The 43688-nt window shown below is 67.8% G+C and carries 53 protein-coding genes; 35 read left to right on the top strand and 18 right to left on the bottom strand.

The window, feature by feature from the left end; genetic code table 11:
• A partial coding sequence (locus ACI6PP_RS13265; protein ID WP_421112073.1) for a mechanosensitive ion channel family protein occupies positions 1 to 461 on the bottom strand: 461 nt, incomplete at its 3' end.
• Between the two features lie 83 nt (positions 462 to 544).
• On the bottom strand, positions 545 to 1054 hold the full coding sequence (locus tag ACI6PP_RS13260) for an Asp23/Gls24 family envelope stress response protein (RefSeq protein WP_421112072.1): 510 nt from the start codon (positions 1052 to 1054) through the stop codon (positions 545 to 547).
• Positions 1055 to 1405: 351 nt separating this feature from the next.
• Here ACI6PP_RS13260 and ACI6PP_RS13255 point away from each other — a divergent pair, with 351 nt between their 5' ends.
• From ACI6PP_RS13255 to ACI6PP_RS13235, 5 genes are all read left to right on the top strand, one after another.
• Positions 1406 to 1879 (top strand): Asp23/Gls24 family envelope stress response protein, encoded by a 474-nt coding sequence (locus ACI6PP_RS13255; protein ID WP_421112071.1) that lies wholly within the window; start codon positions 1406 to 1408, stop codon positions 1877 to 1879.
• Positions 1869 to 2165 carry a hypothetical protein gene (locus ACI6PP_RS13250; protein WP_421112070.1) on the top strand — a complete coding sequence of 99 codons (297 nt, stop codon included), beginning with the start codon at positions 1869 to 1871 and terminating at the stop codon, positions 2163 to 2165. The genes ACI6PP_RS13255 and ACI6PP_RS13250 overlap by 11 nt, the downstream gene beginning before the upstream one ends.
• A gap of 68 nt (positions 2166 to 2233) precedes the next feature.
• Complete coding sequence (locus tag ACI6PP_RS13245) at positions 2234 to 2410, top strand: DUF2273 domain-containing protein (RefSeq protein ID WP_421112069.1); 177 nt, start codon at positions 2234 to 2236, stop codon at positions 2408 to 2410.
• A gap of 1022 nt (positions 2411 to 3432) precedes the next feature.
• Complete coding sequence (locus ACI6PP_RS13240) at positions 3433 to 4002, top strand: RNA polymerase sigma factor (RefSeq protein WP_421112068.1); 570 nt, start codon at positions 3433 to 3435, stop codon at positions 4000 to 4002.
• Positions 3999 to 4469, top strand: coding sequence for a hypothetical protein (locus ACI6PP_RS13235; RefSeq protein ID WP_421112067.1), 471 nt, complete (start codon positions 3999 to 4001; stop codon positions 4467 to 4469). Before ACI6PP_RS13240 ends, ACI6PP_RS13235 begins: the two co-directional genes overlap by 4 nt.
• A 752-nt stretch (positions 4470 to 5221) precedes the next feature.
• On the opposite strand, the gene ACI6PP_RS13230 is transcribed toward ACI6PP_RS13235, so the two are convergent.
• Positions 5222 to 5437 carry a BldC family transcriptional regulator gene (locus tag ACI6PP_RS13230; protein ID WP_421112066.1) on the bottom strand — a complete coding sequence of 72 codons (216 nt, stop codon included), beginning with the start codon at positions 5435 to 5437 and terminating at the stop codon, positions 5222 to 5224.
• 255 nt (positions 5438 to 5692) lie between these two features.
• Positions 5693 to 6376 carry a LuxR C-terminal-related transcriptional regulator gene (locus ACI6PP_RS13225; RefSeq protein WP_421112065.1) on the bottom strand — a complete coding sequence of 228 codons (684 nt, stop codon included), beginning with the start codon at positions 6374 to 6376 and terminating at the stop codon, positions 5693 to 5695.
• A gap of 1037 nt (positions 6377 to 7413) precedes the next feature.
• Between ACI6PP_RS13225 and ACI6PP_RS13220 the strand changes: the two genes are divergently transcribed.
• The 3 genes from ACI6PP_RS13220 (at position 7414) to ACI6PP_RS13210 (ending at position 8765) form a co-directional block, all read left to right on the top strand.
• Positions 7414 to 8013 carry an ANTAR domain-containing protein gene (locus tag ACI6PP_RS13220; RefSeq protein ID WP_421112064.1) on the top strand — a complete coding sequence of 200 codons (600 nt, stop codon included), beginning with the start codon at positions 7414 to 7416 and terminating at the stop codon, positions 8011 to 8013.
• Positions 8014 to 8167: 154 nt separating this feature from the next.
• Positions 8168 to 8338: a hypothetical protein gene (locus ACI6PP_RS13215; RefSeq protein WP_421112063.1), complete on the top strand. Its 171-nt coding sequence runs from the start codon at positions 8168 to 8170 to the stop codon at positions 8336 to 8338.
• 106 nt (positions 8339 to 8444) lie between these two features.
• The gene (locus tag ACI6PP_RS13210) at positions 8445 to 8765 is read left to right on the top strand and encodes a hypothetical protein (protein ID WP_421112062.1); all 321 of its coding nucleotides are present in this window, start codon (positions 8445 to 8447) and stop codon (positions 8763 to 8765) included.
• 887 nt (positions 8766 to 9652) lie between these two features.
• Here ACI6PP_RS13210 and ACI6PP_RS13205 read toward each other — a convergent pair.
• Positions 9653 to 10060, bottom strand: coding sequence for a hypothetical protein (locus tag ACI6PP_RS13205; protein WP_421112061.1), 408 nt, complete (start codon positions 10058 to 10060; stop codon positions 9653 to 9655).
• A gap of 106 nt (positions 10061 to 10166) precedes the next feature.
• Positions 10167 to 10343, bottom strand: coding sequence for a helix-turn-helix domain-containing protein (locus ACI6PP_RS13200; RefSeq protein WP_421112060.1), 177 nt, complete (start codon positions 10341 to 10343; stop codon positions 10167 to 10169).
• 363 nt (positions 10344 to 10706) lie between these two features.
• Between ACI6PP_RS13200 and ACI6PP_RS13195 the strand changes: the two genes are divergently transcribed.
• The 5 genes from ACI6PP_RS13195 (at position 10707) to ACI6PP_RS13175 (ending at position 17346) form a co-directional block, all read left to right on the top strand.
• Positions 10707 to 10904, top strand: coding sequence for a hypothetical protein (locus tag ACI6PP_RS13195; RefSeq protein ID WP_421112059.1), 198 nt, complete (start codon positions 10707 to 10709; stop codon positions 10902 to 10904).
• A gap of 154 nt (positions 10905 to 11058) precedes the next feature.
• The gene (locus tag ACI6PP_RS13190) at positions 11059 to 11244 is read left to right on the top strand and encodes a hypothetical protein (RefSeq protein WP_421112058.1); all 186 of its coding nucleotides are present in this window, start codon (positions 11059 to 11061) and stop codon (positions 11242 to 11244) included.
• 1682 nt (positions 11245 to 12926) lie between these two features.
• Entirely contained in the window at positions 12927 to 15197 is a 2271-nt protein-coding gene (locus ACI6PP_RS13185; protein WP_421112057.1) for a fibronectin type III domain-containing protein, read from the top strand.
• 891 nt (positions 15198 to 16088) lie between these two features.
• Positions 16089 to 16661, top strand: a complete 573-nt coding sequence (locus ACI6PP_RS13180; RefSeq protein WP_421112056.1) for a hypothetical protein — start codon at positions 16089 to 16091, stop codon at positions 16659 to 16661.
• A gap of 142 nt (positions 16662 to 16803) precedes the next feature.
• Positions 16804 to 17346, top strand: a complete 543-nt coding sequence (locus ACI6PP_RS13175; RefSeq protein WP_421112055.1) for a GrpB family protein — start codon at positions 16804 to 16806, stop codon at positions 17344 to 17346.
• A 29-nt stretch (positions 17347 to 17375) separates the two neighbouring features.
• Here ACI6PP_RS13175 and ACI6PP_RS13170 read toward each other — a convergent pair whose 3' ends face one another.
• The 8 genes from ACI6PP_RS13170 to ACI6PP_RS13135 form a co-directional block, all read right to left on the bottom strand.
• Positions 17376 to 17915 (bottom strand): NUDIX hydrolase, encoded by a 540-nt coding sequence (locus tag ACI6PP_RS13170; protein ID WP_421112054.1) that lies wholly within the window; start codon positions 17913 to 17915, stop codon positions 17376 to 17378.
• Positions 17916 to 18004: 89 nt separating this feature from the next.
• Complete coding sequence (locus tag ACI6PP_RS13165) at positions 18005 to 18466, bottom strand: ATP-binding protein (RefSeq protein WP_421112053.1); 462 nt, start codon at positions 18464 to 18466, stop codon at positions 18005 to 18007.
• A 146-nt stretch (positions 18467 to 18612) separates the two neighbouring features.
• Positions 18613 to 20025: a MinD/ParA family ATP-binding protein gene (locus ACI6PP_RS13160; RefSeq protein WP_421112052.1), complete on the bottom strand. Its 1413-nt coding sequence runs from the start codon at positions 20023 to 20025 to the stop codon at positions 18613 to 18615.
• Positions 20026 to 20044: 19 nt separating this feature from the next.
• Entirely contained in the window at positions 20045 to 20701 is a 657-nt protein-coding gene (locus tag ACI6PP_RS13155) for a hypothetical protein (RefSeq protein WP_421112051.1), read from the bottom strand.
• Positions 20698 to 21768 carry a peptidoglycan DD-metalloendopeptidase family protein gene (locus ACI6PP_RS13150; protein WP_421112050.1) on the bottom strand — a complete coding sequence of 357 codons (1071 nt, stop codon included), beginning with the start codon at positions 21766 to 21768 and terminating at the stop codon, positions 20698 to 20700. The genes ACI6PP_RS13155 and ACI6PP_RS13150 overlap by 4 nt, the downstream gene beginning before the upstream one ends.
• A gap of 3 nt (positions 21769 to 21771) precedes the next feature.
• Positions 21772 to 21984: a hypothetical protein gene (locus ACI6PP_RS13145; RefSeq protein ID WP_421112049.1), complete on the bottom strand. Its 213-nt coding sequence runs from the start codon at positions 21982 to 21984 to the stop codon at positions 21772 to 21774.
• A gap of 13 nt (positions 21985 to 21997) precedes the next feature.
• Complete coding sequence (locus tag ACI6PP_RS13140) at positions 21998 to 22258, bottom strand: helix-turn-helix domain-containing protein (protein ID WP_421112048.1); 261 nt, start codon at positions 22256 to 22258, stop codon at positions 21998 to 22000.
• 22 nt (positions 22259 to 22280) lie between these two features.
• Positions 22281 to 22547: a helix-turn-helix domain-containing protein gene (locus ACI6PP_RS13135; RefSeq protein WP_421112047.1), complete on the bottom strand. Its 267-nt coding sequence runs from the start codon at positions 22545 to 22547 to the stop codon at positions 22281 to 22283.
• Positions 22548 to 22827: 280 nt separating this feature from the next.
• Between ACI6PP_RS13135 and ACI6PP_RS13130 the strand changes: the two genes are divergently transcribed.
• The 15 genes from ACI6PP_RS13130 to ACI6PP_RS13060 all read left to right on the top strand — a co-directional run bounded on the left by ACI6PP_RS13130 (position 22828) and on the right by ACI6PP_RS13060 (position 36092).
• The gene (locus ACI6PP_RS13130) at positions 22828 to 23466 is read left to right on the top strand and encodes a DUF6668 family protein (RefSeq protein WP_421112046.1); all 639 of its coding nucleotides are present in this window, start codon (positions 22828 to 22830) and stop codon (positions 23464 to 23466) included.
• Positions 23466 to 23657: a hypothetical protein gene (locus tag ACI6PP_RS13125; RefSeq protein WP_421112045.1), complete on the top strand. Its 192-nt coding sequence runs from the start codon at positions 23466 to 23468 to the stop codon at positions 23655 to 23657. Before ACI6PP_RS13130 ends, ACI6PP_RS13125 begins: the two co-directional genes overlap by 1 nt.
• Positions 23658 to 23659: 2 nt before the next feature.
• Positions 23660 to 23935 (top strand): hypothetical protein, encoded by a 276-nt coding sequence (locus ACI6PP_RS13120; RefSeq protein WP_421112044.1) that lies wholly within the window; start codon positions 23660 to 23662, stop codon positions 23933 to 23935.
• Positions 23936 to 23981: 46 nt separating this feature from the next.
• Entirely contained in the window at positions 23982 to 24728 is a 747-nt protein-coding gene (locus ACI6PP_RS13115) for a DUF8175 domain-containg protein (protein WP_421112043.1), read from the top strand.
• Positions 24729 to 26099 (top strand): TrbL/VirB6 family protein, encoded by a 1371-nt coding sequence (locus tag ACI6PP_RS13110; RefSeq protein ID WP_421112042.1) that lies wholly within the window; start codon positions 24729 to 24731, stop codon positions 26097 to 26099. It begins immediately after the preceding gene.
• Complete coding sequence (locus ACI6PP_RS13105) at positions 26096 to 27598, top strand: SCO6880 family protein (RefSeq protein ID WP_421112041.1); 1503 nt, start codon at positions 26096 to 26098, stop codon at positions 27596 to 27598. Before ACI6PP_RS13110 ends, ACI6PP_RS13105 begins: the two co-directional genes overlap by 4 nt.
• Before the next feature lie 11 nt (positions 27599 to 27609).
• Positions 27610 to 29247, top strand: a complete 1638-nt coding sequence (locus ACI6PP_RS13100; protein WP_421112040.1) for an ATP/GTP-binding protein — start codon at positions 27610 to 27612, stop codon at positions 29245 to 29247.
• Positions 29244 to 29537 carry a hypothetical protein gene (locus tag ACI6PP_RS13095; RefSeq protein WP_421112039.1) on the top strand — a complete coding sequence of 98 codons (294 nt, stop codon included), beginning with the start codon at positions 29244 to 29246 and terminating at the stop codon, positions 29535 to 29537. The genes ACI6PP_RS13100 and ACI6PP_RS13095 overlap by 4 nt, the downstream gene beginning before the upstream one ends.
• A 20-nt stretch (positions 29538 to 29557) precedes the next feature.
• Positions 29558 to 31351, top strand: coding sequence for a type IV secretory system conjugative DNA transfer family protein (locus ACI6PP_RS13090; RefSeq protein ID WP_421112038.1), 1794 nt, complete (start codon positions 29558 to 29560; stop codon positions 31349 to 31351).
• The gene (locus ACI6PP_RS13085) at positions 31348 to 31779 is read left to right on the top strand and encodes a DUF4913 domain-containing protein (protein WP_421112037.1); all 432 of its coding nucleotides are present in this window, start codon (positions 31348 to 31350) and stop codon (positions 31777 to 31779) included. Before ACI6PP_RS13090 ends, ACI6PP_RS13085 begins: the two co-directional genes overlap by 4 nt.
• 625 nt (positions 31780 to 32404) lie before the next feature.
• Complete coding sequence (locus ACI6PP_RS13080) at positions 32405 to 33298, top strand: AAA family ATPase (protein ID WP_421112036.1); 894 nt, start codon at positions 32405 to 32407, stop codon at positions 33296 to 33298.
• Position 33299: 1 nt separating this feature from the next.
• The gene (locus ACI6PP_RS13075) at positions 33300 to 33779 is read left to right on the top strand and encodes a hypothetical protein (protein ID WP_421112035.1); all 480 of its coding nucleotides are present in this window, start codon (positions 33300 to 33302) and stop codon (positions 33777 to 33779) included.
• A gap of 28 nt (positions 33780 to 33807) precedes the next feature.
• Complete coding sequence (locus ACI6PP_RS13070; RefSeq protein ID WP_421112034.1) at positions 33808 to 34296, top strand: hypothetical protein; 489 nt, start codon at positions 33808 to 33810, stop codon at positions 34294 to 34296.
• Between the two features lie 12 nt (positions 34297 to 34308).
• Positions 34309 to 35160, top strand: a complete 852-nt coding sequence (locus ACI6PP_RS13065; protein WP_421112033.1) for a CBASS oligonucleotide cyclase — start codon at positions 34309 to 34311, stop codon at positions 35158 to 35160.
• Positions 35160 to 36092, top strand: a complete 933-nt coding sequence (locus tag ACI6PP_RS13060) for an S-4TM family putative pore-forming effector (RefSeq protein WP_421112032.1) — start codon at positions 35160 to 35162, stop codon at positions 36090 to 36092. The genes ACI6PP_RS13065 and ACI6PP_RS13060 overlap by 1 nt, the downstream gene beginning before the upstream one ends.
• A gap of 156 nt (positions 36093 to 36248) precedes the next feature.
• Here ACI6PP_RS13060 and ACI6PP_RS13055 read toward each other — a convergent pair whose 3' ends face one another.
• The 3 genes from ACI6PP_RS13055 to ACI6PP_RS13045 are packed head-to-tail and all read right to left on the bottom strand — an operon-like array spanning position 36249 to position 39169.
• Positions 36249 to 36974, bottom strand: a complete 726-nt coding sequence (locus ACI6PP_RS13055; RefSeq protein ID WP_421112031.1) for a hypothetical protein — start codon at positions 36972 to 36974, stop codon at positions 36249 to 36251.
• A 12-nt stretch (positions 36975 to 36986) separates the two neighbouring features.
• Complete coding sequence (locus ACI6PP_RS13050; RefSeq protein ID WP_421112030.1) at positions 36987 to 38648, bottom strand: relaxase/mobilization nuclease domain-containing protein; 1662 nt, start codon at positions 38646 to 38648, stop codon at positions 36987 to 36989.
• Positions 38649 to 38674: 26 nt separating this feature from the next.
• On the bottom strand, positions 38675 to 39169 hold the full coding sequence (locus ACI6PP_RS13045) for a MobC family plasmid mobilization relaxosome protein (RefSeq protein ID WP_421112029.1): 495 nt from the start codon (positions 39167 to 39169) through the stop codon (positions 38675 to 38677).
• Positions 39170 to 39467: 298 nt separating this feature from the next.
• Here ACI6PP_RS13045 and ACI6PP_RS13040 point away from each other — a divergent pair, with 298 nt between their 5' ends.
• The 7 genes from ACI6PP_RS13040 to ACI6PP_RS13010 all read left to right on the top strand — a co-directional run bounded on the left by ACI6PP_RS13040 (position 39468) and on the right by ACI6PP_RS13010 (position 42971).
• Entirely contained in the window at positions 39468 to 40064 is a 597-nt protein-coding gene (locus ACI6PP_RS13040; RefSeq protein ID WP_421112028.1) for a single-stranded DNA-binding protein, read from the top strand.
• Positions 40061 to 40267 carry a hypothetical protein gene (locus ACI6PP_RS13035; RefSeq protein WP_421112027.1) on the top strand — a complete coding sequence of 69 codons (207 nt, stop codon included), beginning with the start codon at positions 40061 to 40063 and terminating at the stop codon, positions 40265 to 40267. The genes ACI6PP_RS13040 and ACI6PP_RS13035 overlap by 4 nt, the downstream gene beginning before the upstream one ends.
• A 51-nt stretch (positions 40268 to 40318) precedes the next feature.
• Positions 40319 to 40645: a hypothetical protein gene (locus ACI6PP_RS13030; protein WP_421112026.1), complete on the top strand. Its 327-nt coding sequence runs from the start codon at positions 40319 to 40321 to the stop codon at positions 40643 to 40645.
• Positions 40646 to 40707: 62 nt separating this feature from the next.
• Positions 40708 to 41136: a helix-turn-helix domain-containing protein gene (locus tag ACI6PP_RS13025; protein ID WP_421112025.1), complete on the top strand. Its 429-nt coding sequence runs from the start codon at positions 40708 to 40710 to the stop codon at positions 41134 to 41136.
• A 10-nt stretch (positions 41137 to 41146) separates the two neighbouring features.
• Complete coding sequence (locus tag ACI6PP_RS13020) at positions 41147 to 41476, top strand: histone-like nucleoid-structuring protein Lsr2 (RefSeq protein WP_421112024.1); 330 nt, start codon at positions 41147 to 41149, stop codon at positions 41474 to 41476.
• 183 nt (positions 41477 to 41659) lie between these two features.
• Positions 41660 to 42280 carry a histidine phosphatase family protein gene (locus tag ACI6PP_RS13015; RefSeq protein ID WP_421112023.1) on the top strand — a complete coding sequence of 207 codons (621 nt, stop codon included), beginning with the start codon at positions 41660 to 41662 and terminating at the stop codon, positions 42278 to 42280.
• 181 nt (positions 42281 to 42461) lie between these two features.
• Complete coding sequence (locus tag ACI6PP_RS13010) at positions 42462 to 42971, top strand: GNAT family N-acetyltransferase (protein ID WP_421112022.1); 510 nt, start codon at positions 42462 to 42464, stop codon at positions 42969 to 42971.
• A gap of 189 nt (positions 42972 to 43160) precedes the next feature.
• Here ACI6PP_RS13010 and ACI6PP_RS13005 read toward each other — a convergent pair.
• The coding region (locus ACI6PP_RS13005) for a hypothetical protein (protein ID WP_421112021.1) at positions 43161 to 43688 on the bottom strand (528 nt) is incomplete at its 5' end.

Here is a 43688-nt window from a genome sequence, read left to right as displayed (position 1 = left end):
ATGAAGGCGCTGGCGATGGTGCCCAGCGTGCTGCCGTACGAGAGCCCGCCGAGGGTGCCGTCGATCAGCGTCTTCACGGCCGCGGCGATCGCCGAGGCGATGACGACGATGATGATCGCGACGACCAGCGAGGGCAGGAAGGTGATGACCTGGGTGAGCAGGTCGCTGATCGGGTTGGGCCCGAAGACGCCGAACGCCATCTGGAGCACGAACAGCATCAGGGCGTAGTAGACGACCTTGCCGACGATGTCCGAGGCGTCGAGCTCGGACTGCTCGAGGGCCTTCTTGATGCCGCCCTTCTCGACGGCCCTGTCGAAGCCGACCTTCTCGAGCAGTGCCCCGATGGCCTTGGCGATCGCCTTGGCCACGAGGAAGCCGATGACCAGGATCACGAGGAACGCGAGGAGCTTGGGCAGGAACTGGGCGATCGACGTCAGACCGCTGGTGAGTGCTGATTTCATGGGTTGCCTTCGATGGGGTGGAGAACCCGGGGCCAGATGACCCCGGGGCGATGCGACGCGGTGCCGGTCACTCGAGCAAGGTCCTAACCCGATGTGACCTGCGACCCGGGGGTGGGGCCGGTGCCGTCGTGGGCCTCGGCACCATGTCGGGCTGCTGCGAGCAGCACGTCGGCGGCGTCGTCAACCAGACCGGCCAGGGCCGCGGTGACCTCGTCGAGGACCACCCAGCAGGGCTCGGCCACGGGGCTGAGCTCGACGTCGTCGACATCGATGACATGGATGTCGACGATGACGTCACCAGCGAGCCCGGCCATGTGCGACAGGGCGGCCCGGATGTTGTCACGCACTCCGGTCGCCGTCTGGAGCAGGCCGGCAGCGGTGCGGACCACGATCTGGACACTGACCGTGGTGGCGCCACCCGCGATCAAATCGACCCGGGTCTCGGAGTCGTTCGGCAAGCGCGGTGCGACCAGGTGGTCCACACCAGGTACCTCCCGGGCCGCGTGCGACGCGATTTGGGCCAGCACTGACTTGGACACCAACGCCTGGCTGTCACCGTCGTGGAGGCAGGGGCCGGGCAAGAGCATGCTCATGGGCACCGCCTCTCAGTTCGGGTTGGGCGTGATGCGGGGGTTGGACGCAGCAGCCGTAGCGAACGTCACGCAAAGCGGACGTAATCTTTTTTTGCACCCCGAACTGAGTAGATCGAGTGACCACAGACAGGTGCGCGGCGTGCGCCAGACCAACACGCGCACGACGGTCGGTCGACCGCGCGAAGCAGTGCGATGTGTCCGCGTTGTCTCGCGTGGCTCGCGGGTCCGAGTCCCCCCGAGACCACGGGAAGTGAGAACCGCCGTTTTGTGATGTACCTCACGTTCGGCAACCGTGAGGGTTTGAACCGTTCGTACGACTAACTGATGTCAACGTTCGATGAGAGGGATGCCATGAGCAGCACCACTGACAAGACCGCCGCTACGCCCCCGGGGTCACAGGTCGCCAAGCCCGACGATGCTCTGGTGACACCCCAGGGTCGAACCAGCATCGCCGATACGGTCGTGTCGAAGATCGCTGGTATCGCCGCCCGAGAGATCAGTGGCGTCCACGCCCTCGGGGGTGGTGGTTCACTCGCGGTTGGTGCGTTGCGTGAGCGCATCCCCGGGTCGTCGACCAACTACTCCCAGGGTGTGTCGGTCGAGGTTGGCGAACGTGAGGCCGCCGTGGACATCGAACTGATCGCGCAGTACGGCGTGGCGATCGCCGACTTGTCCGCCGGGATTCGTCGCAACGTGATCGCCGCGGTAGAGCGAATGACCGGCCTGCAGGTCACCGAGGTCAACATCTCCGTCAATGACGTGAACGTCGATGACGGGCCCGAAGACGACGACGAGGACGAGGAGCTCGCGGGCCGTGTCCGCTGAGCCCATCTGCTTGGCAGAGGCCGGCGTCGCGGACGCAATCGTCGAGTCGGTCCGCTCGGTGCCCGGGGTGGCCGGCCTCCATGGCGGCGCGTTCGGCGAGGTCGCCACCTACCTTCCCGGCCGTCGTGTGACCGGCGTCAGGCTCACCCCAGCCGGCGTCGAGGTCCACATCCTCGTGTTTTCCTCGAGCGCGGTCGTACCTACCGCTGAGGCCGTACGGCGCACCGTCCGGGCACTGGTACCCGGTCAGGTCGACGTCACGGTGCAAGATCTCGTCGGCCTTTGACACGCGATGCACGGCCCTTCGTGCCAACCCCTCACTGAACTTCAGCCCCGCTCACGTAGGAGAACGCCTTGCCCACCTCTACCGTCGGCCTCGTGGCCGGTCTACTTCTGGCTCTTCTCGTCGCTATCGGCGGCTTCAGCGGCCTATTGCTCGGCGTCGTGCTCGGTGCGGCCGGCTACCTCGTCGGTGCTCAGATCACCGGGCGAATCGACTTGTCCGAGCTCGTGCGGGGGCGCCGCGACTGACGCCAGCATCGCGACTGTGAGGCCCTCCGCGTCGCACGACACCATTGGCGGCGCCGGTTGCGATCTGTGCGAGGCAGCATGAGTGTGAAGGAGGCCGAGGGAACCGACCAGGTCGCCGAGCAATCGATCGCTGACCCGGGCAACACACCACCACGATGCGAAGAGACAGTTGACCGCACCAAGTAGGCACCCCGTCGCGACGGTCAGGGCCAGCCTGGTCCACTTAACGCTGCTTGCTTCGCGGCGAAAGCGGTGATCTCACAATCGCGCCTGGTCGATTGACCGGGCCGTGACGACAACTGCGGCGACCGCACCCAACGGACTCACCCCCACCGCTCTGGTGGGCCCCAGCACGATTGCCGCACCGTCGTCGGGGCGCGGCTAATCCGATTGGCCCTTCGTCCTGCGGCCAAACCACGGACGGGCAAGTGCCGACGTCTGCAACACGACCGACGCAGTCTCGGCCGTCACCCCAGAGGCGGCTGACCGCGACGTGGGTGCGTGAGCCGGACCGTCCGCGCACGCCTGCAACTCGCCACCCGCTTCGAGACGACGGCTTGACACAGTCGGTCTCAGGCCGAACTCGCACCTATGCACCAGCCAGGTCACCAGATCATTGACCGCCGCGACCTCAGAGCCAATGGCGGCGGCGGCGTCGCCTCAGCCAGAGCTTGCGCTCCGCATGTGCAGACTGCGCTGCTTGGCGAACGCGGCTCCCTGAAGCATTCTTGGCCCGCCGGCCCGCTTGAGCGATGATGGACTGCCCACCTACTTCCGCAGCGTGCATGCCCTGAGGGGCAAACCACGTTCGTTACCACCATCGCTGCTCCTTGATGGGGCCGTGCTCCGTGGGCCTTGGGTGTGGGACAATCAAAACTCTCAACGCGCCGGATCGCCGGTCCTCCCCCGGTCGAAACGACGACGTGCGCATGTCAGTGACCCGGTCCCGTCCTGCATCGCCCGCCCGACGCGGGCCTGCCGACTCCCGTTGTCGGCCTGCCTCTACAGCGAGGTGTAGGACGTTGACTGAACACGCAGCTCATGAGCACCCCAAGCCGAGTGATGCCGTCCTGGTGCGGCGAGCCACGATGGGTGATCGTGAGGCGTTCGGCTTGATCTTCGAACGCTACTCTGGCGCCGCTTACTTGTACGCCCTCAGGATGCTCGACGGCCATGAGCACGACGCACGCGACGTCTGCCAAGACAGCTGGATCAAGGTCTGGCAGCACTTGGACACCTTTCGCGGAGAATCCCAGCTCTTGACCTGGATATTGGCGATCGTCAGCCATCAGGCACTGGACAATCGCCGCCGGCGGCGCCCCGAGCCCGTCGATAACTGGATCATCGACGCCGAGGTCGCAAGCACCTCCTACCAGGATGATCAGATGGCCGACCTCGAGCTCTGGCAGAAGCTCAATGTTGCCCTGTCCGAGCTCCCCTGGCGCCAGAAGGCCGTCTGGCTCCTGCGCGAGATCGAAGGGCTGAGCTACGAGGAGATGGCGCATATTCTTGACACGAACACCACCGTGGTCCGTGGCCAGTTGCACCGCGCTCGCCGGACCGTGAGCGCACGCATGGAGCAGTGGCGATGACCGAACCCAGCGACCATCACGATGCCATTGACGGCATCCGCAGACAGGCGCGGCAGCAGTGGGCCTTGGTCGCCAATGATGTCCTCGAGCATGCCATGCGCGCCACCCGCACATCGCTCCCTCTGCGAGCACACACCCCCGAGGGCCCCATCTGGATCGCTGAGCAGGTTGTCATCGCTGCCCTGCGGCGCGCGATCGATGATGACCTCGACGGTGGGGCCGTCGGACGGGTCGTGATCGACGCTGACACCGAGCATGTCGTACACACGCTCACCATCGAGCTGTTCGGTCAGTTCGGTTACGACCTGCTTGTTCTGGCCGACCAGGCACGCGCCACCGCCGAACGAGTCTTGTGGGACAGTTTGCAGCTCGACCAGGTCGACATCGCCATCACCCCGCTGCACATGCATTTCACCGCAGTCACCTACGGTGACCCCCAGCAGGTCGACCCGTCGGACGAGTTCTGAGGACAGGACACCCGTCGGTGGTGACTCTCGATTCGCCGGGTACCGGGGCCTCGCCTGAAGTCTTGGTCGCCCGCGACGCACTGCCGCGCCCAAGCCAACCCACGCCGCGACGACCGCATGGGCGAACAGGTCACTTGGTGCACGTTCGCGCGCGAGAAGCACGAAAATCTGCTCGACAAGGCGTCACCGGTCGGTACCGGTCCGATCAGCTAGCGCCGCGGCGAGCGATGGCCGCGTCGGCGTGAACGTCGCGCCCGTGCTGACCCATGGGGACAGGGTTGGGGACGTGGGATGGGGTGGTGAAAAGCGATGCGCCTAACAGCGGTGCTGTGCGTCAATAGTTCGGTCGGACCCCTTGGGGGGTGGGCAGACGGGGTTGCGTACAGGGTTCACCGAGCGGTTCTACGCGCCGGCGTCCATGTTCGTAGACCTGGAGTCTTGGGACGTGCCGGATGGTTGCCTGCACTGTCCAACGTGGCGGGTCGAGTCAGCGGTGGACGACATCGGGGCCCCGGTCAGTCGGGAGTGGCACCAGCCGACCTGCCCGACGGTGGTGCTGTGGACCGAGGACCCCCCGCGAGTGGCGTCACGCAGGTGTTGACCCGGAACAGAGGATGCTCCGAGTGCTCGAGGTGAGCACCCGGAGCCCTCCCACCGCGGCCGGGCACACCCCGCGCCCGATCGCGGATTCCACCGTCTCATATGCGCCGCGGTAGGCGCAGCAAGCGGTCTCGGAACCGTCTGCGCGGAAGTCAGAGGAGTGCGTCGGACCTGTCGGTGTTGTCGGGGAGGTTGCGGGCGGCACGGACCGCGTCGGCGGGGAAGCGGCGGTGTCCGCCCAGGGTGTAGGTCACGGGCAGCTTGCCTGACTCGGCCCACCGGGTCACAGTCTTGGGCGCGACGTGGAACATCCGGGCGACCTCACCGGGGGTGAGGAGCTCGGTGCTGGTGTCGGTTGGTGCGGCCATGGGCTCATTCTGGCTCAACAATCTGGCCAGAATGAGCCGAATGACCTATCTGACTGCCCGGTCGGTGAATTATCTCCGGTGTGGGCCACCCGCGTGCAAGGCGCCGCGACGCCTGTGCAATGTGCCAACACGACTGTGAGACCAACTGGACATCTGATTGCCCCGCTGGTGCGGACGCTGGTCGATCAATCGACGCCGTTCGGTTCCGGCGCCATGTTGGTCGACGAAGGGCCGGTGGGAGAGAAGGCGTCGTCTTCAGGCCCCTGCGGGCCCACCGAATAGCGCGGCGAGCGCCTGGGGAAGAGTGTGGACGCCCAGCTGGCCGTAAGACATTTTGAGGTGCCGGTTGACCGTGGTCTCGCTCAGACCCAGTTCGGAGGCGATGGCAGAGACCCGCGCTCCCGCGTTGGTCCGAGTAAGCACCTCGAGCTGGCGAGCGGTGAGCTGGCCGGCCATCTCTGCTCTGATGGTGCGATGGGCAGGGTCGAGGTGACCGATGACTGCAGCCCGAGCGGTCGCCCTCGACACGATCAGTGGCCCCATCCGGGAGTACAGACCGCGAATGTGTGTACGCACGGTCGCCACCGAGACACTCAGCTCATCGGTTATCTCCGCGAGCGTCAGGCTCCCGCACAGCATGATCAGGACCTCGCTCTGACGGCCGCTCAATGGTGAGTCGAGTGAGTCAGATAGCGACTCGACGGCCGTCTGCCAGGCGGCGAGATGTGGCGATGGCTCGACCGGGGTGTTGCCGGCCTTTGTGGGGCTGATGGCCTGGCTGTAGTGGTCGCGGCGCGTGGGCAGCTGACGGCGACCGCGCAGGAGCTGCTGCTCGCCGATGCCGAGCGCGTTGGCCCAGGCAGCGGGATTGGTCAACGGGGCCGAGCCACGCATGACAGCGCCGGTATGCCCTGCAGACATCCCCAGTGCCGCGGCCAACGACCGCACACTATGCCCGGCATGCCAGCTGTACTCGTGGAGCGTTGGCCGGTCGCTCATCGGAGCCAGGTCCGTGGTCGCCACCCCCAGGGCCCGGGCGAGCAGCACCAGACCAGCTGGGGTCGGCGCCGTCGTCCCTGCCACGTAGGAACCAATCGACGCCGCCGACAACCCCGTCCGGCCCGCCAGATCAAAAGGCCGCATCCCCGTGTCTCGCAAAGTTGCGGACAAGCAGTCAGGACGCCAAGACACGATCGCGACGCGAACCACCATTCCCCCATCTGCAGCGCACGCGCGCTCCCGGTTTGATTCGACTGTCGCCACGCTCACCAGGAACTGAATGATCTCAGCGGCGGGAGCGGCGACGTGTTCAGGCAGAATCTCACCTAGTCGACGTCGCGACCCAGCGAGTACGCAAGCCGATCACCAAGCCGGGACCATTGTGCGGGGCAACCTGACCCCCGAGCCGCCCCGGGTACTCGCGACCTCGGGGCGGGTTCTTTGCGGGTGGTCGCGCCGCCTCGCCCCAGGGGAGTGGGCGTGTGCGGTTGAAGGGGGATCAACGACACCCGCTATATCCCTCTTGTCGGGCAGACCCCATCACGTTGACGCCACCAGTCCTCACGCCCGAATCCGTACGAAGCGACCTGGTGAGTCCCGGACGACAGCTCGCGGCCAGAAGGGGGTGCCGACCCCAGCCGGTGACCTACTCATCGAGCCCCGCTGGCGACTTTGGACTTGCACGAGGCGCCGTCGACCCGATCACCTCAGATCGAGCAGCAAGTCCACCGCTCACATCGACGACACCCCGAAGCGCATGCCGGGACAAACGAACCGCCTAACCTACGCACAGCGATCAGACGTGCGTCACATCTGCGGGTGCCCTGATCGTGTACACGCGGCTGCCCTCCGTCACGAACCGCCCGGTTCTGGACAGTCGGCCTGACGTTTCTACGCATCGACCGCGGTCGACCAGCGCAAAACAGTTCGTGCACGAGGTAATATAGTTGAGTTCTCAATTACTCCCGGGGGTACGGATGAAGTCAGCGGTGCACCTGTTTGATGGGTACGTCAGCGTCGAGGGCGAGGTGCGGGCCCGGTGCTCGTGCGGCTTCTTGACCGTGGGTCAAGCCGCGCAACGTTCGGCGCGGTACCAGTTGGTCACCAGCCATGGGCTGTCGGACCTGCTGTGTGAGGCATGCGGGCTTGACTGCACGACCGCCCGCCTCGAGGTCGGTCTTCCGGCGTCGTTGGCGATCCAGCCCGATCCGGTGGCCGGGCATCACCGACTGGTGTGCGCTCAGGGGTCTGGTGGGTGCGACTTGACCTCCCAGCTTGGCGCCGAGGCCGCCACCCAGGTCGCCGAGGCCACCAATACGATGACAGCCGGGGTCCGCGACCAGGTCGCGGCGTTCCAAGCCTCCACGATCGCCACCGCCGTCGGGGTGCTGATGGGCAGGACTGGCGTTGATTACGAGGCCGCTTGCGAGCGGTTGTCGGCCCAGGCCAGGCATCTGGGGATCAGCGTGCTTGAAGCAGCGAACCGGGTCGTAGCGGCCGCGGCCACGGTCCGTTGCCGCACTCGCGTGCGCACCGAACCCACGGTCGGCACCACCGACGAGCCCCAGCCCATGTGAGCCAAGCCCTTGGACCCATGGCACCCTTGACACCGTCCCACCTGGCCGAGGGCCCGGTGGGATGCGATCGAAGCGCCTTGGACGTAGCGTCGTCCATCTTGCCCGTTACGGCGATTGAGGTTCGCTCCTGTGGGGGATCATTCCGCCGCGTCCCGTGCTGCGTTCGGTCGAGGCCCCCATGTATCTGTTGTGCACCAGCGAACCGGAGTCGGTGCTGGTCGCGCTCGAGCACTTGGTCGTGGCCATCGGCGACGACGCCGAGCGTGGCCGCGCGGTGCGCGCAATCGCCGATCTGATGGCGGTCAGCGATACCATCAGCCCCTAGCCAACACCGGGGTCACGCCTTCTTCCACGGACTCTGTGCTGCAGCATCGTGGTGACGGTCTCGATACTGAGTTCGGCCCGGGCCGCAGGTGCCACGATTGGAGGCGGTGAGCCCGATGCCCTATCGGACGGTGCACGTGCTGGACGGATACCTGCTCGACGACGGACAGGTCCGGGCCCGTTGTGAGTGCGGATTCTTGACCCTCAAACAGCGCACCCAGGTGAGGGCGCGCGCCCAGCTGGCCACCACCCACGGTCTGACTCCGATCATGTGTGTCGGCTGTGGGCGCGATGAACCAGACTGGGTCGCGGCAGGCCTTCCTGCCAGTTTGACCATCGACCCCGACCCGATCACCGGCGACGACGTCATCATCTGTACCCCCGGCGCCGGCGGCTGCCAGATGACATTGGCGTTGCATCAGGTCTGACCCCGCCCCGGAGTGATCGGACTCGTCCGGCGGCGGGGTTGCAGCACCGGCGCCGAGCAACCCGCCCGTCGGCTCATTGGACGCGCCGGGCCCATTCGCCCCGAACCCCGAACCCCGAACCCCGAACCCCGAACCCGCGAAAGTGTTCGCCGCCGGCGGAATGGTCGATCATGTCGAGCTCGGCCGCCAGCTGGGGATCAACGCTGTCGGTCCACCAGGCAACGCCAGCGGGCTGAGCCACCACGACAGCAGTGCCCGGTGTGGCGGCGTGAGTTGGACCCGTTGGCGATGGAAACCTGCAGGACAGGGCTCACCGCGGTGGTCGTGTGCCGCATGTGCCCGACGCACCCCACGTAGACGGCGAACGCCTCCAACACGAACCCGAGCCGTTCCAGCTCACCCTCGGCCGGCTCGCGGATGCGGGCGTGGAGAGCAAGGCCGTCCCACCTGGACCCGGTGCAGCGGCGCCAGCATCACGGTCCCGTGCGGCAAGGAAGGAAACGCATGGATCAAATTCAGCTCACGCGGGACGGCCACGGGCGCCGGCAAGGTCACGATCTTCGCGTAACAGACGACGACGTTCGCTTTGCCGCTGGAGCTGGGTCGGGCACACGGGCAACGGCGCACTCTCCTGCGAGCTTGGCGATGGCAGCTGAGGACGACAGGGCGCTGACCAGCACCCATGTGCTGATGGGAAAGATGGGTCTCGATCGCGACCAGGTCCGCGTCATGTTGGCCCGGGACGCCTCGCACCTGGGGTGACGGAGTTCGAGGCTGCCAGCCGAATCATCGCCGCGGCTGCCGTCGACGCACGCGGCCTGGGCACCGGCGACCGGGACGACAGCGCGGGACCGTCCCCCACTGCGGTCTGAACGCACCGAACAGCCCTACAGGTCGGCTTGGTCCGACATGATGGCGACGTAGAACTGCTGGTGACACTCGGTCTTGTGGTCGTCATCGAACCAGCGCGCGGTCACCTCGAGGACCGAGTCACGTGGCGCCCCACCGCGCACGGAGTCCAGCACCCAGGTGGCCTGGGCACCGGCAGGAAGATCCAACGATGCCGCGATCGAGCGCAGCTGATACTCCTGGCCGCTGACCGCAGACGTAGTGAAGGTCAGCGTCGTCGCGGCCAGGTCACCGGTGTTGGCGACCACCAGGTAATTGCCCGCACCGCGGTCCAGCCCGAGCCCGGTCGGCCCAGCAACCCGCCGCTCCACCCGACGATGCGACCAGAACAACCGCACACCCCGGCCACGCGGGCCTGCGCCACGGATCTCCTCATTGCCAGCCATGATCTCCCAAACGTCAACACCTGGTGCCGGCCCTCATTATTGGGCCCGACTTGAACACCGCGCCGGGCCGCGCAGTCTCAACGCTCGACAGTGGTATCGCCGTCCCTCAGCACGGCGTGGATCGCGGCGGCGGGGAGCCGGCGTTGGCCACCCGGGTGCGCACGGTGGGCAGCCTGCCAGTCTTGGCCCACCGGGTGACGGTCTTGCGATCGACACCAAACAGGTCGGCGACCTCACGCGGGGTGAACAGATCAGGCTCAGAAGAGGTCGACACGACAGGCATTCTGGCGACCCGGGCGACACAGTTGAAACTCGGCAGGGCTCAGATCGTCACCACGAACGATCCCGAACCCACAGACAGAGCAGATGTGCCGGCGCAGTTGTCGTTCTGCTCAAGGCAGGTCCTGGGTTTGTCATCGGAGCCGATCCGGGGACCCGAGCCCCGCGGAGCCAGTTTCCGCGTGCCCGGTGAAAGGCAAGCCTTGTGCGACTGCAGATAGCCAGAACCAGGCCGACCACCGACATCACCGGCGCCACCGATGAACCCCAACCCATCTAAGCCGGCCGACTACTTGGATGTGCGCTGGGGGCACGACGCTCGTAACGTCATGAGGTCTCGTCATGACCGGATCGGAGGTGGTGCCCTGTGGACGATCGTGATCTCACGGCTTGCGACTGGCTGCCTGCCGAGCCGCCCACGTACCTGATGTGCACCACCGAGCCCGAGACCGTGATGGTCGCGCTCGAGCACTTGATCGTGGCCACCGGCGACCACGGCGAGCGTGGCCGCGCGATGCGCGCGCTGGCCGACTTGATGGCCGTCAGCCCGACCGACAGCCGCTGAGCGCGACCACGCTTGCCCCGCCCGGAATGGCCATGGGAGCCCGGCACAGCGACACCAGGGGTGGTCGCGCCGCCCGCCCCTGCCAGGGAGGGTCTGCGGCAGGACGACGCGACCAGCAGGAATTGGGTGCAATTCCTACATATAGGGTAGATGCATGTCGCCCGGCTCGCCACCCTTCGAACAGTCATTACAAGAATGCAGTGCCCGGAACGAGGTTCGGCTAAGGGCGCTGCGGGTGTTGGTCGAGGCCGAAGACGTGCTGGACGACCTGTGCTGGTGGTTGCTCGACCTGTACGAGACCCCGAGCACGCCGCCATCAGCGCGCGAAACGAGCGCCTGACCCGTCCTCGAAGTTCCCCCGTTGAAGCCCCGAGGACGGGAAGATGAGGGGCCGCACCGCCCGGCGCCACGGGGATGGGACAGTTCAGGCTACGCGTGCCCAACTGGACCATGCCCACCAAGCGCCAGGCTCACATCGCCGCCAGGTGACTGCCACGCGGCCGTCGTCCAGGTCGACGTGACGCGTGGCCTCGTCGCAACGCCGCGCCATGCCGCCAGCCGGGGGAGTGGTCCACAGTGTCAAGCTCAGCAAACGCGTTGTGTGCGGGGAGTGACTGTGCCCGTGCGCCACAGGCGAGCCAATACGTCGGACGTGGCAGGCTGATGACCGCACTCGATCGCGCCTGAACCCAAGCCTTCTGGGGGTCGTGGATGCCTGCACCGCACGACGAGCTGATCGCGCTCGCCGCACAGCATCTGCACACGCACGAGACACCCGGGCGAGGTGGCGAGGGCTCGCGTGGCCGCAAAATCGGGCATGTCGCCGCAGCACTGAGAACCCTAGGCGGCTCGACGTTTACCGGCGTCGGTCGTGACACAGACGTTGGCACCAACCCCTTAGGTCTACCTGCAGAGCCGCCCAGCGGACCCGAGGCCCTGGGCGGCTCTACTACCCCCGGCGCCAATACGCCGTGGAAACGCTCGCTCACCCGTCGCCGGGATTCCCCGTCGGACGCCTCGGCGAGACAGCCACAGTGCGGGGCCGCGTCACCCGGTGGCCTACGGGGAGGAGGCGTGTCAGGCGGCACGGGCCCGCCTGCACCCTCACTGGGCGACGCGTGGGTGTCACCGTGGCGCAAGACGATCGGCCGGGCATTTGGCGCGTCTTGGACCTGACCCACAATCGCGTTCCAACCGCGGCTGAGGTGTTCCAGGGGTCGTGAGGGGGCGCGCCTCGGGCTCGCCCCGGTGAGTGTGTCCCCCCTCCGACACGGATCACCGGACTTGTGCCTCATGGCTCCGAGGCCGTCCACGAAAACATATAGCCTCGGCCTATGAGCCACGACGACGTCGCGACGTTGCTGGAGCGGGCGCTGGAGGACAGTCTCGCCTCCCTTAATGCCGGAATCGGCCCTTTCGCGCCCCACCTCATGTTGCTCGGTGGCCCCAGCGGATCTCGCGATCGCACCTTGCAACACATCCGGTTTGGACCGGACCTGGCCGAGGGTCTCGCCACGGCTCAAGCACGTGTGACGACCGGCAGCAGCGAAGCCTACGTAATCGCCTGGGATGGGTTCGCAACCGTTGGGCATGATCGACATGACGCTGTTCTGCTCGAAGCTGGCAGCGCCGGCGAGCCCCTCGGATGGCTTCATGCCCAGCCCTACCAATCGCGATGTCGACCCCTCCGCAAATCTGTCGTCGAACGAGTTGGCGAGCTACTGCTCGTAGATCAACCGGCCTCACGCCTCGTTAAATAAGCCACTGCGGCCCGCGCAGCACGACCGCTCAGGCTGCGGCACCCAAATCCGGGGTGATATGAGGCGCGATGTCTACGTGCGCTTTCATGACTGTGAACGCGACTAGGTCGCGGGCCGAAACACCGCCGCACGTGTGTTGCCTGTCGTAGACGACAACGAAGCGGTGGAACGTACAGAGCGCACCCGGCCAGATGCTGGTCGGCGGTGTCTGCTCGACGGGGTTGCCGAGTCAGTGCGCGAAACTCGCGACGAGACTTGGCTCATGTTCGACCGGGGTCGGCCGATGAGGGCACTGCGTCGTGGCGTCGACGTCTTCGTGGCTCCTGCACAGATCGGTCGGTTCATGTCTCTTCTCGCTCCTGCTAGAAAAGCCGCGGTCGTTGTCCTTGCGGCCGCCGGTCTGACCGCCGGGCTGTTGGGCTCGGCGGCATCGGGGGCGACTGCTGCGACCGGTACGCCGTCCGTATCGGTCGGTGCGGTCGCGGGCGGTGTCTTGTACCGCTCGGGCGACTCCGCGTGGTTCGTCGATCCCCGAACGCCCAAGCAGCGACGCAACGAGCTGCGGGTGCCTAAGAGGCCGGGGTCCTACGAGGGCAGACTGCGCGAGACCCGCGCGGTGTACCGAACCCACGCAGGCCGCCTGGCCGTGCCCGCCAACTACGCGTTCGGCCACCACCTCTCGCGCGGTCAGGCACTGACGCTGGACCGAGCGGGCCTGTTCGAGATGAACACCGCCGACCTGTCCCGCTCCGCCAAGAAGCAGCTCAAGCGCACCGCCAAGACCCTCACCAACGCCACATCCATCCGCTGTGAGGGATACGCCAACTACGGCAGCAGCACCGCCAGGGCCCGCCATCTATCCAAGGTCCGCGCGGCGCGCGTGTGCAAGGCGCTCGCAGCCAGCAACCCCGGTCTGGCCACGACCGTGGTCGGCTACGGATCTCGCCACCCAGCCGTCGTGGGCGGCACCGCCGCCCAGCGCGAGCTCAATCGCCGTGTCGTCGTCCAGATGACCGGCACCAAGCCCGCACCCCCCACGACGCCCACGACGCCCACGATCAAGGCTCCCGATGCTCCGACACTGACGCACGTCACAGCCATAAAGAGCGCGGTCTTCTACGCAGTCACTGCTCCGTCCGGCGACGGCGGCTCGGCCGTCACCGGCTACGAGGTGTCGACCGGGGGGACATGGTCCGCGGTCAGCACCCCCGACGCGGACACGCTGCCACACATCAAGTCCACGTTGTGCGGCGGCGAGTGCGCGCAGGGTCTGATCTTCGGCCAGCTGCGCGACGTGACAGGCGGAACGCCCATCTCCCTGCAGGTGCGGGCGGTGAACAAGGCCGGCGCCAGCCAGCCGTCCAACAAGACGACCGTCACGGTGTCCACCGCACCCTCGGCACCCACCGACCTCGCCGCCGAAGGCAACGACGGTGTCATCACCACCACCTTTAGGGCCCCGGCCCGCACCGGCGGCTCGAGCATCACGGGGTACCAGATCTCGTACAACGGCGGCCTGAGCTGGAGCGACGTTGCCACCCCGGGTGAGGCGCCGTGGACGATCACGAGCACCGGATGGACCAACGGGACCGACATCGACGTCGCTGTCCGCGCCCTTAACACCACCGGTGCCGGAAAGAGTGCCGTGACCAAGATTCGGGTGGCCACCGTTCCCCAGGCACCCGCGCTCGACGAGCCGGCTCTCGACGCCACCACCGCAGTCCTGTCATTCCTCGCTCCCTCCTTCGATGGCGGCACGACGGTGACCAGCTACGAGATCTCTTTCGACAAGGGTCAGAGCTGGGACTCGTTCCCCTACACCTCGTCGGGAACCGATGCCTACACCGCGGAGCTGTCGGACCTGACGCTCGGCACCGAGTACCACGCGGCGATCCGCGCTCTCAACGACCGCGGCCACAGCGCGTCCAGCAACGAGATCGTCTTCACGCCCGCTGTCGCCCCCGACGCACCCACCGAACTCGCAACCGCGGTCCAGGGCAACGCAGTCACACTGACCTTCACCGCGCCCGACTTTGACGGCGGGACACCCGTCACCGGCTACGAGGTCAAGGTCGACGACGTCGACTGGGCACCGCTCAAACTGGACCAGGGCACCAACGAACCGATCAGCGCCACCCTCGCCAACCAACCGGACGGTGCCCACACCTACCAGGTCCGTGCGATCAACAACCGCGGCGCCTCGGCCCCGTCCGGCGCCACGTCCGCAACGATCACCTCGCCCACGCCCGACGCACCCACCATCAATGCGTACGGATACAACGGGTCAAGCCAGGAATGGGTCGTGCTTTACAGCGCGGGCGCGAGCAACGGAGAAGCCACCACCGGCTACGAGGTGTCAATTGAAGGCGGTCCCTGGATCGCGGCGAGCCGCTACACCGGCTCCGATCAGGCGTACTTCTCCTGCCCCGGCATGCAGTGCGGATGGAACTACGGATCATCAGTTCGCCTGCGCGCCGTCACCGCCAACGGCCACTCCGAGCCCAGCACTGCATACGCCAGCGACCCAATTTGATACTCAACAACTCCGTGCACGGACCACCGAGCAATAGTCGGTCGCACGTCGCCCACAATCCCCAATGTGTCGCGGCTGAGCACCACAACCCGGCCAAGAAATGACATGAACTTGGCCGTCGGATTTTTCCCGCTCCGGCATTGACGTCGGAAGGAGGCCCCGGTGTGCTTGGTGAAGGTGTCATGCAGTCATGAGCCAGCGGCGGCCTCTACGTCTCACGCTGATGCCCGCCCTGACGCCGCTGGGGCATCGCTTGGTCGTCTACTGGGTTGCCGCCGGTGCACCCAAGGCCCGTGTCGCGGCGGCGACGGGGATCGCGGCGCACGTTGGCCAAGTCGTCGCGACGTTCGCCGCGCACAGCGCGGCGGGTCTGGAGACCGGTCCTCACGTCCCCATCACAGCCCGACACAGTCCGGCGCCCAGTGCGAAACACCCGCCCTTGATGCCCGCACCCAGCTACTGTGCGGCCAGACTGGGTGTTCAGATCACCAGCGTTCCGACGTAGATCGTGTCTCGGAATCTTCAACATTGCTTGCCTGGTCTACCTGACACGACGATCAGTATCGGGGCCTCGCGAACTGCCCGAAAAGCCAGGATTTTTGGGTCGCCGGAACAATATTGTCGGGAGCCTTGGTCAAGCTACCCCCGTGAGAGGCGTGAAGTGTCCTACGACGCGCGGTGCCATCGCCAGCGAGGCCGAGGCGCGGCAATTCGCCGCGGGCGTCTTGAAGGGTGCGAACGCTGTCCGATGCCCGTACTGCGGGTGGTGGCACGTTGTGGGCATCGGATCGCCAATCAAGCGCCCCAGCAAGCCCCGACGCCGTCGACGTCGCTGATGCCGACCGGCCAATCGGGTGCCGCCCGTCGTGAGCAACTGTCGGAAGCGGTTTGATGACCGGCCTGGGGTACTTCTACTGCCTGATGGCCCTGTTCAGGGCATACCGGTTGCGCCAACACGGGGCAGATGCAGTAGCTGGGCGGCTCGAGGATCAGGCCGATGATCAGTTGACAGTGATCCGCATGCGCGTCAGCGATCCCGCACAGGCCTGGTTGGCTCGTGCCGGCACCGGCCTGTGTCTGGCCCTGTCGGTGTTTCTGGGCCTCGCGGACGACTATGTCAACGCGGCGGGGTGGGCTGTTCTTGCCGGGTGCTGGGAGTTCTCAGAACGCACCAGGCGCCGGGTTCGGCCCGACGTGCTCAAGGCCCTTCGAGATCGCGGGGGACTCCCAGAGCCGCTGCGGCGCGACACCAGCGCCACCCGAACCCGTGTGACTCAGAGGTACGCGACCCTCACGGCGGTTCTCTTTGCTTCCGCGACCGTTCTGGCAGTCATGGCCAGCCATTTCGGCAGCGTCGTGCTTGGCGCAGTCGCCGTTGTCGTCGGCGGCCTGACTCTCGCCGCCTTGGCAGCTGCGGGGTGGTCGAGCGTGTGGATCTATGGCGACGAGGAGGCGCCCGATTAGGTCGCCCAGCTAGCCCCGAGTCACGGGATTAGCAGGCCGCGACTGACATAAGGTAGATTATCGGCAATCATTCTCAATAGGCGAAAAGCCTGCAAATCGCAGGCCTCTGAGCAACTTCGTGGACGACTTCTAGGCTGGGCTGGTGTCGCCACCGGACAGGTATCCCGAGGGCCGGCTGTCGCCTGCCAACACCATGTGGCGTGCGGAGTACGCGGGACTTGCCCCGCAGCTGGTGGCCGTCCTGGGCGACGCGTGGCGGGTCGAGCACGTGGGCTCGACGTCGGTTCCGGGCCTGTTGGCCAAGCCGGTGATCGACGTGGCTTTGGGCGCGCCTGTGGATGGGGACTCCGACGGTGCGAGTGAGCGTCTGGCCGAAGCGGGCTGGACGAGTCTGGTCCCGGTCGGCGACCACCAGGCCACCTTCCTCATCCGCGATGGTGTCCGCGCGGCGATCGGACACGTCTTCACGCACGCCCAGTGGCCTGAGGCGCACGTCCGACTGTTCGCGCAGTGGCTCCGCGAGCACGCCGACGACCGCGACAGGTACGCACGCCTCAAGCAGTCGCTGGTCGCCCAGCAGATCTGGGGTGAGGAGTACACGTCCGCCAAGGGCGAGTTCGTCCTGCATGTGGTCAACCAGGCGCGACGACAGAGAGGACTGCCGCTGCTGCGCGGCCCGCTGTGAGCAGATGAGGCGCGCAAATCGTGCTGGGGTCATCGGACCGCCTCGAGCGCGTCGAGAGCCCGCAGTAGGTGCGGCTCGACGCGGCCGGGGTCGAGTGTCGACAGCTCCTTGCGGGTCCACCACCGGACCGCGGCGAACTCCCGGTCGTCTACCTCAAGAGCGTCGGTGCTGTCTGCGTTGACGGCGAACCACAGGCTGACGTCGATGTGCCTGCTGTCGGGCTCACCCACGGTCTCGGTGACGGTGAGGAAGAAGGGGCGGGCGCCGACGACGGGATCGAACTCCACGTCCACACCTAGTTCTTCCCTGGCCTCGCGTCTCACCGTCTCGGCCGGGTCCTCTCGTGGCTCGACGTGCCCGCCGGTTGGTAGCCACCGGCCTGCGAGGCGGTGGTCGCACAGCAGAAATCGTCCCTGGGGCCGATCTACGACGAGGAAGTACGAGACCAGATGCGTCGACGGCGTCTTGGGCTTCCCTCTCCGATAGATGTCGTCGGTCGATGAAAGCCAGGCCAACGCCTCGCGCTTGTGCTGGAGTGCGAGCTGATCGCCCGTCCGCAGGACGCTCACCGACTCAGCGACGCTGGACACAGCATGATGCGCGCTTGGAAGCTGCAGTGGATCGTGCGCGCCATCCGGCCCGCTGCCATTGCGGCCGGTCACTGCGGTGTCTCTGCCTGGCGATGAGCGGCCAGCAGTCTCCGGACGATCTCGCTAGCAACCTGGGCAGGTGAGAGGTCGGTGGTGTCCACCACCTGCGCTTCCTGCCGGAGCCACGTTCTTGCCGCCTCTGCGTAGGGCGCGAGGTACTGCAGCCTGAACGGAGATGGCACCACGTGTTCGCCTGCGATGCGCTGGCGCAGCGTTGGCTCGGTGGCATGCAGGACGAAGTGGTCCACTCGGATCTGGTGCTGCGCAAACCCAGCGCTGATTTCGCGCCAGTATTCTTCCACCAAGACGGTCATTGGGATGACCAAAGTGCCGCCCGTGTACTCGAGCACGCGGCGCGCAGTGTCTACGACCAAAGGCCTCCAGGGCGGCCAGTGCTGGAAGTTGTCGGTCTCTGGCAGGCCGGGCGAGATGTCCATCAGCGTTTCGCCGACCTTTTCGGCGTCGAACACCCGCGACCCTGGAATCAGCGGCTGAACCAAGGCGCTAGTGGTTGTCTTTCCCGATCCGTGGGTGCCGTTGATCCAGACAACACGTGGGCCAATGGCAGGGAGCGCGCTCGGGCCGTCACCGGTGCCTGAGTTGGGGATCACGACCATCAGAAGCCCTTGGACACCGCGGCGCCGGCGCGCAGCCAGGCGCGTTGGGTGTTGGGACGCAGTGCGTCGAAGTTGATGATCCCGGAGTACAGGGCCGGGTCGTGCGGGATCGTGACGACGGTGCGGACCAGGGGTCCGAGGTCGGCGACGATGCGGGCCATGTTCGGGTCCTTGCCCGAGGTGCGCTGGGAGACGATCGCGACGGCGTTGCGGGCGAGCTCGGCGGAGTGCTCGTCGCGCTGGGCCAGGGCCTCGAGCATGCGGGCGCCGGCCTCGGCGGTGTCCTCGACGTTGGTGCAGGGCACCACGAGCTGGTCGGCGGCGGTGATCATCGCGCGCCAGTTCGAGGCGCGCTCGGAGTTGCCCGAGTCCATGAAGATCAGCCGGTAGTACTTGGCGGCGACCTCGTGGACCTGGCGGACCTCGTCGCCGGTCATCTCGTGCTCCGAGGCGGTGGACTGGTCGGACCACAGCACGTCGAACTTGTCGGCGGGCTGGTGGTGCACGTAGTGCGCCAAATGGGCGGCCTGGGCCTGGGAGCCGAGCAGGTCGCCGGCGTACGGGAGCAGCTCGAGGACGGTGGCCTCGTGAGGGCCCTGGCGGGTGCGCCAGGCGGCGGTGCCGCGGGTTTCGTTGTTGTCCCACCCCAGGACGCCGGCGCCGCCGTAGCGGCCGAAGATCGCCGACAGGCACACCATCGTGGGCGTCTTGTTCGCCGAGCCCTTCGGGTTCGCGATCGCAATCGTCCTGGGTCCGGGCCAGTGCTGGGAGACCTGTCGGACGTCCTCGCGGAACGCCAGCTCCTCGACCGAGGGCTTGGTCTTCATCCTCATCTTGTTCAGCGCACCGCGCCAACCGTGGCGGGCGGGCTCGATGGTCGGCTCGTGGGAGATGAACGACTTGCGCCGCCCCTCGGTCGGCGCCGTGGTGGCCGGGGCGTCGGGCTCGACGTCGGCACGCCGGCGCGCGCCCGGTGCCGAAGGTGCCGGGGCTGGCGGCGCGGGCGTGTCCCAGCTGGTGGGCAGCCCGGCGACGGGGTCGACGTCGTTGGCCGACTCGTCGAGCGGCTTGTCGTCGAACAGGCCGGTGCTCCTGCGCGCCGCTCGGGCGGCTCCCTCGAGCATGTCGTCGGCCTCGTCGTCACTCACCGGCGCGATCGCGTATGCGCGGCCGTCGGGGTGCACAGTGAGCCGGTTGCGGCCGGTGCTGTCCGAGGCGAGGGCGTAGACCGGGCGGCCGAGCCGTTGCGCGTGGCACACCGCCACAGCGTGAATCGCCTCCGCGTGCGGGGACCCGGCCGTGGCGTCGGCGACGCGTTCGCCGTCGACGACGACCTGGTGCTCGTCGATGCTCACGACGATCACCGGGTACAGCTCCGGGGGTGCCGGCTCGGTGCTGATCTGCTCGGTCATGGTGGTGTTCCTTCCCTTGTCAGGCTGTGGTGATCGACTCAACGGCCCACGGGCCGGAGTCGTCGGGGCGGGTGAGGGTGACGAAGGTGCCGAGGCGCTCGACCCCGAGCACCCGGCCGGCGGCGTTGTGGCGGGCCACGCTCACGATCCGGACCAGCAGCACCGATGTCGGGGTGGCCTTGCCGCCCTCGGCCTCGTCGCCGTCGGTGACGGTGGCGGTGGTGTAGCCGTCGACGTCGGCCAGGTCGATCCACTCGGCCCCGCCGGAGGCCGGGATCGGCTTGGCGACGGCGGCCGCGTAGTCGTCGGTCAGCCACCTGGACGCCCGCCGGAGCCCGTCCATCGGCGTACGGTCGATCCGGGTGTCGACGACGAAGTTGGTCAGGGCGACCGCGTCGGCGACCTGCTCCGCATTGCCGGTGTCGACAGACGCCGGCACGGGCAGCTCGCCACGCGGCTGCCCCGGCCCGCCGGGGGCCACGAGCTCGATCCCATCCGGGTCGGTGGTCGCCGCGGTGCTCCCGCCGACGAGGCGGGTCTGCTCGGGCTCGTCGGTGCCACACGCGACCAGCGCGAGCGCCGCGGTGAGCACGAGTGCGCCGGCGCCCAGACGGCGCCCACCGGTGGTCATCCGTCGGTGCCTCACCGGCTCGCGGTTCATGGGCTCATCGGTCATGGGTTGAGTCCCTTCTTGCGCAGCCAGTCGTTGGGGTCGACGTCGTCCTGGGCGTAGCGGCCGTTCCTCGGGTGCACCTCGAGGTGCAGGTGGCAGCCCGTGGAGTTTCCGAGGGTGCCGACGTAGCCGATGACTTCACCGGCGGCGACCTGTTGGCCGTCGGCGACGGCCAGGCGCATCATGTGCGCGTACCAGGTCGCAAGGTTGCCGGCGCCGGTGGAGATCTTCACGAAGTTGGGGCCGGCCCAGCCGGACTGGCCGCGGTCGCGGACCACGATGCCGGCGTGGACAGCCCGGACCGGGGTGCCACACGGGGCCGAGTAGTCGGTTCCGGTGTGGTGGCGGGCCCACAGCGAGCCCGACGAGCCGTAGTTGTCGCGGTTGACGTACTTGCCCTTGGCGACCGGGAGCTGCACCGGGCCGGTCGCTCCCCCACCACCGGCGCCGGTGTCGGTGGGGGTGCTGAACTTGGTTCTGGCTGCGGTGGTGATCTTCTTGACGTAGTCCTGGGTCTCGGGGAACGGCGGGACGCCTCGGTACTTGGTGACGTTGCCCATCCCGGCGTTGTAAGCCGCGAGCGCGAGCTCGAGCGGATCCCCATCCAGGACGCCGGTGCCGATCTTGGCAGTGACCTGGGCCGCCAGGGCGCACATCATGTCGCCCTGCGAGCCGATCGCGTCGACCGGGTTGAACACGTCGGCGACACCGTCGCCGGAGTAGTCCTTGCCCCAGGTCGACCAGGTGCCGGGCATGAACTGGCTGATCCCCTGCGCCCCGGCCGGCGACCCGGCGTCAGGACGCCACCCGGACTCGGCCTCGACCTGCGCGGCGATCACCGGCGCGCCGATCTCCTTGCACTTGGCCCCGGCCGCCAAGACCGCGTCGCGGAACTGCGCCGGGATCGCACCTGCAGCGACGTTGCCTACCGATTCTCCCCCGCCGGGCGTGCTCGGGCCTGCGGTCGCCGCGACCACCACCACCGGCAGCATCAGCACCGCCAGGCCGCCCACGATCGCGGACGCGATCAGGCCGGTGGCGCCGGTGTCTCCTCCCCCATGCGTGGCCACCGGTTACTCGATGAAGCCGGTGTGGGGATCGACCTGCGACAGGAAATCCCGGATGCCTTCTTCGTGGTCCGCCAGGCTCAGGTCCGAGTTGTCGCTCGTCGACGTCCCGAAACCGTAGCCAGGATTGGGACCGCTGACCCAGTCATAGAGGTAGGTGCCAGGCGTATCAGGGTGTGCTCGGACCTCGAAGGTCTCGCCGTCGACGTGTAGGCGCATCGGTGTGCGACTCCTAGCTCTCGCCGCGGACGTGGCGCAGCAGGGCGGACTTGGAGAATCGCAGCGTGGTGCCCATCTGACCGCACGGCAGCTCACCGGCTTTGGCGGCGCGGTGCAGGTGCGCCTCGCTGATCTGCAGCAGCCACGCCGCCTGCGGCTTGGACAAGATCTCGGGCAGCGCGTCGATCGCCTCGATGGTCGGCAGACCGTCCGGTGCTTTGCGTTGCCGAGGGCGCGACGCGAAGTCGGCACCACTGACCTCGGGGGCGCTCATGCGCACGCCCCGAGGTAGGAGCTCAGTCGTCGGGTTCGTCGGCCTCGGGGTCGATCGATCCCGCACCGGGTAGCTCGTCGGCGGGTGTGCCCTCGCGGATCATCTGCTCGAGCAGCGACTTGGAGAACCGCCACCGGTTCCCGAACCGGCGGCCGGGGATGACTCCCTCGGCAGCCCACCGGCGCACCTGCACCGTCGAGGCGTTGATCATCAACGCCACCTGCTGAGGGGTCAGCACCTCGGGCAGCGCGTCGTAGTCGGCCGCCGTGAACTCCTCGCCTGTAGCCATCACGGGCGAGCGTATCGCTCATCGAAGCCCCCTTGGTCGACAGAACGGCCAGTTTCAGGCCCTCACCACACGGCACATGTCGCCAGTACCGGTTTAGTCACTATAGAGCACACACAGGTCATCTCCAACGCTCTGAGATGATCAGCAGGCAGTTGAATATCGAACTGCGTTCTCCAGCGTCGTGAGTGTCGATCTTTGACCCCACCCGGGTGTACGTTGTCCGAAATTTGCCGGACGAGGGTCCGAAAGCATCAGGATCACCGGGGGGTGACGACGCCAGATGAAGTCCTCGCAGCAGGACCCTTCCCCCTGGGCTGTGGGTCCAATCCTCAAGAACCCGGCCACTTCAGAACCCAGGAGTCCAGCAACAACCACCAGGCGCTCCGGCGGGCTCGTGGCCGCCCCTGCTCCTCGGAACCGGGTCGTGACCGCGCGCACGACCACACCGTGCCCGGCGGCTACGACATTCACGTGGGTCGGCGCACACGGTGGCGCTGGCGCGACCTCGTTGGCCGCGGGCAGTGGCCGCGGCACCGACCTGACCGGCGTGTGGCCCGACCCGGCACTGGGGTGGCCCACTGCAGTGGTCTTGGTGTGCCGCACCAACGCCGCCGGCCTGACCGCGGCCGGCCGGATGCTCCAGGAGTGGGCATCGCGAGCCGTCCCAGACCTCGACGTCGTCGCCCTGGTCGCCGTCGCGGACGCACCCGGCAAGCTGCCCCGCACCCTTGCTCGGCGGTTGGCCGAGATCCAGACGGCCGTGCCTCACCTGCTCACTGCCCCGTGGGTGCCGACCTGGCGCGAACACCCGTACGTCGCCGACCCGGCAGCCGCCACGATCGCCGCCCAGGTCGAGCGGCTCGTCGCGGCAGCCATTCGGCCCAGCCGAATCCCGCCCAGCCGCCTCCAGGAGGGCTGATGCCAGATCTCGACCTGGTCACCACATTCCTGACCGACGCGATGTGGGCGGTCATCGCCGCTTCCGCGCTGGGTGTCGGCCTCTGCCTGGCCCGGATGCGCAGAGCAGACCGACACCTCGTCGCCACACCGAGCGATGAGCCCCACGACCACACCGACCCTGTCGACCACCCTGCCAGCAAGGAGAACTGACCATGCTCGATCGCATCGCCCTCACCGTCCTGACCGCCGTGCCCAACCCCAGCCCCGACGCACCCCCCGAGCTCGAAGGCAAGGTCGACACCATCCTCGGCCTGGGCCTGTGGCTCGTCTTCGCCGCATGCGTCGCCGGCGTCATGCTCTGCGCCGGAAAGATGGCGCTCGCCTACCGCCGCGGCGACCTCGGTGAGTCCTTCGGCGCACTCGGCGGCGTCGCCGTCGCCTGCATCCTCGCCGGCAGCGCCTCGGGGTTCGTCAACTTCCTGATGTGACACCCGGCGCCCACCCCAAAGACCACTGCACCAACAGGAGAACCCGATGACGATGGGACACGACCCCGGCGAAGGGCACAGCATCTGGACCCCGCTACGACTCGGCATCGCCTCCGCCGTGTTCATCGTGGTCGCCGTCCTCATCACCGTCCTGGTCGTGCGCAGCGGCGACCAGGAAGCTGCCAGCGAGCCCGCGGACCGCGCCGGCACCACTTCGACGCCGACTCCCACACCCACCAGCTCGGCCCCGACGGCAGGCGAGACGTACGAGTCGGCGTGCGGCCTCCGCGGCGGCAGCCTGCAGCAGCCCACGCAACAGCCCGCCGACCTCACCTGGGAGCGCGTCGACGGCTGGGCGTACCCAATCTCGCCGTCGGCGGGCCCTGGTCGTCGAGACGCAGACGGCGCATGGTCGTGCTTCGCACGGACACCCACTGGCGCAGTCGTGGCTGCGTACACCATCAATGTCCGACTTGGCCTTGCTTCGGACTTCGACGCCGTAGCTCGAACGCAGACCGTCCCCGGCATCGGTCAGAACGCCTTGCTTCAACGCGGGCAAGAAGAGGGGTCGGCAGGTGTAACCGACACCAAGGGATTCGTTTTGGAGAGCTACACCAACGACGACGCGGTGCTGAGCTTCTACCTGGTGCAGAGCGGGCAGCTGTACACGTGCTCGACCTCGGTCCAGTGGCGCGACGGAGACTGGCGCGTCCGACTTGAGACGAACGGCGATGGGTTCTCCGGCTGCGTCGACGGCGCGCCGTCGCGCTTCATCACCTGGGGTGACCAGTAGATGTGCGGCATCAAGAACGTCGGCGGCTGCGTCTCCGACGCTGCGGGCAAGGTCGCCGGTAGTGCGGGTGAGTCGGCGATGGATGGGATCGCGAACTGGTTCAACGAGGCCGCGGAGTGGTCGATCAAGAACCTGACGGCTGCGTGGTTGAAGGCTCCGGCGCCGGACGTCGACTCGTCGACGTCGGTGGCCGGGTGGCTGGGTGATCGGTTGTGGTTCCTGGTGTTGGCTTCGATGGTGGGCTCGATCTTCTTCGCCGCCTACAAGATGGCCCTGACCCCGCGCGCGGAGCACCTGCGCAGCCTGGGCGAGTCGTTCGCCATGGTGATCTTGACGGCGACGATCGCCGGGTCACTGGTCGCGACCAGCGTCGAGGCCGGCGACGTGTTCTCCCAGTGGATCCTCGATCAGGCCGATCTGGACCTGACCGACTCGTTCTTGCTCCCGGCCGCTCAGATGAACCCCGGTTTTGTGCTGATGGTGGCGCTGGTGATGCTCGTCATCCAGGTGATCCAGCTGGTGCTGATGGTCGTGCGCAACGCGATGGTCATCTACCTGGTAGCGATGCTGCCACTGGCCGCCGCGACGTCGACGACGGCCGCGGGCAAGCAGCGGTTCTCCAAGGCCATCGCGTGGCTGATCGCGTTCGTTCTCTACAAGCCCGTCGCCGCCCTGATCTACGCCGGTGCGTTTAAGCTCCTCGGGTCCAAGGACGACATCCTCGCCCAGGCGACTGGCCTCGCGGCGGTCATCCTCGCGGTGATGGCACTGCCGGCGATGATGCGCTTCCTAGTTCCGGCCACCGCCCAGATGACGTCGGGCAACGCCGGCGCGATGGCTGCCGGGCTGGTGGGCGCTGGGCTGGCCACCGGCGCGATGGTCGCCAGCGGCGGCGCCTCGGGCGGCCTGTCGGGCTCAAGCGCGGGGGCCTCAGCGATGGGCGGCACGTCCGCGACAGGCGGCGGATTCGGTGGCGGATTCGGTGCCGGTCCCGACGGGGCCGCACCCGGTGGCGGCAGCGGTGGCACCGGCAAGTCGCCTGCACCTGGCGGTGGCCCCACCCCAGCGTCGGGGTCCGGAACGCCCGACAGCGGTGGAAAGGACGACGCCTCAGGACTGGTGTCCGGTGGTGACACCGACGGCCCGTCCGGAACCCCCCACTCCCCCGACACCCAGACGCCACGCCCACCAGCTGAGACCGGAGGCGGCAGCTACGGCGCCCCGTCCGGTTCGGGTTCCCCGGTCTCCGGTGGCGACACCGCAGGCGGCGAGTCCTCGTGGCACAACATCGGCGGCGCCGCCCGGTTCGGCGCCGACCTCTCCAGACGATCGGCTGACGGCGCTTCTGGCGTAGTGGAGGACGACCAATGACGACCACCGCACCTACTCACGCGCCCACGCAGGTCCGCCGCACCTATGGCAACTGGGTCTCCCAGCGCACCCCCGGCCTGGGCAACGCAGGCCTGCTCGCGACCGGCATCCTGCTCCTGGGCGGCATCGTCGCCATGATCATGATGCTCACCGCGGGGCTCACCGCGGCGCTCGTCGTCGCGGCCCTGGCCGTGGCCGGCTTCACCGTGGTTGGAACCCCGGTCGGCGTCACGCTCGTGCGCCGGATCGGGTTCACGCGCCAGTCCTCGGCCCGCGCCCACCAGGGCCGCTCGGGCGTGTTCGGGACCTCTCGCCAGCCGCACAATCGGCTGCCCGGAATGCTTGGCCGCACCACGCTGCTCGAGCGCGACGACGCCTTCGGGAACCCGTTCGTCGTCGTGAAGAACCCGCGCCGGCGTGGCCTGTTCACCATCGTGGCGCGCTGCGTCGCCGAGGGGCCGGCCCTGCAGGACCAGGAGCGCCTCAACCAGTGGGTCGGCGGCTACGCCACCCTGCTGGGGTCGCTGTCGTCCGAGCGCGCGCTCGAGTGCGCCAAGGCGATCACCGACACCGCGCCGGACCCGGGCGGCCGCCTGGAGTCGATGGTGGCCAACGCGCGCTCTGAAAACTCGCCCGATCTGGCGCGGGCGGTGATGGACGAGTGCGTGCGCACCTACTCGGAGACCTCGTCGGAGAACGTCACCTACTTCGAGCTCACGTTCCGGGGCCGCGGCCTGTCCAGGCGTGGCCGCGAGGACGAGATTCTGTCCGAGCTCGCCCGCAAGGTGCCGGGCATCCTGGGTCTGTTGCGTACGGCCGGCGGCGGCGCGGTCGAGATGGTGTCGGCAGGCGAGCTGTCCAAGGTCGTGCGGATGGGCTACGACCCGGCCGCCCAGAGGTGGCTCGACGCCGCCGAGTTCGCCGGCGACCCCGCCGAGGTGCCGTGGGACCAGGCCGGCCCGGTGGCCGACCAGGCCGGTTGGGACCACTACCGACACGACTCCGGTGTCTCGGTGACCTGGGAGATGACCACCCCACCCAGGTCGGCGATCAACGAGCTTGCCCTGGCCGACCTGCTTCGGCCTGATGCGGACTTCACACGCAAGCGCGTGGCGATCGTCTACCGGCCCCACACCCCTGAGGACTCGGCCAAGGTCTCCGAAAACGACTCGCAGACCGCGAACTTCCTCGCCGGCAACACCAAGAAGCGACCCACCGCTTCCGCCAAGGCCCAGATTCGCGCCACCGAGCAGGCCCGCGAGGAGGTCGCCACCGGCGCCGCGCTGGTCCGCTTCTCGGTCATGGTCACCGCCACGGTGTCCGACCCTGACGACCTGGTCCAGGCCGTCTCCACCGTGGAGTCCCGCGCCGGCACGGTGCCGCTGCGACTGCGCCGCTGCTACGGATCGCAGGCGGCGGCGTTCGCGACCACCCTGCCGGTCGGGTTCGTGCCCTGGGCCCACACCCAGGTCCCCGCCCACGTCCGCGACTACCTCTAAGGCGGCCGCACATGACCCTCAGTCCCCCGCGCCCCAAGCTCGGACTCGCACGGCTCGGACGGCGCCGCGCCGACCTCGCGCCGACGCCGGCACCATCGACGGCACCCAAGACCGACAAGAGTCGCGGCGCTGGCGGGTCGGTGGGCCTGGGTGGTTCGATGGGTCCGCGTGGGTGGCGCGGCGCCGGTGGCGGCGCCTGGAACGTCCTACCCGTCCCGCCGTCCTACCGCGGCACCTCCGTCCAGGTCTGCGGCCTGTGGCCCTTCTCCGGCGGCTCAGGCCGCCCGGTGGTCGGCGTCCCGGTCGGTCACGACCTGACCACCGGCACCACCGTGTGCTGCGACCCGATCAACTTCTTCCGTCACGGCCTGATCTCCTCACCCTCGATGCTCGTCCTTGGTTTGCAGGGACTGGGCAAGTCGTCGTGGACCGTCCGTCAGATCCTCGGCCTGGCCGACCAGGGCGTCACTCCGCTCGTCCTGGGCGACATGAAGGCCGAGTACGTCCAGGTCATCCGCGCGATCGGCGGTTCGGTAATCCGCGTCGGCGACACTGAGCGCATCAACGTCCTGGACCCCGGCGCGATGGGCGACGCCGCCGACCGCATCGGCGGCGAGGCCGGCGACGTCCTGCGCGAGCAGGCGATCGACCGGTCGGTCACCCTGGTGACCGCCCTGGTGCAGATCGTCCGCCGCCAGCCGCTCGAGGACTGGGAGAACACCCTCGTCACCCGCGGCATCCGTCAGCTCGTCACCGCGCACCGCGCCGCCGGCCAGCTGCCGCCGACGCTGCCTGACCTGGCCCGCCTGATGGTCAACCCCGACGACCAGATGATCCGGGCCGCGCTCGCCGGCGACCGGGCCGAGTTCCTGTCCTCGACCAAGCGCCTCGCCAGGTCGCTCGAGGCGCTCCTGGACGGCGCGATCGGGCGCACCTTCTCCGGTCAGACCACCAACAGGATCGACCTCGACGCCCCCGGCGTGGTCGTCGACGTGTCCGCGATCCGCCGGCACTCAGACGACGTGAAGGCCGCGATCATGCTCGCCACCTGGTCCGAGGGCTACGCCTCGGTCGAGGCCGCCAACGCGCTGGCCGAGGCCGGGAAGGCACCGCAGAAGCACTACCTGATGGTGATGGACGAGATGTGGGAGATGCTGCGCATCGAGGGCGCCGGCCTGGTCGACAAGCTCGACGGCCTCACCCGCCTGAACCGCAACGACGGCGTGGGCAACATCTTCATCACCCACTCCCTCAAGGACATGGAGTCGATGACGTCGGCGGCCGACGCCCGCAAGGCCCGCGGCTTCGCCGAGCGCTCCTCGATCGTTGTCACCGCCGGCCTGGCGATGGACGACCTGCGGGCACTGTCCGAGGTCAAGCGCATGTCCGAGGTCGAGATGCGCACCGTGGCGTCCTGGTCGACCCCGGCCGGGTGGAAGCAGCCGATGATCCGCGACCCCCTCACCGGCATCACCCGCCCCGCACCCCCACCAGGGGCCGGGAAGGTCCTGATCAAGGTGGGCGAACGCGCCGGCATCCAGACCCAGGTCAAGCTCACCGGCGCCGAGCTCGCCATGCACGACACCAACACCCGCTGGATCGCCGGCGCCCACTTCTCCTCCCCTGCACCAGAAACACTGGGCCCGTGACGACCAACCAGCACCTCACGTTTCTCGAGGCCGAAGCGACCTCCCTGCTGCGGCTGCTGGAGAAGGCCGCCCAGGCCTCACCGGACCACACCACCAAGGCCGACCGCCGGCGCCTGGTCAGCGGCTGGATCCTCAACACCGACCGCTTCACCCCCGCAGCCCTGCTCGACGAGCACGGCGATGCCAGCTGCGCGGCTCACCTGACCGCACTGTGCACCAACGGCGACTACTCCCCCGCCCGGTGGCGCATCGCCCGCAAGCAGTTCACCGGCCGCCCCCGCACCACCTGACCCCACCCAGGAGCGCACCGATGGTCCGACCCGCCAGCAGCACCCCGACCGGCACCAACGACGAGGCCTTCCTCATCGGCGGCGCCATCGTGCTCGGCCTGACCGGCTGGGCCGTCACCTATGCGGCTCTGTCCTGGACCGGACAGGACCCGCCGGTCAACCCGGCCAACATCGCGATCGGGCTCGCCTCCGGCGACCTGGCCTGGACCACCGCGACCACGATCATCGCGGTGGGCACGGGCGTCGCCGTGCTGCTCGTAGTCGCGCTCGTCGCACTGGCCGTGGCGCTCGTCCGTGGCCGCCCGGTGCCGATCGACGCCGCAGCCCGCCACATGGCCACCCGCCGCGAGATCGACGCCTACACCCACAAGTCGACCACCAAGAAGGCCGCCGGCCTCGTCGTCGCACCGAGCCAGACCGGCATCGGTCTCCCGCTCGGGCTGCACCTGCCGTCCAAGGCCCGGTTCTGGTCCTCCTGGGAAGACATGATCGTCCTGATGGCCGGCCCGAGGACCATGAAGTCGTCGTCGTACACGATCCCGCTCGCGCTCGCCGCGCCCGGCGCGTGCCTGATTACGGAGAACAAGCGCGGCGTCCTGGACCACACCCGCGGCGCCCGGGCGCAGATCGGCCAGGTGTGGGTGTTCGATCCCCAGGGCGTCGCCGACGAGCCGGTGGGCTGCTGGTGGAACCCGTTGACGTACGTCACCGATGAGTCCCGCGCCGAACGGATGGCCCGCCAGATCGCCGAGTCGACCCGCACGCCGGGGCACAAGACTCCGTACTTCGACGACGCCGCGGTGTCGCTGATCGCGAACCTGCTCCTCGCGGCGGCCTGCGAGCGTCGAACATTGCCCACCGTGTATTCCTGGCTCGTCACGCCGACTGACGAGCACCCCGTCGACACACTACGCAACCACGGCTATCCCACTCAGGCCGACGACCTGTACGCCAAGGCGCACCTGTCGGACCGCCAGCGCGACGGCGTCTACGGCACCGCGCAGCAGGTGATGAGCTTCTGCACCAATCGGCGGATGATGGCCTGGGTGACACCCCCGGCCGACGCCCGCGCACAACGCTTCGACCCGCACACCTACGTGCGTTCCACCGACACCCTCTACGCGCTGTCCAAGGACGGCAACGGCTCGGCCGGACCGCTGGTCGGCGCGCTCACGATGGCGGTGTTCGACGCGGCGGAGGAGTACGCCACCGAGGAGGGACGCATGCCGGTCCCGTTGGTCGGGCTGCTCGACGAGGCCGCGAACGTCTGCCGTCTCACCGAGCTGGACTCCAAGTACTCCCACTACGGCTCGCGCGGCATCATCTTGATGACCGTCCTGCAGTCGCCGGACCAGGCCGAGGAGATCTGGGGCAAGCACGGCTGGAACAAGCTCTGGTCGACCGCGAATGTGAAGATCTACGGCGGCGGGGTCTACAACACCGAGCTTCTGCGCCAGATGTCGGACCTGATCGGCACCTACGAGCACCAGACCGGTTCGACGTCGACCGGCCGCGGCGGCCGGTCCCGCTCGAGGAGCGTGACCGACAAGCCGGTCTTGACCGTCTCAGAGCTCGGCGCACTTCCCCGCGGCCGCGCCGTGGTGATCGGGTCGGGCATCCGTCCGGCCCTGGTCAAGGTGGTCCCTTGGTTCAAGCAGACCAAGGACCTGCGTGCCCGGGTCGAGGCCTCGCTCGAGCAGCATGATCCCGTGCGTGCCCGGCGCCGCCCGGCCGCGGTCGCCGCCGTGGTCGACCCGACCGCCGGCCCCACCCCGGCGCGGTCGCCGTGGGACGTCGGACCGATCGAGCGATGAGCCTCGACGACGGCCTCACCGTCCCAGGACCACCGCAGCGGGACGACGTGCCAGCACCCGCCGACGGCGAGCCGGTCAACCACTTCTCCGACGTGTACTCGTTCGTCGACGAGTACCTGGCGTACGTCTACGGCCGGCCCGTCAAGCGCCAGCGAACCGACTTCCGGTGGTGCGCCCAGTGGTACCGGCACCCCGAGGCACTGTCTCGGCTCGACGCGCTCTGGCAGGCCTTCGAGACCCTGCGACTCACACCCGGTACCGGCATGTCCGTCTGGTGGATCAACCACGCCGAACCCACCATGACCGCCCTCACCGACACAGAAGGCACCTTTCGCAGCTGCGACGACACCACACACACGCCGTTCGTCACCTTGCCCACTCACAGCGCGCCAGCACAGCTCCGACAGCACCAGAGAACCGGCGCCTGAGAGAACGCCCTGGGACCGACGCGCACGCGCATGGTCTCGACCACCTGACAATCCAGACATTTATGTAACGATTTGGTAACGGGCCTGTGGAAAAGTTGGGGCGTCTGTGATCGCAGGGACTCGTGTGACTTCGGCCCGGGGCCTGAACGCGAATTGATCTGAGTGGGCAGAGGGCCGTCTCCGAATATGTGGGGCTTAACGCCTTGCCTACGTCCAGATCTAGTGGTGACCTGCCGGAGCTATCAGGTAGGCTGTGGATAACTACAGTGTTGTGATTACTTCTGCAACTCCGTCGGTGCCAGGTGTCAGAATGGACTCGTCACCCACCGTGGTGTAGCAGTCAAAAATTTCAGAGTCCAAGACGCACGAAGGCCCCGGAGTCGACGTGATGTCTGATCCAGGGCCTACATGGTGATGCTTGGTCGCTTGCCAGTGTAGGACTACCGCCAGCAGTTGCGTACCCCTACGCGCTTTTCTGACCGAGATCAACATCACCGGTTCTTGGACCTTCGCGGAGCAACCTCGCTTCCGAAACCAAGGAAACCCATGAGAATCCTGATCTCTTTTGGTCCTCTGCGGCCCCAGTTCTGCCCGCCGATGTTCGACACCCTCACGGGGGTGACCCATGGATATCGCTGAGTGCGTCGTGCGCAACGATATGGTCCCCGATAGCCGGTACGACGGCATGTGGAAGTCGATCATCGTCGACGCCGACATCAAGCAGCAGCTCGTCCGCTCGGTCGCGCTCGGGTTGAATCTGCGCACCAGACTGCCTTTCCACGCCACCGCCCTGCACGGGCTCGCTTTGCTGACCGGCCCGCCGGGCACCGGGAAGACCACGCTCGCGCGTGGCCTTGCCCAGCAGGTCGCCGCACTAGTCGGCGACGACAAGGCCCGATTCATTGAGGTCAACCCCCACGGCCTGATGAGCGCCGAGCACGGCCAGAGCCAGCAGCGCGTCTCCCGCCTGCTCGCCGAACACATCCCGGACCTCGCCGCGGACGGCACCCCGACCATCGTGCTGCTCGACGAGGTCGAATCCATGGCCGTCGCCCGCGGCGCCGCGTCCCTGCAGGCCAACCCGGCCGATGTGCACCGTGCGACCGACGCCGTTCTGACTGCGCTGGACGACGTCGCGGCATGCGCGCCGCACGTCTTCACCGTGGCGACCAGCAACTTCATCGAGGCGCTCGACGAGGCGTTCGTGTCTCGCGCCGACATCGTGGTGACCGTGCCGCTGCCAACCAAGGACGCTGTCCAGGCGATTCTGGCTGCCACGCTTACTGATTTCAGTGCCGCCTACCCGGCGCTGGGTCGTCTAGCCAAGGACTCTGGCCTGGCCAAGGTTGCAGGCAAGCTCGAGGGAATCGACGGACGTGGTCTGCGCAAGCTCGTCTCGACGGCCATGCTCGCCCGCACGGAGACGACCCTGGACCCGAACAAGCTCACGCTCGCGGACCTGCGAGTCGCTGCAGAGCGGGTCATGGCGGCCCACACGGCGAAGACGGAGGTGGGCTGAGATGGAACGCACCCGCAAGATCGCGGCGTCGCCCGTCCGGCCGGCGGGTGAGGCGTGGAACGTGGTGAAGACCCTGCTCGCCGACAGCCTCGAGAAGAGTTCACAGGTGCCCGACTCCTCGGTCCGGGCAGCCCTAGCGCCGCTGGACGGCGTCGTCCCGTCCCTGATCGCCAGCGGCTACCTGGCAACCAACGCGCTCGTGCTAGTCGCCGGCGACCTCAACGTCAACATCTTCGCGGTGCGGGGCGACGACGCTTTTGCGATTGAAGAGCACCTCAACCCGCTACCCGGAGCGGGAAGCGCGCCGGAGGCGTGGCGTCTGTATGTCCCGTCGCCTCTGCACCTGCGAGAGATCGTCGGTGCAGCCTGCTCGGACGACGCTCACCTCATCTCCGGCAAGCCGCCGGCAGCGACCGAGTCGGCCTCGGCAACCGCCTCGCGGTCGTACACCATCGACCCTGCTGCTCTGCGGCGGATGTGAGGCAGCCATGACGAGCTCATCTGTCGGCGTGCACGCTCTGACGCGGACGCACACCGCGAACCACCTGTCGGACGTCATCATGTCCTCCGTCGGCGACATCCTCGCCGCGCTGAAGATCAACACGAACCGCTTCTACAGCGACTGGACCCAGGACTGCGCTGCCATCAGCGCGTGGATCGAGGAAGGAACCCTCAAGACGGTCGCACTGGAGTGCCACCGGCCCGATGGCGTCGTCAAGCCCGTCTTCGACTTCGACGTCAGCTACACAAATGGGGGTGTCGGCGACCGGAAGTTCGTCGCCGACAACGCCTCGCTGCTCAAGTACATGGCGAAGCTTGATGAGGTCCCCGCCGGCACGACGTACCGCTTGTTCTGCTCTTTCAACAGCCACTGGCACTCCCCCCAGGCCGGCTGGAGCCCCGGCAGCAAGGCCTCCACCTCCGGTCTACGCAGCCGCACCGTCGGAACGCTCGCAGGCGGCCCGGACGCGACCGCCACCACCCGCATCCACAGCTGAATTGAGCCATCCATGACTCTCATCGACGACGCATTCGCCGGCCTGAAGACCAATCTCGAGATCACCGCCGCGGAGCAGAAGCTCGCCCAAAGCCGTCACGTTCTCATCCGCGACCACATCCGCACGCGCTGGAGCCTCAGCGCCGACTTTCTCACCGGCAGCTACGACCGGCACACCAAGACCAAGAAGCTTAAGGACGTCGACCTGTTCGTCGTCATCGACCCTGAGGGCGACCAGGGCGACTTGGCCTCGGGGTCGGGGACGGCCGCAGTTGACGCGCTCGCAGAGGTACTGGGCACCAAGTGGAGCGATGTCTCCACGGACGAGACAGTCGTGACCGTCGCCTACGCCGGGGAGGACGTGGCCTCCTACGAGGTCGCGCCGGCGTTCGGCACCGCCGAGGGTTACAAGATCCCCAATGGCGCTGGCTGGATGGAGACCAACCCGAACAAGCACGCAGAGATGGTCAGCGCCAAGAACCAGGCGTGCGGAAGCAAGTTCGTACCCCTGGTAAAGATGATCAAAGGGATGAACCGGGAGGCTGGCGAGCCCATCTCGCCGTCGTTCCTGATCGAGGTCATGGCCCTCGACCTCGTCCAGGCACCGCTCGGGCGGTACCAGGACGAGGTCCGATTCTTCCTTGCGGCCGCGGTCGACGCCGCCCTTGAGGACTGGCCCGACCCGGCAGGGCTCGGACCGGACGTCAACGGCAGCGCACAGCCCTGGGAGCGCACCGCGCACCAGAACGCGTTCCGCACCTGGCATGCGGTCGCCGAGGAAGCCATCCTCCTAGAGAACGAGGGTCAAGAACGCGCGGCGGTCGCCAAATGGAAGACCTTGTTCGGCTCTAGGATGCCGGGCTGATGACAGCGGAACCGTCGGACGACGACCCGACCACGGACGACGAAGCAGAGAAGTACGACCCCGGACCGATCAACCAGCGTCAAGAGACGCCGCACGCACAGCGGTTCCTCAAGGCTCAATCCCGGCTGTACAGCGACGCCGAGAACATCCGCAAGCTCCGCCTACCCGTCACCGCAGCGCTCGCCGGGCTATCCGTACTTCTCGGACTCGCCCTTCCCGACGCTCGAACCGTGATCGGCGTGGCCGGTGTCGTGGTGAGTTTCCTCTGGTCGGTGCTGGCGTTCGTGCCCGAGCGACGACGTCGCAACGATGCGGTCGCCACCCAAGAGGAGTTCGACTGCTACGTGTACGACCTTCCCTGGAAGCCGAGCGCGGTGGACCATCCCTCGGCCACCACGGTCGCCGAGGCCGCTGAGCGCTACGAGGGCGAGCGCATGGCGCGGTGGTATCCGCGAACGGGACCCCTTCCTCGCCCGTTCGACATCCTGGTCTGCCAGCGCAGCAATCTCGGCTGGGGCACCGCATCCCATCGCCAGTACTCGGCGTTCCTGATCGTAATTCTTCTTGCCCTCGTCGCCGTCACCGTGCTCATCGGGTGGCTTGTGGATGACGGTCTGCTAGTGGTCCTTCCCCTGCTAGCACCGGTCCAGGGCGTCTTCGAACTCAGTCGGGACCACCGCACGAGCGCGGATGACAAGGAAAAGGCCGAGGCCAAGGTCCGTCAGGCTTGGGAGGGGGCGCTCGTCGACCCGGCGACCTTGAGCATCGCTGACTGCCGCGACATCCAGGATCGAATCTTGTCCATGCGGGCCGGCAATGCGAGCGTTCCCGACTGGTTCGACAACTGGCGTCGCAACACCTACGAGGCCAGCATGCGGCAGAGCACCAACGTGTACATCGAGCAGGCCGTCCAAGCCAACATCACGAACTGATCGTCTACGCATACGCCGGTGACCGACCATTGATTCCGGGCGGGGTTGCTAATGGCAGCCACGGTCTCGCGCAGCTGGCCTTGCGCAAGTCCCACCCCCGACCGAGGCCGTGGATGGGAGTTCACAGAGCGCAGCCTGGCCCAAGGTCAGCAGGCACTATCTTCCTAGGTTTCTGACGCGTCCACGGCCCCGGCCGCGCGAAACGTTCCGGGCCTTTGCATCTTCGGGGCCCGTGCCGGCGCTGGCCGCAAGAGCTGGGTCTGTTCCTCGTTGGTGGTCGACCACACGCGCAGCTGCCCGGATGTCGTCGGGCACGTCGGGGTGGTCGAGCTGCGCATCGCGCGCGTCTCGCGCGGTCTGGCTGTCCCACTCCATGCCGGTGGTGACACCGGGGTCGGCCTCAAGGTCTGCGGCCTGATCGACGTCGAGCTTCGGCTCGTCCTCGTCGACGCCGCGCGCTTGCTGGATCTTCATCTCACCGAGGTCCGCGGCCATCGTCCGGTCTCCGAGCCGGTCGGCGGTGTCGGCCAGGTCGACGCCGTACTCGGTACGGATGTTGTCGTTGATCCGGTCGGCGTACGCGCCGAACCGCTCGGGCTCGAGGTCCTTCCAGTTCTGCGCCCCGTGCCAGGCCTTCACGACGACGTCCTGGGTCTGCTCGCGCGCGAAGTCCGGCTCGGCGGCGCGGCGGTAGGTCTGCTCGGCCACGCGCGCCTGAGCCTCGTAACGCTCCCGGGCCTCGTCCGACGCCTCCCGCTGTTCCTGCGCCTGGTGGAGCGCGCGGTCCTGTGACGATCGCAGCAGCGTCTCGGTCACCCGCGCTGCGCTCGTGAGCGTCAACATCGAGACGCCTTGGACCTCGTCCACCACATCGTCAGCCATCGCCTGCCCCCTTCATCGGTCGTACCCATCAGGCTTTCTACCCGCACCAGGTGCGCGTGAACCGGGGCGCTGACCAGGTGTCCTGGGCAGCGGGTCCGGTGCTCCGTCGACGCTCGGTGTGCCCACCACAGGTGCCTGGCTGCCGGGGCGCGGTGTACCCCGTCCAGCGGCCTGGAGTCGCTGTCCGAGCGCGACGTCCCGCTCGACGTCGGACGTGTCCACGACGCTGCGCTCGTCGCCGTACCCGGCCATCGGCACCATCGCCAGTCGCTGCACCGCTCGGGCGTGAGTCGCGCGCGCCTCGGCCATCTGCCGGGCGGCCGCCTGGCGGTCACGCAGCGCCGTCGCGGTCGCGACCAGCTGCTTCATTAGCAGCATGCCAGCGACCGTTCCTTTGCCGTCGGTGCGTGCTTGCATCAGCACAAACGCAGCACCCATCGCGGACGCCTTGTCGCGTGGGCGGGGGCTGGTCGCACGTCTGCTCACCTGCGCCGAGCGCGCCACCTGACGCGCCGCCGCGTTCAGCTCGTCGCGGTTGTCGGTGTCGAACCTGGCCCACGCCGACAGCGCCCCCGAGACGTCGCGTGCCGCGTCGGCCCATGCCAGATCGTCGCCCGGTTCGATGCGCGCCAGGCGGTCGTTGAACGCCGCCAACCGCTTGGACGCCTCGAGCGACGCCGACCCGGCCAGCTGCGCGTGCTCGCGGCCAGATTGAGCGGCCGGGGCCTGACCCCTCGCGGCCGCCGACCACTCGGCCGACGCTGCGTCGGCCTGCTCGAGCGTGGGTGTCTCGAAGCCCTCGCGGATGCGTGGCAGCGACAGGTCCTTGCCCAGGCGTCCGCCTCCGTAGAACACGAGCTTGTCGTTGTACTCGGCGGGCTTCAGTGCCGCCTTGTAGCCGGTGACGACGTCGGTGGTGCCCTTGGCGTAGTACGGCTTCACGACCACACCCGAGGCGCGCACTCGGCGGACCCACTCGGCCTCGTCGGCCGATGCCACGGCCGCAGCGCGGACGCGGTGTGCGAGCTCGACCGGTGCGGTGTTCGTCATCCCGGCACGCTCGGCCGCAGCGCGCTCGGCGGCCTTCTCGCCACGCACCGACAAACCAGCTTCGCGGCCGGCGACGGTGCGCAGCCCGTGGGCCTTCTCGATCTCCCGGCACGCGTCCTGGGCGCGCTTGTAGTCCAGGTACTCCCCACCCCACCGGGTGCCGTCCTCACGCACCGCCGACGCCGCGATGTGAATGTGGTCGTTGCCCTTCGCGGACGCGCCGTGGTGGATCGCGACCCACCTGGCCGGCGACTTGCCCGACCCCTCCTCGGTGAACCCCATCTGGTCCATGAAGTCGCGCGCGACCTGATCCCACTTCTCCTCGGACAACGCGCCCTCGTCGGCCGCCAGCGACAGCGAGCAGTGCCACACGTGCTGGTCCCGGTAGCCCATCACCGTCTTGCGCTCGGTCACCGGGTCGAGCGCCGTGACCTGCGACCTGACCTCGGTACCGAACGTCACCCGGGGCTTGTCGAGATAGTCCGCGATGTCGTTCGCGCCGGCCCGGTCCAGCTGCTCGTTGCCGTACCAGGCCATCAGGTGGACGTCACCGGATACCACGTGCGGGTTGTCGTGCTCGTTCGCCTTGCCGGGCCCCGCGAGGTACTGCACCAGGCCCCGCATGTCGCCTCCCTTGACCACGTTCGGTATCACGACATGCCACCGCCAGACGACGCGCTCGGACGCTGACCGGTGTCACCCGGGAAGCCCGAGTAGATGTCACCGACAGGGTGGTCCATGTCCTCGAGCAATTGCGTCAACCGGTCACAGACGCGGCCCAGCGCCTGAATCGCCGGCGCGGTATCGGGCTGGGTCTCCAGCGTCGCGTTCGTCGCCCGCGCGATCTGGTTGATGTTCACCGACACCTTCCCCAGCAACCGCACCACCCGAAACAGCTCACTGGCCAGCACGGCCTTGGTCTTCGCTGCCTCCGATCCACCCGACAGAGCGGACTCGACCAGCAACCGCGACACCGTGATGTCGCGCTCAGCGGCCTTCACGACCAGGCGGTACTCCTGGTCCTCGGTCACCTTCACCTTGTGCACGATCGTGCGCGGCGACCCCGGCTTGCGCACCTGCGGCACACCCAACCGCCGACGGCCAGGCGGTGCGGCCTCAGCGCCCGTCTGCGGCTCGTCGGTCATCTCTTGGCCCCTCGTCACTCGTCCCGTCTTCAGCCCAGCGCAGCGAGCCCGCCAGGGCAGTTCCACACCCCAGTGTGACAGCCCGGGACCGCCAGGTCCAGGGATGACGGGTACCAGGGCACCTCGTACCTTAGCTTGCTTCCCGCCACGTTCCGCTAGCAGTGTGGCGGGGGGCCTCCCCGTCTCGCGAGGACAAGTGCCCTTCGGGCACGCAGTTGTTGGTGAATCCTCCTGCTCCCGAGCCGCCCATCTTGATGCCGATCCCCAGGAGCGCAAGGGCGCTTCGCGTCGCTGCGCGATGACCCTGCGGGTCACCCCTGCGCACCTGGTGATCGGCATGGGCGGACTTCATCGGGAGCCGGAGGAAAAACGGTCACGGCGCCGCAGGCGCGCCCTCAGGCAGCACCCCTGTGCTGGGGACCGCCTGGAGGCCGACGACGAGACCCCAACCGGGGACAAACACCTACCAGAGCACCACCGACACGAGGAGCACACGATGACCCTGAACACCGTCACCATCCACCCGAACCTGGCCGCCGACCCGCAGCTGCAGTTCACGCCCAACGGCACCGCAGTGACCACCGCCGTGGTGCTGGCCAACCGGCGGGTGCGGGTCCCAGGCACCGACGACCACTGGCGTGACGCCACACCGACGCGCCACCGGGCCAAGGCCTGGCGCCGGCTCGCAGAGAACCTCGCCACGCTCACCGCCGGCACCCAGCTGGTCGTGGTCTGGCACGCCCGGACCGACACTTACGAACGTGACGGCCAGACCCGCTACGCCGACACCGTGGTGGCCGACGTCGTCGGCGCATCGCTCGCACACGCAACGGTCGACGTCACCAAGAACCCGCGCCCCAGCACCGGCCGTGACGACCTGGCGGCGAGCGCATGACCGCGCCACTGGCCCCGATGCTCACCCCCGACCAGGCCGCCGCCCGCCTCGGGCTGAGCGTCGACGACCTCGAGCAGGTGCGACGCGACGGAACCGGGCCGCGGCACAGCCGCTTCGACACCCAGACGGTCCGCTACTCCCCCGCCGCGCTGTGCGAATGGCGACATCACCAGCAACGACCGGAGCACCGAACCCGGCGCTGAGAGCGACATACTCCCAACCCACACCAACCGGACAAACCAGGAGGCGACCGAATGAGCACCGACCTCGACCTGCAGACCATCGAGAACGCAGCCAAAGAGCTCCTCGACACCCGCGTCGACGCCGTCCGCACCCTCGCCAGGGCCCGCGCCGACGTCGCCGCCCAGGCCGAGCAGCTGCGCACCGCCGAGGCCGCCGACAAGGCCGCCTACGACGCCGCCATCAAGGCCGGCTGGACACCCGACGAACTCCGCAAGGTCGGACTCGCCGCACCGGGTAAGACGCGACGCGGACCGCGCGGACCGAACCGCCGAACCAGGACCACCAGCACCGAGGAGACCGCGACGCCGGACGACGCCCAGACCGCGCGTGGGCTGTAGGTCTGCGAGCGACTTCGGCGACCTCAACTGCCACCACGAACGATCCCCACCCAGGAGACGACATGCCCCGACTCACACTCACTACCTGGCGGCCGGACCTGTTCCAGCAGATCCGAGCCGACCGCGGCCGCACCCTCGAGCAGGTCGCGATGGACGCCGACATCCACGTGGCCACCGTGCGCAGCTACATCTCCAACAACGCCCCCACACCCGCGAACCTGGTCGCGCTCGCAGCCGCGCTCGACGTCGCCACCACCGACCTCGCCCCACTACAGGACCCGCCCCGGATGCACGAGCTGCGATGGCACGCCGGCCTCACCGTCGCCCAGCTCGCCACCAAGCTCAATCTCACCGCCAACACCATCGGAGGCACCCTGCGCGGCGCCGCCCCCATCACCCGACCCGACCAATGGGCCCACGCCCTCAACACCGACACCCACACACTCGACGCCGCCTGGCACGCCACCCGTGAGGACCTCAAACGTCGGTAGGTTTCGCCCCATGGCACAGAACACCGTCATCCACTACACCTCCGACCTGTCCGGCAACCCCATCGACACAGACACCCCCACCATCCAGTTCGGCCTCGACGGCACCACCTACGAGATCGATCTCACCGACGACGAGGCTCTCACCCTGCGCGATGCCCTCGCCGAGTACACCGCCAACGGCCGCCGCGGCACCAAGGCCACCACCCGCAAGACCTCGCCGGCCAAGAACAGCACCAACACCGCCGACATCCGCACGTGGGCAGAAGCGAATGGTCACGACGTCCCCGCCCGCGGCCGCATCCCCAAGAACGTGCACGACGCATACGACGCCGCACACTGACCCACGCCCTCAGCACGCACCTCAGGCCGCACTGAGCCTGCTCAGCAACGAGCACACAACGACCCAGTCCATCGATCTAAGACCGCTCACGCGCCGGTAGACGATCGTCACGCGGGATGCGAGAAGCACCGTTCACTCCGTCGCCTACAACTCGATCTGACGCTGGTCTGTTTGGATAACCCGGTGAGTGAACTCCTGATGGTGACCCACCCCCAGGCTTCGCACCACGTCGAGGATCGTGTCGGCGGTTGGTTTGATTCGCACCTGACCGAGCGAGGTCTCAAGCAGGCGCGCCAGATCGCCGTTGCCATCCGCGAGCAAATCGGCGAGGACGCCGCGCTTTACAGTTCTGATCTGCGACGCACCACTCAAACCGCGGAAGCGATCTCGGTTGAAACGGGCCTCGAGGTCCAGACGCTGTTCGAACTTCGAGAGAAGTCCTACGGTGAGGGCGAAGGCCGACCTGATGCATGGTTCCGGGCCCGGTTCATTCCACCACCCCGCCACGGTGAGCGGATGGACCACGATGAAGGCGTGCCCGGCGCCGAGACCAAGGCGCAGTGGGCGCGCCGCGTGTACGCGGGTATGGATCGACTGATGTCCGATCCGGCGCCGCAGAAGGTGGTTGTTACCCATGGCGGCACCGCCACGTTAGTCATCGCTCACTGGATCGGCATGCCAATCACCAGCCTCGACGTGGTGAACTTCAGAGTCAGCGCAGGCAGCATCACCCACCTCGTCGAAGACGCCTACTTCCACAACCGTGCAGTGACACGCCTGAACGACACCCGTCACCTGGACTGAGCACGAGCCGACACCGAAACCCCCTTCGGGGAACGCCTCCCGACGCCGCTTACCCGCTGCTCACCAGCCGAACCTCGCCATCGGCTCGCAGGGAATCGCTGAGCGGTCACCGTTCTCGTCGTGGTCACGCGATCTGCATGGCGCTTCGACTCGGTTCGGTCGGTCTGCCAACATCTGCGTCATGGATCGCACCGTGTCGCTCGTTGTGGCGGGAGGCGTTGACCAGCGGGTCGTCGAGTCACTGTGGCAGCTCTACGCCTACGACTTGTCAGAGTTCCGCCGGACGATGCCCGATGCGATGGGACGCTTCAAGTCGAGCTGGCTGGATGAGGCTTGGACTGATGACTCCGCCGCGGTGTGTCTGACCCGACTTAGTGGGGTGCCTGCTGGTTTTGCGTTGGTGGCGGGCTTGGGAGAGGGCCAGCCGAAAAGGGTTCGCGCGTTCTTCGTGGCTCGTGGGGCACGAGCGAGTGGGCTCGGCTGGTGGTTGGCCACCGAACTCACGAATAGGTTCCCTGGCCGCTGGAGCATTGCGTTCCAAGAGGAGAATCCGACGGCCGCAAGGTTTTGGCGTCGCTGGTCCAACTCTGGGTTCAACGAGGTGACCGAGGAGCGCCGGCCCGTTCCTGGGAAACCGGATCTGCCCCCAGACGTCTGGCTGAGCTTCGATACCGATGACCAAGGAACCTGACCCACGGCGGGGTTCAGCGAGCCCGCGTGACGATCGTTAAGCGAACCCGCTCGATTGGCGCGTCTGGCTGGCTTGCCTGGTCCCGATCATCTAACGCGACACGTCGCCGACAGTCGATCCAACGGACTCGCATACGGTGAGGAATAGGCCGACGCCCAGCCCTCTCGGTCCGGCGGTGCGACCGCCAGCTCAGGTTGGTCGGGGAGGTCTGACTCTGCCACGCACGTACCGGCGACGGTTCTGCCACGTCAGATTACGTGGGTCGACATCGGGGTCGACATCAGTTCGATACAACGGATCGTCTTCTGGGGCGAACTGGGCGAACAGTTCTTGGTCCAGTTCGCCCAGTTCTGGTGCCGCATCTGTTCCCAGCAGCCACTTCGTCGACACCAGCCGAGACGCGAGGGTCTCTGCGGAGAACCGGCTGTTCTCGATTGAGTCCACCACCCAGGTGCGAAACCCGTCGGCGTTTCCGTAGCGCCGGACAAATGACAGCGCCGAGTATGCGCCGTCATCCGCGGCCACATCTTGGGCAAGGAGGTGACTGCGCGCATACCCGGCGGCTTGTTCGGCCATCTGGCGGGCCACCTGCTGCCTGACTGGAAACTCTGAAGGCTCGGTGTCGCTGAAGCTCAGGTCGAGCGCGTCCAGTACGCGCAACAGGGCCGGGCCGCCGCTCAAGGCGTCGACGAGTACCTCAGCGTCCCAGTCCTCGGC

The sequence above is a fragment of the Solicola agrisoli genome (assembly GCF_049059935.1).
Taxonomy (GTDB): domain Bacteria; phylum Actinomycetota; class Actinomycetes; order Propionibacteriales; family Nocardioidaceae; genus JAURVT01.
This window is presented reverse-complemented; position numbering and strand designations above follow the sequence as displayed.

Coding starts and splice junctions, on each gene's coding strand:
- ACI6PP_RS13260 (WP_421112072.1), bottom strand. CDS start 1,054: ATGAGCATGCTCTTGCCCGGCCCCTGCCTCCACGACGGTGACAGCCAG.
- ACI6PP_RS13255 (WP_421112071.1), top strand. CDS start 1,406: ATGAGCAGCACCACTGACAAGACCGCCGCTACGCCCCCGGGGTCACAG.
- ACI6PP_RS13235 (WP_421112067.1), top strand. CDS start 3,999: ATGACCGAACCCAGCGACCATCACGATGCCATTGACGGCATCCGCAGA.
- ACI6PP_RS13230 (WP_421112066.1), bottom strand. CDS start 5,437: ATGGCCGCACCAACCGACACCAGCACCGAGCTCCTCACCCCCGGTGAG.
- ACI6PP_RS13220 (WP_421112064.1), top strand. CDS start 7,414: ATGAAGTCAGCGGTGCACCTGTTTGATGGGTACGTCAGCGTCGAGGGC.
- ACI6PP_RS13205 (WP_421112061.1), bottom strand. CDS start 10,060: ATGGCTGGCAATGAGGAGATCCGTGGCGCAGGCCCGCGTGGCCGGGGT.
- ACI6PP_RS13200 (WP_421112060.1), bottom strand. CDS start 10,343: ATGCCTGTCGTGTCGACCTCTTCTGAGCCTGATCTGTTCACCCCGCGT.
- ACI6PP_RS13190 (WP_421112058.1), top strand. CDS start 11,059: ATGTCGCCCGGCTCGCCACCCTTCGAACAGTCATTACAAGAATGCAGT.
- ACI6PP_RS13185 (WP_421112057.1), top strand. CDS start 12,927: ATGTTCGACCGGGGTCGGCCGATGAGGGCACTGCGTCGTGGCGTCGAC.
- ACI6PP_RS13180 (WP_421112056.1), top strand. CDS start 16,089: ATGACCGGCCTGGGGTACTTCTACTGCCTGATGGCCCTGTTCAGGGCA.
- ACI6PP_RS13160 (WP_421112052.1), bottom strand. CDS start 20,025: ATGACCGAGCAGATCAGCACCGAGCCGGCACCCCCGGAGCTGTACCCG.
- ACI6PP_RS13155 (WP_421112051.1), bottom strand. CDS start 20,701: ATGACCGATGAGCCCATGAACCGCGAGCCGGTGAGGCACCGACGGATG.
- ACI6PP_RS13145 (WP_421112049.1), bottom strand. CDS start 21,984: ATGCGCCTACACGTCGACGGCGAGACCTTCGAGGTCCGAGCACACCCT.
- ACI6PP_RS13140 (WP_421112048.1), bottom strand. CDS start 22,258: ATGAGCGCCCCCGAGGTCAGTGGTGCCGACTTCGCGTCGCGCCCTCGG.
- ACI6PP_RS13135 (WP_421112047.1), bottom strand. CDS start 22,547: ATGGCTACAGGCGAGGAGTTCACGGCGGCCGACTACGACGCGCTGCCC.
- ACI6PP_RS13130 (WP_421112046.1), top strand. CDS start 22,828: ATGAAGTCCTCGCAGCAGGACCCTTCCCCCTGGGCTGTGGGTCCAATC.
- ACI6PP_RS13125 (WP_421112045.1), top strand. CDS start 23,466: ATGCCAGATCTCGACCTGGTCACCACATTCCTGACCGACGCGATGTGG.
- ACI6PP_RS13120 (WP_421112044.1), top strand. CDS start 23,660: ATGCTCGATCGCATCGCCCTCACCGTCCTGACCGCCGTGCCCAACCCC.
- ACI6PP_RS13115 (WP_421112043.1), top strand. CDS start 23,982: ATGACGATGGGACACGACCCCGGCGAAGGGCACAGCATCTGGACCCCG.
- ACI6PP_RS13110 (WP_421112042.1), top strand. CDS start 24,729: ATGTGCGGCATCAAGAACGTCGGCGGCTGCGTCTCCGACGCTGCGGGC.
- ACI6PP_RS13105 (WP_421112041.1), top strand. CDS start 26,096: ATGACGACCACCGCACCTACTCACGCGCCCACGCAGGTCCGCCGCACC.
- ACI6PP_RS13100 (WP_421112040.1), top strand. CDS start 27,610: ATGACCCTCAGTCCCCCGCGCCCCAAGCTCGGACTCGCACGGCTCGGA.
- ACI6PP_RS13090 (WP_421112038.1), top strand. CDS start 29,558: ATGGTCCGACCCGCCAGCAGCACCCCGACCGGCACCAACGACGAGGCC.
- ACI6PP_RS13085 (WP_421112037.1), top strand. CDS start 31,348: ATGAGCCTCGACGACGGCCTCACCGTCCCAGGACCACCGCAGCGGGAC.
- ACI6PP_RS13080 (WP_421112036.1), top strand. CDS start 32,405: ATGGATATCGCTGAGTGCGTCGTGCGCAACGATATGGTCCCCGATAGC.
- ACI6PP_RS13075 (WP_421112035.1), top strand. CDS start 33,300: ATGGAACGCACCCGCAAGATCGCGGCGTCGCCCGTCCGGCCGGCGGGT.
- ACI6PP_RS13065 (WP_421112033.1), top strand. CDS start 34,309: ATGACTCTCATCGACGACGCATTCGCCGGCCTGAAGACCAATCTCGAG.
- ACI6PP_RS13060 (WP_421112032.1), top strand. CDS start 35,160: ATGACAGCGGAACCGTCGGACGACGACCCGACCACGGACGACGAAGCA.
- ACI6PP_RS13055 (WP_421112031.1), bottom strand. CDS start 36,974: ATGGCTGACGATGTGGTGGACGAGGTCCAAGGCGTCTCGATGTTGACG.
- ACI6PP_RS13050 (WP_421112030.1), bottom strand. CDS start 38,648: ATGCGGGGCCTGGTGCAGTACCTCGCGGGGCCCGGCAAGGCGAACGAG.
- ACI6PP_RS13045 (WP_421112029.1), bottom strand. CDS start 39,169: ATGACCGACGAGCCGCAGACGGGCGCTGAGGCCGCACCGCCTGGCCGT.
- ACI6PP_RS13040 (WP_421112028.1), top strand. CDS start 39,468: ATGACCCTGCGGGTCACCCCTGCGCACCTGGTGATCGGCATGGGCGGA.
- ACI6PP_RS13035 (WP_421112027.1), top strand. CDS start 40,061: ATGACCGCGCCACTGGCCCCGATGCTCACCCCCGACCAGGCCGCCGCC.
- ACI6PP_RS13030 (WP_421112026.1), top strand. CDS start 40,319: ATGAGCACCGACCTCGACCTGCAGACCATCGAGAACGCAGCCAAAGAG.
- ACI6PP_RS13025 (WP_421112025.1), top strand. CDS start 40,708: ATGCCCCGACTCACACTCACTACCTGGCGGCCGGACCTGTTCCAGCAG.
- ACI6PP_RS13020 (WP_421112024.1), top strand. CDS start 41,147: ATGGCACAGAACACCGTCATCCACTACACCTCCGACCTGTCCGGCAAC.
- ACI6PP_RS13010 (WP_421112022.1), top strand. CDS start 42,462: ATGGATCGCACCGTGTCGCTCGTTGTGGCGGGAGGCGTTGACCAGCGG.